Origin of the sequence: Leisingera sp. UBA4491, assembly GCF_002388965.1 — a bacterium.
Classification (GTDB): domain Bacteria; phylum Pseudomonadota; class Alphaproteobacteria; order Rhodobacterales; family Rhodobacteraceae; genus Leisingera; species Leisingera aquaemixtae.
Window position 1 is genome coordinate 171531 of the sequence record NZ_DGNN01000009.1, and the last position, 55984, is coordinate 227514.

Genomic DNA, 55984 nt, shown 5'->3' on the forward strand with positions numbered 1-55984 from the left:
CAGCACCGTGTCCAATCACCTGCGCAGTCTGGAAAGCGCGCTGGGGGTGGATCTGGTGGATCATACCCGCCGCCCGATGGGGCTGACCCCGGCCGGAGTCGTCTATGCCCGCTACGTCCATGAGGGGCTGATGACGCTCAGACGCGGCGAGGCGGAGATCCGCTCCGGCAGCTGGCAGCACGCCACCGATCTGCGCATGGCGCTGCTGGATGATTTCGACAATGAAGTCGGCCCGGAGCTGTTCCAGTTCCTGTCCACCGCCCTGCCCCGCTGCAATTTCCGCCACTACACCCGGCCCAGCCATGAGATCATCGCAAAGCTGCAGGAGCAGAAACTGGATGCCGGCGTCGCCACCCGCCCGGCGGGGCTGCTGCCGGATCTGATCGAGTACCCCTTGATGCGCGATCCGTTCATTCTGGTGGTGCCCGCCGCATACAGCGGCAGCGTTGAGGAGCTGACCAAACCGGAGGCGCCGCTGCCGTTCCTGCGCTATTCCCGCGACCACACCATCGGCAAGCAGATCGAAACCCAGCTGACCCGGCTCAAGATCTCGCTGCCCAACCGGTTTGAGCTGGAATGCAATCAGTCGATCATCGGCCTGGTGGCCGAAAGCAGCGGCTGGACCGTGACCACCGCCGCCAGTTACCACCGCGCCCAGCGCTTTCACGACAAGGTCAAGGTCGTGCGCTTTCCAGGCAAGAGCTTTGCCCGGACGGTGTCGCTGTTCACATCCAGCGTCTATCCGGCGGCCACGTCGCAGCTGATCCACGAGGCGCTGCAAAAGTCTCTGCGCCATCATTTCACCGATCCGATCAGCGCCCGTTTCCCCTGGCTGGCCGAGGAGTTCCGGACGCTGCCGGCGCAGGACGTATAAGGGCAGACCCCAATTCGAAACAAACATTCGTGTTTCTCGAAACCACCGGTCCCTGGCTTGACCGTTTAAGCCCTTGAGCGCTGTTTAAAGCGCAAACCGCACCGTGCGCTTCCCCGCACAACCGGCGGCCTTTCAAGGGAAATGGATCATGGCAATCACTTATCTGAAACAGGCCCAGCCGCGCCCGGCTGCCGAGAACAGCGATATCCGCGACACCGTCGCGGTAATGCTTGCCAATATCCGGCGCGTGGGCGAGGAGGCAGTGCGCAGCTATGCGGAAAAGCTGGATGGCTGGACCGGCCCGATTGTGGTGACGGATGCCCAGCGCCGCGCCGCTTGCAACCGTGTTTCGCCGCAGACGAAGGAAGACATTCAGTTCGCCCACGCCAATATCCGCCGCTTTGCCGAGGCGCAGAAGGCCACCATGGGGGAATGCGAGGTGGAGGTGATCCCCGGCCTGATCGCGGGCCAGAAGCAGATCCCGGTGTCCAGCGCCGGCTGCTATGTGCCGGGCGGGCGCTACAGCCATATCGCCAGCGCGCTGATGACCATCACCACCGCCAAAGTGGCAGGCGTGCCGCATATCACCGCAGTCTCGCCGCCGCGCCCCGGCAGCGGCATTCCCGATGCGATCATCTATGCCATGGACCTGTGCGGCGCGGACCTGATCCTGAACCTGGGCGGGGTGCAGGGCATTGCCGCCATGGCGCAGGGCCTGTTCGGGTCGCAGCCCGCCGACATCCTGGTCGGCCCCGGCAATTCCTATGTGGCGGAGGCCAAGCGGATGCTGTTCGGCGAGGTCGGCATCGACATGTTTGCAGGCCCCACGGACTCCCTGCTGATTGCCGATCACACCGCAGAGGTGGAAACCGTCGCCTGGGATCTGGTCAGTCAGGCAGAACACGGCGCCGACAGCCCGGTCTGGCTGGTCACCACCAGCGAGCCGCTGGCCAAGGGGGTCATGGCCCGCGCGCAGGCGCTGATTGACCAGTTGCCAGAACCCAACCTCTCTGCCGCCCACCGTGCTTGGCACGAACGCGCCGAAGTGGTCCTGTGCGACAGCCGCGAGGAAGCCGCGCAGGTGGCCGACCGCTACGCGCCCGAACATCTGCAGGTGCAGGCTGAGGATCTGGACTGGTGGCTGGACCGCCTCACCGCCTATGGCTCGCTGTTCCTGGGCAAGGAGACCACGGTGTCGTTCGGCGACAAGACCTCAGGGCCGAACCACGTGCTGCCGACCAGCGGCGCCGCGCGTTATACCGGCGGGCTGTCGGTGCACAAGTTCACCAAGACCGTGACCTGGCAGCGCTGCAACGCCGCCGCCTCACACGAACTGGCCCAGCGCACAGCTAGGATCAGCCGCATGGAGGGAATGGAAGGCCACGCCATCGCCGCAGAGATGCGGCTGCAGCCGGAAACGGTCTGAGGCCCTGCGGAAACGCCGGTCTCAGGACGGCGTTTCCAGCCGCTGGTCCAGATCGACCGGCCCCAGCACGGCATCGTCGGGAATGCCTTCAAACCCGGTGACGGTGCCGCCATAGAGGTCCATGAACTGCGCAGCTGCCTCGGCTGAGGCGAACGGCACCACCTCCGGCGCCCCCATGCCGCCAGCCACATTGGAGCCGACCACAAAATGCGCCTCGCTGGCATCAATCCAGTTGTTGCTGCCGGGCTGGTCCCAGCTTGCCGCCGCCCCCATGTCGCTCACGTAAATGGCGGTGATCTCCGCATCCCGTTCCGGACTTTTCACATAGGCGGCCAGATCGCGCACCTGGGCAAAGAACAGGGGCGCCGGGAAGCCGTCCAGGTGAATCTGCCCCTTCGGTCCGCCGTGTTCAGCGACATTCATCTGGCAGAAGTAACTGAGCGCAACCTCGGTCAGCTCGACCGGTGCAGGCGGCGCTTTGGCCTCTTCCTCCTGGCAGGCGGACAGGACCAGCGCAGCGGCCAAGGCCAGGCGTTTCATGGCTCCACCCTCCGGAATGCAGCACAGGCCAGCAGGAATCCCAGCACGGGCCACAGCAAAAGCGACAGCGGTGCGGCCCAGCCCGGCAGCGCACTGGCTGCGCCTGCCATGCCGCTGGACAAGGCCACGCTTTCAGACGCCGCCACATTCCACAGCCGGAACGCATCTGCCGGGTTGGCGACCATCACCCAGGGGAAGACCTTTTGGGTGAAGACCCCGCCGCTGTCCATCACCACAGCGCCCAAAAGGCCAAGGTCATAAAGCACCACAAACACCAGCCAGACACCCGCCGACAGGCCCGCGGCCGCCGTTGCCCCGCTGCTGAGCGCCGACAGGGCATACCCCAGAACCAGGAACACCGCCCCCAGCAGGATCGAGGTCAGCACCAGCCGCCCCAACGCCATCAGGCTCTCCGCCCCGGCGCCGCCGAACCAGGCCGCAACGGCCCCCGCCGCGCCGAAGCCGATGCACATGGCAACCGCCAATGCGGCCAGATGGGCCATCAGCTTGCCCAGCAGTATCTCTCCCCGCCCCGCGGGATAAGCGAGCAACAGGGCGAGGCTGCCCCGGTCGCGGTCGCCTGCCACCGCGTCAAACCCCATCATCAGCGCCAGCAGCGGTGCGAGGTAGACTGAAAGGGTGGTCATCGAGGCGACCGAGACCGTCAGCATGTCCACCCCCAGCGTCCCCGTTGGGGCCGACCCGGCAAAGGACAGCGCCAGCGCAAAGGCCAGCATGATCAGCGTCGCCATGAACAGCCAGCGGTTGCGGCGCAGGATCAGCATCTCGGCACGGGCAATGGCAAAGGCACGTCTCATTTGCGGTCCTCCCCGGAGTAATGGCGGTAAAGGTCTTCCAGCCGCGGCGGCACCATGTCGATGTCGGCCACCGCGTCGCCCAAGGCGGCGATCCTGCGCAGTTCAGCCATCTTGTCCTGCGGCGAGCACAGGATCTCAACCGAGGCGCCGTTGATCCGCCGCCCGCCGGTTTCAACAGCGATCCGGTCGGCGTGCGTGCCGTTTGCCTGCACCCGCAGCTTGACCGGAAGGCCGGCCTGCGACGTCAGGCCCGCGAGCGTGTCGTCCGCCACCTTGATGCCCTTGCGCAAGATGGCGATGCGGTCGGTGCGCGCCTCCACCTCTGTCAGCGCATGGGAGGCGATCAGCACCGCCGCGCCCTGTTCCGCCAGCTCGTTGATGATGGCATAAAGGTCCTGGCGCGAAATCGGGTCCAGCCCGCTGGTGGGTTCGTCCAGCAGCGCCAGTTTCGGGCGGCCCAGCAGCACCTGCGCCAGCCCCAGACGCTGCCGCATCCCCTTGGAATAGGCACCGATGCGGCGGTGCATCGCTTCGCCCAGGCCAACCCGTTCCAGGAGGCCATCGATATCCGCGCGTTCGCCGGCCAGGCGGGCAAACAGTGTCAGTTGCTCATGCCCCGTCAGTGCCGGGTGAAAGCTGACCGCCTCCGGCAGAAAGGCAGTGGCGGCCCGCGCCGCGGCGCTGCCGGGGGCTGCACCGCAGATGCGGATGCTGCCGCCCTCATGCCGGATCAGGCCCAGCACCGCCTTGATCAAGGTCGACTTGCCCGCACCGTTGTGGCCCAAGAGCGCCAGCCGTTCCCCCGGCGCAATGTCCAGATCGATGCCATGCAGCACCTGTGTCTTGCCGCGGAACTTGTCCAGCGCGCGGATCTGCAGCGGAAAGTTATCCATCCTGTTCAACCTTTCTGGCGGCATCGGGCCGCTCTGGCCGCATCAGCGGGTGGCTGTCGATCACCCCGCCGGGCAGCAGCGCCGGAAACGCCGACTGCGACCAGCGCACCAGCTGCACCGCGGGCGATCCCATCAGCAGTTTTGCCGCCGGCTGTGTCCACAGCACGTGGTCCATGCTGTCGTTCGGACGGTAGGGGGCATCGGCGATGCCGTCCCCGTCCACATCGAAACCTGCGAAATCAGACCAGTAATTGCCCCGGCCCTCCTCGCTCCATTCCACCCATTTGGTGGAGACGAATTTCACCTGATGCCGGTTGCCGACAAAGGCGTTCCCAACCATCCGGTTGCCGTCGCTGCCGGCGGTAAAGTGGATGCCGATGCCGCAGCCCTCGAACCAGTTGCCGGAGAAATCATTCTTGTGAGCGTTATAGAGGAAGGTGCATTTATCCCTCGCCCCCTTCACATAGTTGCCGCGTATCTCGCCCTGGTTGGCATAGTTCAGCATCACCCCGTGGTCGCGGTCATTCAGCGAAACGTTCCCGGTCACCTTGACCCGTTTGGAGAACATCACCGCATAGCCCAGGTGATTGCCGATCGAGACGTTGCCCGAGACCTCGGAATTGTCGGCGTACATGTAATGCACAGCGAACCGCAGGTCGCGGAAGGTGTTGTTGGTGAACGCGTTCTTCTTGGAACTGTTCACAAAGATCCCGTCGCGGCCAAAGCGGATGTCGTTGCCGTCCACCGCCGCGCCCGGCGCGTTCCAGACATAGACCCCGTTGCCGCGGGCGTTCATGTGCCGGTCGAGGCGCCCCTCGATCCGGTTGCCCTGCACCAGGCTGTCTTTCGCCCCATGAATATCCACGCCGTACAGATTGCCCAGCAGCACGTTGTTCAGGATCTGCGGCGCCTTTGCGGTCTTGGTCAGCTTGATGCCGCTGTCGATCTCCTGGTGCGAAGAGCCGGAGCCAACAACCGTCAGGTTCTGCACGGTAACGCCGGGGCCAGTCACCGTGATGACCGACCCCAGCCCCCGGCCGTCCAGTGTGGCATGGCCCTGGCCATCAATGATGACAGGGCGGTCCAGCACCAGGGTTTCGGCGTATTCGCCCGGAGCGAGGCGGAGGGTGTCGCCATCCGCCGCCTGCGCCAGTGTTTCAGTGATGGCCCCTGCCCGGTTGGGCACATCCCAGTCCGCCGCCCAGGCGGGCGTCAGGCAGAAGAGAGCCGCAACAAAGGATATGGGCAGGAGCCGTTTCATGTTTATGCGCTCCGCGGCTCGACCAGCATCCGGCCGCGCATCTCCATGTGCAGCGCGTGGCAGAACCACTGGCAGTAGTACCAGTGCACGCCCGGGCGCTCCGCCTTGAAGGTGACGGAGGCTGTGGCCTGCGGCCCGACTTCCATCGCGACGCCGAAGTTCGACAGGCAGAAGCCGTGGGTCAGGTCGTCGATGTCATCCAGGTTGGTGACGTAGACAGTGACCTCGTCGCCCTGCTTCACTGTAAACTTCTCAAGGCTGAAGTTCGGCGCCTGGCTCGACATGTAGACCCGCACCTTGTCGCCATCGCGGATGATGGTGTCCTGATAGTCGTCCAGATCGACGCCATCCGCCTCGGCCTGCTTGCGCGCATCTTCCCACATCGGGTCGTTGCGGTCCCAGATGCTGGCCGGGTTCACCTTGGAGCGGTGCACGATGATCGAGTCATGCGGCTCTGCAAAGGTCGGGCCGTCGTGGACCACCTTCATCTTGTCGCCGGAGATGTCGATCAGCTGCTCGTTCTCGGGCTTCAGGGGGCCGACGTTCAGGAACCGGTCCTTGGAGAACTTGTTCATCGAGATCAGCCACTTGCCGTCCGCCTCGGCGGTTTCGCCCATGGAGGTGGAGTTGTGGCCCGGCTGGTACTGCACATCGACCTTGTCGAGGATCGGGTCCACATCGGCGCCGGCATAGGCCTCAATCGCCTTGGCGATGTCCCACTTCACCACCTGGCTGTCGAGGAACAGGGTGGTGTAGGCATAGCCGCGGTTGTCGAAGGCGGTGTGGAGCGGACCAAGGCCCAGCTGCGGTTCCGCCACGATGGCCGAGCGCGGATCGGCGTCGGCATCAAACAGCGCGTCCAGCTTCTCGACGTCGATCACCGAGACGGTCGGCGACAGCTTGCCGTTGACGCAGACGTGCTTCTTGTCCGGTGCGGTGTTGATGCCGTGCGGCGAGTTCGGGATCGGGATATAGCGGGTCAGCTTGCCCGGCGCGTCCTTGCGGCCGTCAACCACCTTGGCGCCGTTCAGCTCCTGGTACTCGCCGGCTTCGATGGCCGCTTCGATGGCCGCGATGTTGAAGACAACCACGTGATCCAGCTCGTTCTCTGTCATCTCGGCCAGGGTCATGCCCATTTCCGAGTTGTAGGAGGTCGAGTAGGCGTATTTGCCCTGATAATCGCAGTCGGTGTTGTCCAGGTTGCCCGAGACGATCACCTGCCAAGCGACTTCCATGGTGTCGCCGTCGATGGCGGAGAAGATGTTCACGTATTGCGACGGATCATCCAGGATCTGGCCGTCGTTCACCAGCGGCGCCTCATGCTCGCCGTTGGCAAAGACATAGCCGGTGCGCGGGAATTTCTGCGGGCGCAGGCCGTGGATGTCCTTGGCGTTCGGGATCTCGATGATCTTGTCGCATTTCATCACGTCGCAGCGCACCCGTGCCACACGGGTGTTCGCCTTGTCGTTCATGAACAGGTAACGGCCGTCATAGGTGCCGTCGGTGAACGACATATGCGGGTGGTGCAGGTCGCCGTTGTCATAGGTTTCCTTGCCGTTGGCGGCCAGGAATTCCTTGGTCTCCGGCAGCAGGCCCTCGGTCAGGATCTTCTTGGACTCGTTGGTCTGGCCCCAGCCGGTGGCGGAGCAGCGGTTGAACACCGGGATCCGCATCAGCTCGCGCATGGACGGCACGCCCAGGATGCGCAGTTCGCCGGTCTGGCCCGAGGACCAGAAGCCGTAGTATTCATCCAGTTCGCCCGGCGCCAGGTTGACGCCTGCGGCCTGTGCAGGCCTGGCGCCCAGCAGGGCGGAGCCGGCACCGGTGGCCGCCAGCACGGCACCGGAGGCGGTGGCCCCCAAGAGGCCGCGGCGGGTGACGGGCAGTTTGTTATTCAGGTCTTCAGACATGATGTCCTCCTTCAGGAAACTTTGATCCTGTTCGCGTTGGGGTGATTGGCAGGCGGCCGGCCCAGAGCAATGTCCGGTGCGGGGCTGCCGGTCTTGGCCCGGCGTTTCAGCTGTTTGATGACAACCGGGCATTTAGCTTCGGATTGATAGAGAACCTGGCAATGCAGGCAGTTCACACATTCGTTCGGGTTGATCTCACCCGTCGGGTGGATCGCCTGAACGGGGCACTCGTTGGCACAGGTCTGACAGGGGTGGCCGCACTCATGATAGCGCTTCAGCCAGTCGAACATCCGCACCCGCGCCGGGATCGCCAGCGCCGCGCCCAGCGGGCACATGTAGCGGCAGTAGAACCGTTCGATGAACAGCCCGGCCAGCAAGAGCGCCACGGCAAAGACCACAAACGGCCAGTCGCGCACGAATTTCAGGATGATTGCGGTCTTGAACGGCTCCACCTCGGCGTAGGTTTCGGCCAGCGGGATCGACACCATCGATACAGCGAACAGGCCGAGGAAGATCATGTATTTTGCAGGCCACAGGCGTTCATGCAGGCCCCACGGCAGGGTGATCTGCGGCACCTTGAAGGCGCGGGCGATCTTGTTGGTCAGCTCCTGCAGCGCGCCGAACGGGCACAGCCAGCCGCAATAGGCGCCGCGGCCCCAGAACAAGAGCGCAGCAGCAACCGCAAACCACTGGATGAAGACAAGCGGGTCCAGCAGGAACGCGTCCCAGGAGAAGCCGCTGCGCAAAGACCCCGCCAGCGCCATCAGGTTGACCACGCTCAGCTGCGCATTGGCGTACCAGCCCAGGAACACCAGAGTGACGGTCAGATAACCGATCCGGAACCAGTAGAAGGTGCGCGCGTTCACAGTCGCCTGGAACTGGAAAAAGAATACCCCAGTCAGCACCAGCAGCATCACGGCAAGAACACCGATCTCGACGGTGCGGTCTTTCCAGATCCGCTGCCACAGGGCGGCCTTGGCGGCGGCCTCGCTGGTGTCATCCTCCACCACCTTGGGCGCAGGCGCGGCGGGCAGCAGGTACTGTTCCGGCAGCTTGTAACCCAGATCGAAGGTCAGGAACGCCCGCTCCAGCGCGCCCACGGAGCGCTGCACCAAGAGCTGCAGGCGGAACGGTTCAGCCGGGTCGAACTCCGCATCCGCCGGGATCTTGAACAGGTCCAGCTCGGCAAAGCTGGGGCTGTCCGCTGTGGCCAGCGACCCCAGCCGCTTGTGCTGGCGGTCAAAGAAGCGCACCGAGGCATCGCCCTGGATCAGCTGGACCCGGTCGAAAATCCCGCCGCGCACGTAGCCAGAGCCCTTGAAGCTGTAACTGCCGCGCCCGAGTACCAGAATGGCGTGCTCGCCCTCCTTCAGCCAGGACGTGAGGTTCTGGTATTCCGCCTCGCCCAGCAGCGACTTGCCGATGGAGGGAACGGATACCAGAGCCATATGCATGTCGATGAAGGTGTCGTCCGGCGCGCCGCGCTCCCGCCGCCGGATCGCGCGCTGGTCGCCGGTGGCCTCAAAGGCCGTGTTGATCTGGCCGACGTCCAGCGTCATCCGCCGCACAGAGCCGTCGCCCGCCAGCGTGGTCCAGTCCGCGACCTCCTCGCGGGCCATGTCGACCTCGCGCTTGGGCCCATCCGGCTGCACCGGCGACAAGCCCCCCAGGCCCAGCGCACGCGCCACCTTGATGCCGGCGCGCACAAGGCTGTCGTCGATCACCATGATGGTCACTGTCGCGCCGGAAATGATGTCGAGGTCATGGGCATCGCCGCCTGCCGCCGCCTCGGCCTTCAGGTCCAGCCCGGCATAGCTTTCGGTCAGCTTGACCATCTTGGAGTTCGGAATGCCGATCAGCACGATCGGTTCGGAGTGTTTGACCAGTTTCACACCCGTGAGCACCGCATTGGTGTCAATTGCTGCCACCACATGGATCGGCTTGCCGCTGTAGCCGGTTGTGCCGACGAAATCGGAGGTCAGAAAGGCATAGGCAACTGTCTCGCCTGCCTTCAGCACCGGCGCCACCGGCACATCGCTGCGCACCGGGCCAAAACCGTCGGCGCCGGGCACCAGATCGGCGGGTGTCAGTTCTGTCAGGAAGGAATCGAGGCTGTCCGCCTCAGCCGCCGCAGCGACAAGCGCGGCGATGGTTATCACGAGGGCTGTCAGCCAGCCCCGCAAGGCGCGTGTCAGGACCAAGGCGCCTCTCCTTTATTTTGAGTGGCTGCCATGGACGCGCCCAGGGCGCGTTCGGGTTCTATTTTGTTTGCCAGCGGAGGTCCGCGGCCGTCATGCCAATATTGCGCCGGGTTCGGCCGCACCGCAGTGCCTGCAGGCAGCAGCACGGCGCATTCTGCCGCCCGGCTGAGGCCGGCCCGCAGCACGCTTACCGGCCCGGCCCCGTTTTCAGCCGCACACAGGGCGCAGGTGCTGCATTTCGGGCAGTCCTGCGTGTCTTCGCTGTCATCGCCGACGACCTGCATCTCCACCACGCCGAACTCGCCGCAGATTTCGATCCACTCGCCGCCAGCCGCGGCCTGCCCCGCACCGGGAAAGGCCACCTGCAGCACCAGCATGAATGCCGCGCACATCCCCGCCAGCCGCCGGAACAGCCCGGCGCGGCAAGCAGTGGATATGAAAAGGGTGCGCGGCATCTGTTACAAGATTCTCTTGCTGCATTTGCCGCTGACACTACGGGGAACCGCAGGGCCGTTATTTGATGTATGTCAGATAAACCTGAAATTCCCGAACATTCGTCAATTCACCGCAAAATGGCCTAAGCGCCCGTCTGCTCAGCCTTTCTCAAACCGCCGGAAGGCCAGCGCGATCACTCCGGCAATCGCCATATAGACCAGCGCCAGCAGCAACAGCGGCTCATAGACAATGAATGTATCGGACCGCACGCGCGACGACACGGCATAGATTTCCATCACCGTGATAGTCGCCACCAGCGGCGTTGCCTTCAGCTGCAGGATGGTCTCACCGCCCAGGGTCGGCAGGACATTGCGCACCGCCTGCGGCAGCCAGATGCGGCGGAACATGGTGAAGCGCGGCATGCCGAAAGACTTGGCCGCCTCCAGCTGACCCTTGGCCACACCGGAAAACGCGCCCCGCATCACCTCGCCTTCATAGCCCGCATAAGACAGCGTCAGCGCCAGCACCGCATAGGGCCAGGCCTGGCGCAGGTAAGGCCACAGCTCGGACGAGCGGATCCAGGGAAACTGCGGAAACAGCGACCCCAGCCCGTAGTAGAGCAGCCAGATCTGCAACAGGAGCGGTGTGCCGCGGATGATGGTGCAGAAGGTGCGCGCAGGGATAGACAGATACCAAGGACCGACGGCCTGCGCCAATCCAAGCGGCACCGCCAAGAGGAAGCCGAGGAAAGTGGAGACCACGAGAATCCAGATCGTCGTCCACAGCCCCTCCAGCGCCAGCGGCGTGTATTTCGGGATCCAGTCCCAGCGCAGCGCGAAGGCGCACCAGATCACGATGCCCGCGAAGACCAGCATCATCACGATGCGGTGCGGCTGCATCAGTTCCTTAAGGCTGATCATCGGGTGCCCCCCTTCAGCGAGGGCTGGCCGCGCCGCGCCCATTTTTCGACACGGGCAAAGACCGCGCCGGAGCACAGCGTCACCATCAGGTACAGGAACCCGGCCGCCAGGAAGAAGGTGAAATAGGCCCGCGTGCTGCTGGCCGCCTGGCGGGTTTCCAGCGTCAGTTCGTTGAAGCCGACCACCGCCAGCAGCGCGGTGTCCTTGGTGGCGATCAGCCACAGGTTTGCCAGCCCCGGCACCGCAAAGCTCATCATCGCCGGGATCGTCACCCGCCGCATGGTCATGAAGGCCGGCATGCCATAGGACTTAGCCGCCTCGATCTGCCCCACCGGCACCGCCTTGATGGCGCCGCGCAGGACTTCGGTGGCATAGGCCCCCTGCACAATTCCCAAGACCCAGATGCCGGCCGCAACGCCGTTGATCTCGACCCGGCCGCCGCCCATCGCCTCGGAGATCTTGTTGATGATATCGCTGCCGACGTAGTAAAGGATCAGGATCAGCACCAGTTCCGGCACCGCCCGGATCACCGTGGTGTAGATGGCGAGAAGATCACGCGTGACCTTCCCGCCGTAGAGTTTGCCGTAAGCCCCGAACAGCCCGATCACCAGCCCCAGCCCGAAAGCGCCAAAGGCAATCTGCAGGGAGTTGGCAAGCCCGCGCAGCAGGTTGCCGCCCCAGCCCGACAGCGACAGCAGCTCCGCGCTGGCGCCAAGGCCCAGTAGTTCAAGCAGTCCGGTCACGTCAGCGCCTTAGTAGATGCTGGTGGTGAAGTATTTGGCAGTGATCTTCTCGTGGGTGCCATCGGCCAGGATCGCCGCGATGCCCTTGTTCAGCGCCTCGCGCAACGCGTCGTCGCCCTTGCGCACGCCCGCGCCGACACCCTTGCCCAGGATCGCCGGATCATCTGCCACCGCGCCCTTGATCTCGCAGCAGCTGCCGGTGTCGGAGTTCACGAAATCCGCCATCGCGATGCTGTCCGCCTGGGTCGCGTCAATGCGGCCCGCAAACAGGTCCTGGTTGGCCTCATCCTGGGTCTGGTAGACCTTCAGCTCCGCATCCTTGAAGTATTCCTGTGCATAGGCCTGGTGGATGGTCGAGGCCTGGATGCCGACGATCTTGCCCGCCAGCGATTCCGGGGTGGGTTCGATATCCATCGACTTGTCGGCCACGATCACGGCAGGCGTGTTGTAATAGGGGTCGGAGAAATCAATGGTCTTCTGCCGCTCCTCGGTGATCGACATGGAGGCCATGATGGCGTCGATCTGCTGGCCGGTCAGCGACGGGATGATGCCGTCCCAGGCCACCGGCGTGATCACGCAGTCCAGTGCGGCAGCGGCGCAAACGGCGCCGATCACCTCGACCTCCCATCCGACCCAGTTGCCGGAGCTGTCGAGCGAGGCAAACGGCGGATAGGGTTCGGCGGCGATCCCGATCTTGACCTGTTCCGCAGCAGCGGCACCGGCGGTAAGGGCAGCAGCTGCAGTGGCAGCGGCAAGCAGTGCTTTCAGTTTCATATGGTCTCTCCCTGTTGATTTTATTGAGACAGTTGTGCGTCAGGCGACTGAGCTCAGAAATTGCTTCAGCCGGTCTGATTGCGGGTTGCCAAAGACCTCGGCAGGCGGCCCCTGCTCTTCAATGCGGCCCTGGTAAAGATAAACAACGTGGTTCGCGACTTCGCGCGCGAATTTCATCTCGTGGGTGACCAGCAGCATGGTGCGCCCCTCGGCGGCGAGATCGCGGATCACCGTCAGCACCTCCCCCACCAGTTCCGGGTCCAGCGCCGAGGTCGGCTCGTCAAACAGCATCGCCGACGGGTTCACCGCCAGTGCGCGGGCAATCGCCGCGCGCTGCTGCTGGCCGCCGGACAGATAGGCGGGGAAAGTGTCCTCCTTGCCGCCTAGCCCAACCCGCTCCAGCAGTTCGCGGGCGCGCTCAATCGCCTGCGCCTTGGGCACTTTCAGCACATGCACCGGCACCTCGATCACGTTTTCCAGAAGGGTGCGGTGGGTCCACAGGTTGAACTGCTGGAACACCATCGCCAGCTTGGTCCGGATCTTTTCGATCTGCTTCTGATTGGCTGGGCTGCCATCAGCCCGCATTGCCACTTCCTCGCCGCCGATCACGATCTTGCCGGAGCTTGGCGTCTCCAGAAAATTGATGCAGCGCAGCATGGTCGACTTGCCGGAGCCTGAGCCGCCGATAATCGCAACAACATCCCCCTGCCGCGCCGTCAGGTCCACGCCCTTGAGCACCTCCAGATTGCCAAAGGACTTGTGCAAATCCTCCACCCGGATGGCTTCGCGGGGGGTGCCGGTCTCCGGGACGGATGCGGCGGCAGTGGCTGTGTCCATTGTTGTGTCACCTTGAAATTTCCGATTGCAGTAAGCCGCGACTCCAGTAATTATGCAAGCGTATAATTTCTCTGCCAAGCAAAAACAGGAGCTGGGGTGAGCGACGACCGCCGCAAATTCAAACGCGAATCCGCCGAGGCCCGGAAGGAGGCGCTGATTCTCGCCACGCTGGAACTGGTGGCGGAAAACGGCGTGCGCGGGGCCACTGTGCGGGGCATCGCCGAGCGCGCCGACGTCACCCAGGGCCTGATCCGGCACTATTTCAGCTCCAAGGAAGAGCTGATCATCGCCGCCTACGAACACCATATGACCGCCATGACCGACCAGACCTTTGCCCCCGCAGCCGGGGCAGACGGCACCGCGCTGGAGCGGCTCACCGCCTTTGTAAACGCTTCTCTGACGCCGCCGGTGGTGGATCCGCGGTCCATCGCGCTTTGGGCAAGTTTCCTTAACAAGGTGCAGCAGGATGAGCAGATGAAGGCCACCCACGAACGCACCTATGGGTATTTCCGCGACTTTCTGGAGGGGCTGATTGCTGCCGCACTGCAGGAAGCGGGCTGCCCCGCCGGCACCTCCCGGCTGCGGCAGCTGGCGATTGCCTGCAACGCGGTGATCGACGGGCTGTGGCTGGAGGGCGGCGCCCTTCCGGACGCCTTTGCGCCGGGTGAGCTGGCAGGCATCGGACGGCAATCCGTTGCCGCGATTACAGGTTTGAATTTGGAGCAGGAGGCTGCAACGGCATGAGGCTGACAGCAATCACCGAACGGCTGGCCGGACTGGGCGGCGGAAAATGGGAAGTGCATCTGAAAGCACGGCAGATGGCCGCGGCTGGGGCCGACTTGGTGGAAATGACCATCGGCGAGCCTGACGTGCCGACGCCGCCGGACCTGGTCGAGACCGCCGCGCAGGCGATGCAGGCGGGCCGCACAGGGTATTCCGACGGCCGCGGCGAGGCGCAACTGCGCGCCACCCTGGCCGCGACCTATGCGGCCAGCCGCGGGCGCGAGTTCGGTCCGGAGAACATCCTGTGTTTCCCTGGCACCCAGACCGCGCTTTACGCGGTGCTGCAGGGCGTTGCCGAACCCGGCACCGAGGTTTTGGCGGGCGACCCGATGTATGCCACCTACGAGGGCGTGATCCGCGCGACGGGTGCGGATATGGTGCCGGTGCCGCTGCGGCCTGAAGCCGGCTTCCGGATGCAGGCCAGCGACATCGCCGCCCGCATCACCCCACGCAGCCGCGCCATTTTGCTGACCACCCCTCACAACCCCACCGGCGCCATCCTGACCGCTGAGGACCTGCGCGAAATCGGCGAGCTGGCGGTGCAGCATGACCTTTGGATCATCTCCGACGAGGTTTATGAGCATCTGGTGTTCGAGGGCGCGGAGTTCGTCTCCCCGCTCTCCGATCCAGCCCTGGCAGATCGGGTGATCGCGGTTTCCTCAATCTCCAAATCCCACGCCGCGCCGGGCTTCCGCAGCGGCTGGTGCGTTGGCCCTGAGGACTTCTGCTCCGCGCTGCTGCCGGTCTCGGAGACGATGCTGTTCGGCAACCAGCCCTTCATCGCCGACATGACCGAAAAGGCGGTGCGCGAAGGCTCTTCCGTCGCCGCAGGTATGGCCGCCCGCTTTGCCGCCCGCGCCGCACTTCTGGAACAGCGCCTGCATGGAGAAACCCATCTGCGGGTGCACCGCCCCGAGGCCGGCATGTTCGCGCTGATCGACGTGACATCAACCGGCATGGACGGCGATGCCTATGCCTGGGACCTGCTGGGGAGCGGCGTTGCCGTGATGCCCGGCTCTGCCTTTGGCGAAGGCCTCAAGCACTGGGTGCGCGTTGCCCTGACAATTGATGACGAGAGCTTTGCCGCCGCCCTCGACCGGATCGCGGCTCACGCAAACCGCAAGTCCAGGAGCGTCGCATGAGCAAGACAACAGTTGGCGAAGCCCTGGTTGCGGGGCTGAAGGCGCGCGGTGTTACCTGCGTGTTCGGCATCCCCGGGGTGCATACAGTCGAGCTGTACCGCGGTCTGGCAGAGTCCGGTATCCGCCACATAACACCCCGCCATGAACAAGGGGCAGGCTTTATGGCCGATGGCTATGCCCGGGTGTCCGGCCAGCCTGGCGTGGCGTTTGTCATCACCGGCCCCGGCCTTACCAACACGTTGACCCCGATGGCCCAGGCCCGCGCGGATTCCGTGCCGGTGCTGGTGGTTTCAGGGGTCAACGCCACCGGGACATTGGGCAAGGGCCGCGGCCACCTGCACGAACTTCCGGATCAGCACGCTTTGGCCAAGACCGTGGCGCTGACGTCAGAACACGTAGCACGGCCCGAGGACCTGGACGCAGCCCTGGACCGCGCCTTTGCCCCCTTCACAGCAGGCCGCCCCGGCCCCGCCCACATCCAGATCCCGCTGGACGTGGCTGGCGCTTCTGCGCGGGACGGCACTCCTCACCCCGCGACGGCCCAGCTGCCACTCGACCCGGACGAAATTTCCAAGGCCGCAAACAGGCTTTCAACAGCCGACAAGGTGGTGATCCTGGCCGGCGGCGGCGCTAAGCGTGCCGGCGCAGAGCTTCAGGCCCTGGCTGAACACCTGGATGCGCCGGTGGTGCAGACCGTCAACGCGCGCGGGCTGATGCACAGCCATGCGCTGACCGTCCCGGCCAGCCCCAGCCTGCAGGCGGTCCGCACGCTGATCGAGGACGCCGATTGCGTCTTGGCGCTGGGCACTGAACTGGGGCCAACCGATTACGACATGTACGCCACCGGCGGCATGGCCCGGATGCCAGGGCTGATCCGGGTCGACATATGTGCCGGCCAGCTGGCTAGGCACGCAGCGGAGATCGCCATAACCGGCCGCGCAGACGAGGCAGCCGCCGCCCTGCTCGACGCATTGCCCGCGCTGCCAAAGCAAAGCCAGGGTGCCGCGCGTGCCAAACACGCCCGCACCGCCGCCCTGGAAGAGATCGGCCCGCAGTACCGGGCCCAGGTCGAGGTGCTGAACGCCATACGCGATGCTGTGCCCGGTGCGCTGATGGTGGGCGACTCCACCCAGCCGGTCTATGCCGGCAACCTCTATTACGACCACGATCGCCCCGGCGGCTGGTTCAACGCCGCCACCGGATACGGCGCGCTTGGCTACGGCATCCCCGCCGCCATCGGGGCTTCGGTTGCCGATCCGTCTGCGCAAGTGATCTGCATTGCCGGCGACGGCGGCGCGCAGTTCTCGCTGCCGGAAATCATGGCCGCCGTGGACGAAACCCTGCCTATCACCTTTGTGATCTGGAACAACCGCGGCTACGGCGAAATCGCCTCCTCGATGGAAGCCGTGGACGTCCCCGTCGTCGGCTGCGACCCCACGCCTCCGGAATTCGGCCCCGCCGCCGCGTCCTTCGGCATCCCGTACACCCGCGCCCCGATGGACCCGCAAGCCATTGCCGCTGCCCTCCAAGAGGCCAGCCGCCGCGGAACCCCTTCCCTTGTCGAAATCGAAATCACCGGATCCTCTCCGGCCCAGGAGTAACCCCATGCGAAACCCCACCTTTGAGTTCACCCGCGCCATCACCCGCCGCCCGGCCTCAACCATCGCCCAGGGCCTGCGTGCCGAGGACACCGGCAACCCGAACCTTGACACGATGCTGAAAGCGCACGCTGCCTATGTCTCCGCCCTGCGCAGCACCGGTGCGGAGGTGATCGAGCTTGAACCGCTGGAGGCCTACCCCGACGCTCAGTTTGTCGAGGACACCGCCCTGTGTTTGCCGCAGGGCGCAATCCTGATGCGCCCCGGCGCGCCGTCGCGTCTGGGCGAAGTGGCCGAGATGGCTCCCACCCTGCGGGTCTGTTATGATGACGTCCGCGAAATCACCGGCCCCGGCCGCATCGAAGGCGGCGACATCCTGGTGACTGGCAAGGAAATCCTGGTCGGCCGCTCCGACCGCACCGACGCTGCGGGCGTCGCCGAACTGGCCGAGCTCGCCGCGGAATGGGGCCACTCTCTGCGTGAGGTCTTCACCCCCGAAGGCGTATTGCACTTCAAGACCGACTGCTCCCTGATGGATGCCGAGACGATCCTGGCAACCAAGCGCCTGGACGCATCGGGCTGTTTCGAGGGCTACCGGGTTCTGCATGTGGCCGACGGCGAGGAAGCCGCCGCCAACGCCATCCGGTTCAACAATCTTGTGCTTATGGCCGCAGGCTTCCCCCGCACCGCCGAGATGCTGGACAAGGCCGGTTTCGAGATCGCCGAGATCGACAATACCGACTGCGCCAAGCTGGACGGCGGCATGTCCTGCCTGTCCCTGCGCTTCTGATACTTCAGCGGCAGGCCGGGGTTTTCTTCTGACAGGCGGGGGACCGTCTGAAGGGTGCGAAACCAAGGCCTGCCGCCGGTCCCGGCGCTTTTCCCGGCAAGGAACTCCCTGCGCCAACGGCCGCAGGCAGGCCGCCTTAGCCGCCCGATGGGCGCTAGACATTAGCCACTTATGGATTGAGGAAAATGGCGGAGACGATGGGATTCGAACCCACGAGACGGTTTCCCGCCTACTCCCTTAGCAGGGGAGCGCCTTCGACCACTCGGCCACGTCTCCGCTGACCCGTATATCTGCGCAAGCGTACGGGATGCAAGGCGAAATTTCTCTTTTTCTCACAAAACGCCTTATCGGCTTCAAGCCGTTGAAATGGCGCTGAAAGGCCTCGAATTACGATGGTTTTGGGCAAAATCTGGTCATCGCTCAAAGCGTGTATTTCCTGATCACCCTTCCACTTTTGAATCACCCAGAGGTGCAATCCCCGGCATTCAAGTTCCCGAGCGCGCCCCTGTTCTCCGCGACGGCACATTCGAAAGTTTCGGCACCGTCGATCGCCGGAATGACTTTATCTCTCCAATCCACTATGGGGGAGAAGCGCGCATTTGCCTTCGAGGATTCATTAAACTGGTCGGCGGAGAGCCTCTCCGGATGCAGTCGATGCACGGGCGTCCTGCCCGGAATCCGGTACCGCTTGGCGGCTTCGGGACGAAGGCATGATGCGTCCGGAAGCCTGACCAGAATATCCATCAGTCATGCTCCAGCAGCTCAAACGGCGCGCTCGAAGGCCGCAAGCAATTCAGGCCCGCCATGCGGCAGTGCATCTGCCGGGGGTCCGCGGAAGTCCTTGTGGGGTCTCAACGGCCAGTTCAAAACTTGGACGTTACTCCAGTGCGACGACCTCGCCAGCTTCACGATCTCCGGGAAATCCGCCATTGCCGGCACCAATGTCTGCCTTCTGCAGGTGCAGGCGGAACCGGTCTGGAACGCCCTTCGCTCGGCTCGGGCCTGCCCAGTTCCAGACTATCAACCGCATGAGCACCCGGCCGGGCGAGCTGACGTGACGCGGGAAGCAGCCTCCGTTGAGAGAGACGGGAATTGCCCAGGGCACCGCTCCAGGCCGCTCGGAATCAGTAAAACAGTGCCCAGCCGGAACAGCCCGGACCGGACCCGTCCTCTGTCACTCATGCCGAGAAGGCGCCCGGAACGTCTTTGGCTTTGACCAGACTGCGGCCTTCGCAGATGACCGTTCCATCCGGCGCAGTGCAACTGGCCCAAAGGTCCACAAGATGCTTTTCCGGCCGCAGCCGGATGATTTCCACTTTGGCCTCCAGTGAAGTATCCAGCGGTGCGGGCGCTTTGAAAGCCAGATCCTGCTTCAGATAGTTGGTGCCAGATCCCGGCAGTTCCACCCCCAATAGATAGGAGAACAGAGCCGCAATCAGCGGTTCCGGCACACAGCCGGCACTGGCGCCGCTCAAGGCCGCATAGGCCGCCAGATCGTCCCGGGTGTAGCTGCGCGTTATCCGCGCCGTCTGCCCTGTCCTCAGCATGTGATCTCTGCCTCTCCGGTCAGGCATTCCGCGCCATCCGCCACCCGTGTGACCAGCATCCTCACCAGGCCGGGGGCCTCTTCGGCGATCCGCAACCTCAGTTCTTCGCCTGCAAAGGCCGGGTTCGGGAACATCAGGCTTTGGCTGACCTGAGACAGCCCGGCGTCATAGCGCTTCAGCATTCCCCAAAGCTTGGCATAGATCAGCATCCCGTGGCTCACCGTCCGGCCAAAGGCCGTTTTGGCGCAAAACTCCGGATCAACATGGATCGCGTTGTCATCACCTGACACTTTGGCGAAGGCATCGAAATCTGCCTGCGTTGGGGTCCAGCGCTCCTCTAGGTCAATCATCGGAAAAATCCTCGCGCAATTTGGGTTTGCATACTTTGCCTGCGGCCGTGCGGGGGAAGTCCTGGACAATCCGCACATGCGCGGGCACCTTGTACCCGGCCAGCCGTTCCCGGCACCACGGGCGCAATGTTTCGGGGCTGACGGTCTGGCCAGGGCGCAGCATCACAAAGGCCGCGCCCGCTTCGCCCCACTTGGCGTCGGGAAGCCCCACAACCGCTGCTTCCAGAATAGCGGGATGGGCGTTCAGCACCCGCTCCACCTCCGCCGGATAGACGTTTTCGCCGCCTGAAATGAACATGTCCTTGATGCGGTCGACGATGTAGTAATAGCCGTCCGCGTCCCGCCGCGCGACATCGCCGGTGGCGAGCCAGCCATCCCGGGTAAAAGTCTTGGCCGTTGCTTCGGGGTTGGCGAAATATCCCGGCGTGACGCCCGGACCGCGAAGCTGCAGCTCGCCCGCCCCTTCGGCCCCCTCGGCCACGCCGGCCAGCCGCACGTCGACAAGGCTTTGCGGCTTCCCCACCGACCCGATCTTCTCTGCCGCGCGGGCCGGATCCATCAGGAAAACGGTAGGCCCGGTTTCGGTCATCCCCATCCCGTTCAGCACATTGGCGCCCCTAGCGGCAAAAAAGCGGATCAAGGGTTCGGGCAGCGGCGCCCCGCCGCAGCCGCAACGGATCGGTGTCCAATCCAGGTCTCCGATGCCTGGCAGCAGCGCCAGCGCCTGATAAACCGCCGGCACGCCGAAGAACTGATTGATCTGCCCGGACGCCAAAAGGCTCCGCACGGTTTCCGGCTCGAATTTCGGCAGAATGGTTGAGCTGCCGCCGGTCAGGAAAACCGGTAAAGTGTAAAGGTTGATACCCGCGGTGTGAAACAGTGGCAGGAAGCACACGGCGCGGTCGGTTGATGCAATATCTATGGCCTGCCCGATATTCACTGCATTGGCCCAGGCCATGCCTGCCGTTTGGATGACCGCCTTGGGTAGGCCGGTGGTGCCGGAGGTGAACAGCAGATACCAGGGCTGTCCGGCTGGCACCGGAGCGTTGAGAGCGGGGCCGCCGTCCCTGATCCAGCCGGCAAGATCTTCCTCGATTGTCAGAACCGGTGCGCCGATATCTGCCGCGGCTTCGCGGGCTGTGGCCTGAAACTCCGCGTCTGTCAGCAGCAAAGAGATGCCAACCTGGTCCAGGGTTTCCACCAGCTCCGGTGCTGGCTGGCGCCAGTTCAGCGGGCACAGAACGATCCCGGTCTTTTGGCAGGCAAACAAGGCAATGAAGAACTCCACCCGGTTCTGGCAGATGATGGCGGCACGGTCGCCTTCTGCCAGGCCTTGTGCTTTGACCCCCGCAGCAACTGCGTTTGCCGCGGCATTGATCCGGGCAAAACTCCAGTCCTCGCCGGTGGAGGTGTCGTGAAAAGCCAAAGCGTCGGGGGTTAATGCCGCCCGTTTAGCGGCCATATCCGGGATCACATCGAACATCGCATCTATCCGGTTGATTGAAGAAACTGTGCCATCCGAGACAGGGTCTCCTGCCGCCCTATCAAAGCGCGGAATGCGGCGGTTTCCGCGTCCAGCCCCGCGCGGACACGGGCCAGCCGTTCGCCGTTCCAGACCAGCGACTTGGCTGCCAGGGCAGACCCCGCGTCGATGCTGCCCAACAGCTCTGCTGCCCGGGTTTCCGGATCGGCATCAACTGCCTGAACCAGCCCGAGGCGCTGCAATTCGCCCGCGCCGTGGCGGCAGTTTGCCATCAGCCAGCCTTGGGCCGGCCCGGCGCCAATCAATTCTGGCAAAAGGGCCGTCCACCCGCCGTCCGGGGCAAATCCCATGACGCCGTAGTAGGGTTGCACAAAGGCACCCGGTTCAGCGGCAGCAATGCCGGACGCAAATAAGATGCCTGCCGACCCGCCGGTAGCAGCCCCGCGCACCGCTGACGCTATCACCGCGGGCATCGCGATCATCCGCATGATCAGGTCCTGCAGCACCGGGACCACCGCTTCGGCGTATTGCTCCGCGCGGCCATTTCGTGCCGCCTCCTGGAACCGGCTGACATCTCCCCCGGTTGAAAAATTGCGCCCGCCGAGGATCAGTGCTTTCCGGACGCCCGATTTCTCCAGCGTATCAAATGCTTGATGCAAGTCCCGCAGCAAACCGGGCTCCAGCGCATTGGCGCGCGGAGCCTTCATCGTGATCCGGAAGCAAGGCTCCCCGCCTGCCAGGTCTATTTGGTCGCAGAAGACTAATCCGCTCATGGCGCCAATCCGTTGCAAATGAATTTGTGGGCCTCGGCAACAACCCGTTCGATGTCGGCCTCGTCTTCCCAAAGCACAAACCGCTCGCCCAGGGTCTTGGCGATCCCCATCAGGGCCCAGGCGCGCACTTCGGCGTCGCCCTGCGAAATCTCTCCCCTGCCGGCTGCTTGATCCAGCTGATCCGCATAAGCCTTGCCAAACTCGGTGTAATACTCGCGGTAGGCTTCCGGGTCGACAAAGCGGGCCTCCTCGACGATGCGGTATTGCAAGGGGCGGTCGCGCACCACGGTCAGATAGGCTTCCAAACCTGCGCGCTCAGCCTCCAGCCGGTTTGCGGCCCCGGCGATCCGCTCCGCAGCCTGGGACCGGGTGGCGTGGCCCATGTCCTGCACCAGCTCTCGAAAGACTTCGTCCTTGCCCGAGAAATAGATGTAGAAAGTGCCCAGCGCGGTGTCGGCGGCACGGGTAATGTCCGCGATGGAGGCGGCGGCAAAGCCCTTTTGGCCGATCACCTGTTCGGCGGCAGCCAGGATTTTGGCCCGGCGCTCCTTTCCGCGTTTGGTTTTTGGCTTCGCAGTTGTCGGCTTGGTCATCAGGTCACTTCTTGGTCTTGATTTGGCGTCGAGAGCCCTTCTGCAGCAACAAAGCGCCGGATGGCATCGCAAAAGGCCTCAGGCTCTTCCAGATGGGGCGAGTGTCCCGAGAACGCGAAACTCTCCGCCCGCGCCCGCTTGGCCTGCGACGCGATCCAGTGTGCTGCATCCTGGCTGTAAAGCCTGCTGCGCGCGCCCGAGCAGACAAGGTAGGGGACAGCGATGTTTGCAATCGTTTCCCGCTCATCCATTGCTACCAGATCGTCCCACAGCGGGCGCAGGCGTGCGGGGTCTTGCGCCAGCAGCAGGGCAACGATGTCCTCGCGGTTTGGGACCGGGTCGCTGGAGAGAGCATACATATTGCGCGCAATACTGCTGGCCATGCGGGGCCACTGCGGCACGATTTTACCAGAGGTTGCCAGAATGGCTTCTGCGCTTTGCCCGATCAGACCCAGGTCCCAATCCTCCTCCGGCAGCATCCGGGGGCTCATGTCGATGGTGATCAGCCCGCGCAGGCCAGCCGTTCCATGCCGCGCCACATAACGCCACGCGGCTCCTGCCCCCAATGACCAGCCGACCAGAATGGGCCGGTCCAGGCTGTCGATCCACCGCTTTGCAACGGCCGCGCAGGCGTCGAGACTGGCTTCGTCCGCCAGCCGGCCCCCGTGCCCCGGCAAATCGGGGGCGTAGCAGTCGTACTCTGCTCCCAGCCGCTGTGCCGTGTCCTTGAACATGGCTCCGTTCATCGCCCAGCCATGGAGAAAAAGAACGGGAATTGTCATGACGCGCGCCGTTGGCGCAGCCGGCCGACAATGCCAGACGGGAAGAAATAGACGCTGAGGATGAACAGGATGCCCAGCCACATCAGCCAGCGGTCCGGGTTCAGCAGATCGGGGATCAGCGGCAGGCCGACTGTTGCCTCAGAGGCGCTGCCCATCAGATTTTGCAGATAGGTTTGCGCCAAGATGAACAGGGCCGCCCCGATCACAGCGCCATACATCGTTCCCATGCCGCCGATCACCACCATCAGGAGGATGTCGAGCATGATCTCGAAGCTGAGCGTGGTATCCGGCCCGACATAGCGCAGCCAGATGGCAAAAAGGCTGCCCGCCAGCGCCGCCGCCGCCGCCGACAGGCAGGTGGCGGCAGTGCGGTACCACACCACGCGGTACCCGATCGCCTCGGCCCGGAAGTCATTTTCGCGGATCGCCTGCAGCACGCGGCCGAACGGCGAATTCACGATGCGCAGCAGCAGCAGGAACAGGATAAGCGAGGCAAAAAACACCAGGTAATAGTTCAGGGTCTTGCCGGTGATGCGTGTGCCCAGGAATTCGCCCATGCGGTTGGCCGAGGTCAGAACCCGCGGGATATTGTAGGTCAAACCATCCTCGCCGCCGGTGATGCCCGAAAACTGCGACACAAGGACCGCGACAGCCGACGCCACGGCCAGCGTGATCATGGCAAAGAAGATCGCACGCACCCGCAGGCTGAACAGGCCGATCAGCAGCGCCAGGACAACCGCCGCCAAGGCACCGGCCAGCGATCCGGCCAAAAGCGCGTCAAAGCCGCGCCCCATGTGTGTGGATGCAAGCGCGACACCATAGGCGCCGAGGCCAAAGAACATCGTGTGGGCAAAGCTGACGATCCCCCCGTAGCCCAGCAGCAGATCATAGCTCGCCACCAGCAGGATGAAGATGCAGATCCGCGCGGCAGTATCCAGCGGGCGCACGCCGTCAAAGATGAACGGTGCACCGGCCAGGCAGATCAGGATCACCATCAGCACTGCGGTCAGAACCGCGGAGCGCGGCTTGTCGCCGGAGAGTAGTTTGACGATCATCTTATTTCGCCTTCACGACAGGCAGCATGCCTTGCGGCCGCCACATCAGGATTGCGGTCATCAGCGCGATGTTCGACACCAGCGCCAGCTTCGGTTCCAGAAAGGCCACGTAGTTCTGCATCAGCCCGACCAGAAGCGCGCCGATAAAGGCCCCTTCGACCGACCCCAGCCCGCCAATGATGGCGACGATAAAGACCAGAACCATCATTTTTTCGCCCATCCCGGCGGTGATGACCTCCTGGTAGAGGCCCCACATAACGCCGCCCAGCCCGGCCAGGGCCGATCCGGCGATGAACACCCCGACAAAGACCAGGCGCAGCCGGTAACCGAGTGCCTCAACCATGGGCCCGTTCTCCACCCCGGCCCGGACAATCAGGCCGATCTTGGTACGGCGCAGAACCATGCGCATGGCAATGAACAGGGCAAGCCCGACCGCCACGGCCAGCAGGCGGTATTTCTCCATTGCGGCCCCGGCAAAGGTGACGGCCCCCTTCAGGGTTTCCGGACGGTTGAAGAAGATCTCATCCGGGCCCCAGATCACATGGATCAGCTGCTCGATCACTATCAGCCCGCCAACCGTCACCAGGATCTGCTTCAGGTGCGCGCCGTAAACCGGCTTGACGATGATCCGTTCAAATCCCCAGCCCAGGGCGCCAGTCACTGTCATCGCGGCAACGACGGCCAGGAAGACAGCGGACATGTTCAAAAGCAGCGATGCCGCCCCGGTCCACTCGCCCAGCGCAATGAGCACGGAAACCCCGACAAAGGCACCGACCGAAACAAAGGCCCCGTGGCCGAAATTGATCACGTCCATCAGGCCGAATACCAGGGTCAGCCCCGAAGCCATGATGAAGATCATCATCCCCATGGCCAGGCCCGACACAGTCAGCGTCAGCCAGGACGAGGGCGCGCCAATGGCGAAAAACCCTAGGAGGACAAGCAAGGGGATCAGCAAAACCGGCATTGCCGCATCCAGCCGTTCTGCCAGGCTGATACCGGCGAAGGTGGGTCTGTGATCGGGGGCTGCGGTCATCTCAATGCGCCTCCATGCTGAGACCCATCAGGCGTTCCTGAAGGTCCTTGTTTCCGGCCAGCTCCGCCATTTCTCCACTCCAGATCACCCGTCCGTCATCCATGACGGCAGCGCTGTCACCCAGCGCCTTGGCAACCGGGAAGTTCTGCTCCACCAGGAGAATGGACGCGCCCTGCCCTTTCAATTCCCGCAGAGCCTGGGCCATGGTCGAGACGATCGCCGGTGCAAGCCCCTTAGTCGGCTCATCAATCAGGTACAGCTGGCGGTCTTCGGCCATCGCGCGGGCAATCGACAGCATTTGCTTCTGCCCGCCTGACAGGTTGCCCGCCTCGCTGTTCCAGAAGGTCCCCAAAGCCGGAAATGCCCCCAGAAGCCATTCCTTGCGTGCGCTATCCAGCGGCCCGGAGGTGCAGCCCAGCATCATGTTCTCCTCCACCGTCAGATCGCTGAAGATACCCATGTCTTCGGGCACAAAGCCGATCCCGCCCCTTGCGCGCGCCGATACGGGCAGGCGGGTAATGTCTTGACCGTCATACAGAATTTTTCCCGATTTGGCGGTCCACTGGCCCATGATGGTCTTCAGCGTCGTGGTTTTTCCAACGCCGTTCCGGCCCAGCAGCATGGTCACCTGGCCGCGCGGCACCTCGAGGTCCACCCCTTGGAGGATGTGATACTGGGCGATGTCGGTATGCACCGCCTGCAGCGACAGGATCGGATCAGACATGATCCAGCTCCTTACCCATATAGGCTTCCTGCACCACGGCTGACGCCATGACTTCGGCAGGCGGGCCGTCGGCAGCCAGCGCGCCATTGTGCAAAACGATGATGCGGTCGGCGAGGCTACGGATCACGTCCAGCTTGTGCTCGACCAGCAGAACCGTGCGCTCCCGGTCCGCCTTGATTTCCGCAATCAGATCCAAAATCACCGGCGCTTCATCAACGCTCATCCCCGCCGTCGGCTCGTCGAACATGTAAACCGTCGGGTCCAGCCCGATCAGCAGCGCCACTTCCAGCTTGCGCTGATCGCCGTGCGGCAGCTCGGACACCAGCTGGTCTTTCTGAGTGTCCAGCCGCACCCGTTCCAGGATGGCCATCGCCGCCACGGTCAGTTCCGTGTGGCTGTCCGCCATCGAGAACAGCCCGAAGCCTTTGTGCTGGCGCGACTGGATCACCAGGCGCACGTTTTCGAGAACTGTCAGGCTGGGGAACAGATTGGTGAGCTGAAACGCCCGCCCCAGCCCCCGGCGGCAGCGGCCAGCCACGCCAAGGCGGGTGATGTCCTCGCCCATCAGCTTCACCGTGCCGGAACTGGCCGGGACCTGGCCCGAAATCAGGTTGAAATAGGTGGTCTTGCCTGCGCCATTCGGCCCGACGATGGCGGTCAGCTCGCCCGCGCGAAAGCTGCAGGACACCGCGTCGACAGCCACATGGCCGCCAAACCGCACGGTCAGCGCGTCTGTTTCAAGAAGTGTCTGGGTCATTGATCTCTATCCCTGCCCGGGACGGCCGCAGCGGCCGCCCCGGAGTATCGGCGGGAAACATCCCGCAGCTTACTGATTGCGGATCGGGATATTCATTTCGTCCATGCCGATCTCGCGCACGAGCACCGGCACGCCATAGTCCTTGCCGTCCTGGACCTCAGTGCGGAAGTGGTACATGGGCTGCATGGCCTGATGATCCTCGGCCCGGAACTGCATTGTGCCTTTCGGGGTCTCCCAGGACATGCCTTCCATTGCCTTGATCAACGCCTCGGTGTCCTCTGCGCCGCCGGCCTTTTTGATCGCTTCGACAATCGCAAGCCCGGACGCCATGCCGCCGGCGGTGAAGAAGTCCGGCGGGCTGTCAAACCGCTCGAAATGGGTTTTCACCAGCCATTCGTTCACCGGGTTCTGAGGGATCTCGTAGTAGTAATAGGTCGCCCCTTCCATGCCCGGCAGCTCTTTGTAGGCCTTCAGCGCGGCCAGAATGTTGCCGCCGGTCGCAATCTCGATGCCGAAGCGCTCGGGCTCCATGGCATTGATCTTGCCCATCGGGTTGCCGCCGCCGGCCCAGATGATGAAGAGCTTCTTCTCGCCCTCGACCTCGCCCATCCTGGTGAAAATACGCTCAGCCGCCGCCGTGAAATCGGTGGTGTCGGTCGGTACATACTCCTCGTGGGCGATTGAGGCCCCGGTCGCTTCCAGCGCTTCCTTGAAGGCTGCGACGCCATCACGGCCGAAGGCATAGTCCTGCGCCAGGGTCGCAATGGTCACGCCCTCCCCGCCCAGCGCCACCGCATTTGCGATTGCGTCCTGCGAGGAATTGCGGCCAGTGCGGAAAATGTAGGGGTTCCAGTTGGTGCCAGTGATCGAGTCCGCGACCGCGGGTTCGACGATCAGAATGCGCTCGTACTCTTCGGCAACCGGCAGCATGGCCAATGCCACACCGGAACTTACCGGGCCAACAGCGATGTGCGCGTCATCATCGCCGAAAGCTTCTTCCAGCTGGGCGCGGCCGATATCCGGCTTCAGCTGCGTGTCCTTCTCGATCACAACGATCTTCTCGCCGTTGATCTCCATCGTGCCGCCAGTGGCATATTCCAGCCCCAGCTGCAGGCCAATGTGCGACTGGGCCGCATAGGCCTCAAACGGGCCGGTTTTGCCATAAACATGGGCAATCCGGATTTCGGCAGCGGCTGCAGACGACATCAATGCACCAGCAACCGTCAACGCAAACAAGCGCAGCATGAGGGCTCCTCCCTGATTTCTCCCTGCAAAATATGAAACATGAATCAACATTCATGTCAATGCAGAGATGTTCCAGTGCTGCCACCCCCCCCGGCCAGGAAAGACGGCTGCACCAAGGCACAGGCCCCAAAGGGGTGTTAAGAAACGGCCGCAAGCGAAGGGGTTTGCCGGGGCAAGCGGGTATGGCTTCATCCATCGTCCCGATGGACCGAAGGCCTGTCATGCACTAACAATTGTTCGAGCCTTTCTAGTGCGGCCGCAGGCTCAGGCTTGGTCCAATCCGCGGCCGCGGTCCGCAGCGGAAACATCCGGCGGGTATCGCCGGTCCGGATACAGGACAAAACATGGAGACCCGGGGCGCAAAGACTATTTCGATACCAGTGCGGCCTGCGCAAATGGACAAGACGTTGTAAGTGCCTGGAGAAAGGGAAACTCAATGTACCGGATTCGCCTGTTCGCTATTCGTCACTCCCGCAGTTTTGAGTGGATATACAAGCGGGTGGAGCAGGTCATGATCGCCCTGGACCCGGTCCTGAGAAAAATAGGCTATGACCGGGTCGAGCGGCCCGTCGCCTTTGTCGAGAAATGCGTCAAGACTGTGCTGTTCGATTGCAAGATGTGCGGGCAGTGCGTGCTGTCCTCGACCGGTATGTCCTGCCCGATGAACTGCCCCAAGCAGCTGCGCAACGGCCCCTGCGGCGGGGTGCGGCCAGGCGGGTATTGTGAGGTCAAACCGGAAATGAAATGTGTTTGGGTGCTGGCCTGGGACGGCGCCTCGCGGATGAAGGGCGGCGCGCAGATTGCAACTGTGCTGCCGCCGGTGGAACGCAATCTCGAAGGGTCTTCGTCCTGGCTGCGGGTGAGCCGCGAAAAGGCAGCCCACCTGCGTGAAGCCCGGGAAAAACGCCGCACCGCCATCGCCGACGCCTTTCCCGGCGCCCGCAAAAATGAACCCTCTGCCGCGCCGCTGGCGGAGGAGCCCGCACAAGCTCAGAAAGGGGCGAAATGATGGACCTCAGCTTGCCCCAGCCCTATTCACCGCCGCCCGAAGGCCATGTTTCGCACAGCCGGCTGGAACGGGTGCTGCGCTCCGGCCGCTTTGCCATCACGGCGGAGCTGAACCCGCCCGATAGCGCTGACCCTGCGGATGTCTACGATGCTGCACGCCCGCTTGGGGAGGTTGCCGACGCCATCAATGCCACGGATGCCTCGGGCGCGAACTGCCATATGTCCTCGATCGGGATCAGCGCGCTGCTGACCCGGGCAGGGTATTCCCCTGTTTACCAGATCTCCTGCCGGGACCGGAACCGGATCGCCATTCAGGGGGACGTGCTGGGTGCTGCCGCCATGGGGGTCAGCAACGTTCTGTGCCTGACGGGTGATGGTGTCGGCGTGGGGGACCAGCCGGGCGCCAAGCCGGTGTTCGATTTCGATTCCCTGTCGCTGCTGCGCACCATCAGGACCATGCGGGATGAGCGGAAGTTCCTCTCCGGGCGCACCATAACCAATCCGCCGCTGCTGTTTCTGGGGGCGGCTGAAAACCCCTGCATCCCGCCTTATGAATGGCGCCCGGAGCGGCTGGCCAAAAAGGTCGAGGCCGGGGCCGAGTACATCCAGACCAACTATATCTACGACGTGCCCTTGTTCGAAAAATTCATGGCCCGGGTCCGGGATATGGGCTTGGACAAGAAAGTCTTCATCCTGGCCGGAGTCGGCCCGCTGGCGTCGGCACGGGCGGCACGGTGGATGCGCTCGAACGTGCCGGGGATCCATATTCCGGACGCAGTTATCGACCGGATGGAGAAAGCTGACAAACCCGGACAAGAAGGCAAGAAAATCTGCGTGGAGCTTATCCAGCAGATGCGTGAGATCGCCGGCGTCTCCGGGGTGCATGTCATGGCTTACCGGAAGGAGCATCAGGTCTCTGAGATCATCCAGGAGTCCGGAGTCCTGGCGTCCCGCAAACGGACCTGATTACCGGGTTGAGCTGACCTGCCCGGCTCTTTCGCCGGGCTCAGCAGCGAGGGATGGCAGCCGTTGAGCGGCCTATGTCGTGGCGACAATCCAGTCAGGCCGGATCGCGCATTTGGCGATATAGGGCGCAACATCATGCCCCCGGAACAGCCCGTGCTCACTGATGAGAATTGTGCCGATGCCTGCCGCGGCCCCGCCCAGCACATCTGTATGCAGCGTATCCCCCACCATCGCGACCCGGTGCCGCGGTATGCCCTCCAGCCGGGCCAGGGCGGTCTCGAAGGCATTGCCGAAGGGCTTGCCGAAGAACACGGCCCGCCCGCCGGTGCGCCCGGTGATCTCATGCGCGATCAGCCCCGGCTCAACCGACAACCCGCTTTCGCGCGGCGCCACAAGGTCCGGGTTGGCAACAACAAGCGGCCTTGGGTTCGCCAGAAGCGCGCGTGTCACGGCGGCAGTGTCCTCTTCGCTCCAGCGCGCCGAGGACAATAGCAAAAACCCGCCGGCAGCGCGCAGCAGCTCAGGGTTTTCAGCGAGCTGTGCGATCCGGACCGCGTCCGGCGCATCGCTGAAGTCATCACCTTCCGCCGCCGCCGCGGCCCACACCTTGCCCTGCGGCAGCTTTGGTAGCGCAGCAAAGGCCACATCGCGGCTGGAAACCACCTCGGACGGAGAAAAATCAAAACCTAGTCTGTGATACTTGGCCAAAACACCTGCGCGCGTGTAGCTGGCAGCGTTGGTCAGGACGACCAGCCTTTTTCCCAAGGCGCGAAGGGCGGCCATACGCTCCACGGCGCCGCTGATCGCGGTTTCGCCACGGTTCAGCACACCAAAGGCGTCCAGGATATAGGCGTCATAATCTGCGGCCGTATCGCCCAGGTCATGGCCGGACTTTGAAACCGGCGGAAACTCTGCCTGCGGCAGGGCCGCCCGCACGCTTTCGTACCTGTAAAACGCCCAATCCGTGCCGATCATCGTGGCCCTTTTCCTCTTCACTCATCCTGCTAGCCCCGGACAGGCACAGGCGCGTCTCTGCAGCCCCCCGCTTGCCCGCAGTGCATAGGATACCGGTACGTTAAGGTATTGCGGCTTGGGTACTTGTTTGCCGCCCCGGTACGGTCACAGGATCTTTTTGCGCAGATAGGTAGACACCACTTCGCCAAAGACCACCAGCGCAAGGATCGTTAGCAGCACCATGGAGACCTCGGGCCAATTGAACGTGTCGATAGCGCCTTGCAGGATCATCCCGATGCCGCCAGCCCCCACAAGGCCCAGCACCGTGGATTCCCGTAGGTTGATATCCCAGCGCAGAATGGCGACCGCGAAAAAGGCGGGCATCACTTGCGGCACGATGGCGTAGAGCACGATTTTGAACTGCGACGCGCCGACGGCCTCCAGCGCCTCCACTGGCTTGCGGTCGATCTCCTCAATCGCCTCCCCCAGCAGTTTTCCAAGAAAGCCGATGGAGCGGAACATGATTGCCGCGATCCCCGCCACGATGCCGGGGCCGAAGATCGCCACGAACAGAAGCGCCCAGATAATGGTGTTCACCGAGCGCGAGGACACGAGGATGAACCGCCCAACCCACAGAGCCGCCCTGTTCGGCGTGGTGTTCTGCGCCGCGATATAGGCAACCGGCAGGGACACCACGACCGCGATCATTGTCGCCAGCGTGGCGATGTTCACCGTCTGCCAGATCGCCTCCAGGATCGACGGCAGGTTGCTGGGGTCCGGCGGCATCATGCGGCCGAACAGGTCTGCCATCTGCGACGGGGCATCCCAAACCCAGGCCCAGATCACGTCGATACTGCGCAGCGCCCAGCCGACGACCAGAAGCGTCAGGGCCAGCCCGCCATACCGCAGCAGACGCTGGCGCAGAGTGAAACGCGACCAGCGGTCCTGTGCGCCGTGCAAAGTTTCAGTGCTCATCATGCGATCCGCTTCCTGACAAATCCGCTCACCGCCTCGGACACGAGGATGACACCGACGATGACCATGGTGATGGCAAGCGCGAAGTCGTAGTCATACCGGCCAAAGGCATTGGCCAGCGTCGCGCCGATACCGCCCGCCCCGACGATGCCGACCACGGCAGAGGCCCGCAGGTTGCTGTCCAGCTGATAGATCCCCAGCCCCACAAGGCGCGGCATGATCTGCGGCAGCACCGCATAGGCCAGCGTGGCGATGAACCCTGCCCCGGCCGCGCGCATGGCTTCCACCTGGCCAAAGTCGATTTCCTCGATCCGCTCCGCAAGCAGCTTGGCGACAAAGCCGATGGAATAGACCAGCAGTGTCAAAGCGCCCGCAAAGGGGCCAAAGCCCACCGCTTTCACAAATATGATCGCCACGATCACCGGGTGGAAACTGCGCGCAACGATGATGATGCCGCGGCCCAGCAGGTAGACGGGTTTCACCGAAATATTGCCCGCCGCCATAAATGCCAGCGGCACCGAGACCGCAATCCCCCCCGCCGTGGCAAGGATGGCGATCTTCAGGCTTTCCATAAAACCGTCAAAAAGCAGCCCAGCGCGGTCGAAACTGGGTGGAAATGCACCGCTGAAGATCCTCTGCGCGCGGGTAAAGCCGTCGGAAACCCGCTCCCAGTCGATTGGCAGGGTTGCCAGGGTGACGAAAAAGTAAACCGCCGCAACGGCATATAGCCCGTAGCGTAGCGCCGGGCTGGCAATAAAGGGCGGCTTGCGCCAGGTGTCCTTGCCCGCGCTCATGCCGCCGCCCCTGCCTGCGCCCGGTCCTGTGCCGGCACGCCCGCATAGATTTCGTCCATTTCGGCCTTGCCAAGCCGTGCAGGCAGGCCGTCAAAAATGATCCGCCCGTAGCGCATGCCGACAATGCGGTCGCTGTACTCCTTGGCTTCCGCCACGTTGTGAATGTTGATGATGACCGGCAGCTTCAGCTCGGATGCCAGATCACGCAGCAGCGACATGATCTGCTCTGAGGTCTTGGGGTCAAGAGAGGCCGTCGGCTCATCCGCCAGCAGGATCTCCGGCCGCTGCATCAGCGCGCGCACCACGCCGACCCGCTGGCGTTCGCCGCCGGACAGCTCATCCGCCCGCTTGTTGGCGTAATGGGCGATGCCGACCCGATCCATCAGTTCGTAGGCGTGGCGGATATCCTCGCGCGGGTAGCGCCGGGTCAGCGCGGCCCAGGTGGAGATATACCCCAGGCGCCCCGACTGGACATTTTCCATTACCGTCAGCCGGTCGATGAGGTTAAAGCCCTGGAAAACCATGCCGATCCGGCGGCGCGCGATGCGCAGGCTGCGGCGGTTCAACGTGGTGAACTCGGTGCCGTTGAGGTCGATGGACCCCGAGGTGGGCTCCACCAGGCGGTTGATGCAGCGCAGCAGCGTGCTCTTGCCGGCACCGGAAGACCCGATGACCGACGTAAGCTGATCGCCTTCGACGGTCAGATCCAGTTCTTTCAGCACCGGATCGCCCGATCCGTAGCGCTTGGTCAGTTTGGAGATTTTTAGCATTGCGGACTTTCAAGCATAGCTCAGCTGCGGCTGTGCCGCGCTGCTTGGGGGCGGCGGCCTGGGGGCGGCCACGGGCGCGCCCGGCCGATGCGCTGGCCGGCCGGGCGTTAAAGCGGGTTATTTCCCGGCGAGGCCCTGCGGCGTGTACTCGACACCGTTGGACTTCTGGATCTGGCGGATCACTGCCCATTGATCCTTGTAGGTGATCGGAATGAACTTGCTGACGCCATCGAACTCCTCACCCAGCTTGGTGCCCGCAAATTCAAAGGAGAAGAAGGCTTCCTTGATTTTCTCGGCCAGGTCGGGGTCCAGGTTGTGCGCGACGGTGAAGGACGTGGTCGGGAAGGGATCGCTCTCCCAGATCTTGCGGACGTCGGCCGGGTCGTACAGACCACGCTCTGCCATACGGTCCACCACTTCGGACGCCACCGGCGCCGCGTCGTAGTCGCCCGCAACCACGCCCAGCATCGACTGGTCGTGCGAGCCGGAATAGATCACCTCGTAGTCCTGATCGGGCACCACGCCCAAGTCGGGGAACAGCGCCCGCGGCGCCTGGTTGCCGGAGTTCGAAGTGGGCGAGGTATGCGCCACACGGCGGCCTGCCAGGTCCTTCACCTTCTCAATATCGGAATCGGCCTGGGTGAAGACTTGCAGCTTATAGCCGAACTGGCCGTCTTCTGCGCCCATGATGGCAAAGGGCACCGCCCCGGCGAGATTCACGGCAAACGGCGTCGGCCCGGTGGAAAAGCCCGCCACATGCAACCGGCCGGAGCGCATTGCCTCGACCTCGGCAGAGTTCGACTGCACGGCGAAGAATTGCACGTCCTTGCCGGTCACCTGTTCCAGATGCGCGATGAACGGCTCCCAGATGTCGGCATAAACCGCGGGGTCCTCGACCGGGGTGTACGCAAAGACCAGCGTGTCGGGGTTGCTCAGCTTTGCCGGATCGGCGGGCGTGTCAGCAACAAGATCGCCGTTTGCGTCGCAATACAGAACGTCCAGCGCGCCACGGTCCACGCAGTCTTCACCTGCGGTTGCAGCCACGGCGCTCAGTGACAGAACGCCCAGTGCCGTCGCGGCACGGGTCCAAATATCTACCATGTTTTCCTCCCTTTGAACGCCGCCCCGGGACTGGCTCCCGTCTGTTGCGGCGCTGGCAGGCCGAGGATAGAGACGGCGGCCGAAGGAAAGCGAGCCAGGTTTTTGTTAACGGACCGCGCATTAGCGCGGTTTAATGTTAACAGTGTTACAATCGCTGTCTCATCCCCTTAAACAAAGCGGTGTTTTGCGGCACTGAATGAAGGGCGGCCGTTCTGCCAGGCTGCAAAGCAGGATGCCGCGTGATGTAACAGGAGGAGGGTTGCATGCAGGCAGATAGGGCGCAGCCGCTCATCGCCATCGTGGACGATGACCCGAACGTGCGCGAGACGCTTTCCGCGCTGATGCAAGAGAGCGGGTTTGACGCTGTCTGCTGCGCCGGTATCGCCGCGTTTCATGCGCTTGGCGATCCGCCGCCGGTGGATCTGGCGCTGATCGACTTGCGCTTGCGCGGGGAATCCGGCCTGACCTTGGCCATTCACATCCGCGAGCGCTATCAGCTCCCCATTGTCATGCTCACCGGCATCGGCGATGAAATCGACAAGATCATCGGGCTGGAAACCGGCGCCGACGATTACATGATCAAGCCTTTCAACCCGCGCGAGCTTGTCGCCCGCATCCGCGCGGTGCTGCGCCGCTATGGCCATGGAACCGCCAGGCCAAGCGCGGCTCCGGGGCAGGAAATCGGCTTTGGCGACCTGCGGCTGGATGTCCAGTCCCGCCGCCTTTTGGACAAGGACGGCGAGGAGATCCCGCTTACCAACGCCGAATACCGGCTGCTGGAGTATTTCGCCCGCAACCCCAACCGGGTGATCCCGCGCCCGGAGCTGCTGGAGGAGCTGGGATCCGACATGCAGCGCTATGTGGACCGCACTATAGACGTGCTGATCCTGCGCTTGCGGCGCAAGATCGAAGCGGTGCCCTCCAAACCCGTCCACCTGCAGACCCGCCGTGCGCAGGGTTACCTGTTCCAGCTGTCGCCCGGCTGATCCCGGATGCCCGCGCTCTCCCGCCTCAGCGTCCGCTTCCGCCTGTCCGCCGCCATTGCGGTGCTGTTCGGGCTGATCCTGCTGGTCAGCCTCATCGGCATGCGGGTGCTGAACCGGACTGAGCTGTGGATGAACGTTCTGCACCAGGACACGCTGACGGAGGTCTCCGACGCGCTCGACCTGTCCCGCCGCGCGGCCGGCCTGGCGACCTCGGCGCCCTTTCTCTACGCGCTCTTTCCGCCCTTTCAGCTGGAGCAGGAAGCGCAAAACGTCCGCGACAACCTGCGCCGCCTCGAAGCGCACGCCGCAAGCGATCAGGCCCTTGACCTGCCGCTTGCGCGGTTGCGGCTGGCAATTGACGATCTGACCGCCGCGCTGGGACCGCAAACCGCGCGCAAGGCCGTATTGACCGCTATCGGCCGCGACATGCTGCGGCTTAATCAGCGGGTCCGGCGGCTGGCGGGCGACACATCGCTGCCGCTGGCCGAGCGCGAGATCTGGGCCGGTCTGCAGCAGCTGACGGCCAGCGCCATCGGAGCCGCGCGGGCCACTGCTCTGATCGAGCTTGGCGAGCACACCCGCCTCTACACCGCCGCCCGCGACCAGATCGAGCCGCGCCTGCTGCCCGTACACCGCGCCGCCTTTGATGAAATTCAACAGGCCCTGATCCGCAGCGGCAGCCTGTTTGTGCTCAAACACCGCGAAATCGCAGCACAGCTTGACGCCGAAAACGCCCTCTTCCGCATCCGGCAAGAGACCGGCCGGATCACCGCCTATGCCGAGGAAAAGGTCGCACAGGCAGAAGCCCGGCTCAGCCAGGCGCGCGCCGAAACCTCAAACAATCTCGGGATTGCCAAGAATTCCTTCTTTGCGCTGACGCTGATCAGCCTTCTGGTCGCGGTGACTTCTGCGCTTTACGTCTCGCGCTATGTCGCCCGCAACCTGCGCCGGGTTGCCGACGCCATGCGCAGGCTTGCCGCCGGCGACCACCGCAGCGACCTGCCCCGCGCCCGCGCCGGCGAGGATGAGATCGGCCAGCTGTTCGCGGCCTTTCAGGTTTTTCGCGACAATGCCCGCAAACTCGACCGCCGCACCGGAGAAATCCGCCGCCAGAACGCCCTGTTTTCCCGCGTTTTCCGCAACATCAAGGATGGCGTCGCCATCACGTCCGCCAGCGGGCGGATCGAAGCGGAGAACGACAACCTCCGCACTCTCCTGCGCCTGCCGCGGGAGGACAGCAGCCTCGCAGAGGGAATGCAGGCCCTGATCGCCCGCTCCCCTTTTATCCGGCAGGCCAGCGCCGGCGAACGCGGCGGGTTCGAGGAATACGCCGATACCTCCGGCCACGTGCTGGAATTGCGCCACTCGCCGCTGCCAGACGGCGGCGCGGTCTGGCTCCTGTCGGAAACCACCGAACGCAAGCGCATCGAAGAACGGCTGGAGGAGATCCGCCGGGTCGAGACACTGGGCAAGGTCACCGGCGAGGTCGCACATGACTTCGGCAATATCCTGTCGAGCATCTCCGGCAACTTGCACCTTCTGGAAGGCGCGGACACGGACCAGTCGCGGCACTTCCGCGCCCGCATCAGGTCTGCCGTGGATCTGGGTGTATCGCTGACAGAACGGCTGCTGGCCTTTGCACGAAAACAGCATCTGGAACCGCAGGCGACCGACATCGGGATGCTGATTGACGGTATGGCTGACCTTCTGGAAATCGCCCTGCCCGATACTGTCTCCCTGGAATTCGAACGGCCAGCCGCTGCTGTCTTTGCACGGGTCGATCCGGGACAGCTCGAAAGCGCTGTTTTGAACCTTTGCGTCAATGCCGGTCAGGCAATCAGCGGACCTGGCACCATCCGCATTTCCGTTGCCACCGGAGAAGACGGAGCTGCGCAAGTGTCCATCCAGGACACTGGCTGCGGTATGGAGCCCGACGTGCTGCGGCGCGCAACCGAGCCCTTTTTCACCAACCGCAATGACGGCAACGGGACCGGGCTTGGGCTGTCCATGGTCGATGGCTTTGTTCACCAGTCCGGCGGACACCTTACCATCGCTTCGCGGACAGAACAGCCGCATCGGGGCACAACCGTGACTATGGCCTTTCCTCCTCTGGCGGAGGAGGAAAGGCCTTGCGCGCGCACGCTGCCCCCGGGAACAGCGCTTGTGGTTGATGATGATCCGGCCAGCCTTGCCGCTGCAGCCAGCACGCTGGAGCGGCTTGGCTATGTCCCGCTTCGCGCCGCAAGCTTCGCCGAAGCCTCCGCGCAGGTCCAGCAGCAGCGAAAACTGGATCTGGTACTGAGCGACCTCAACCTGAACGACGGCGCGTCCGGATGGGATCTGTTGCAGATGGCGCACAGCCTGCACCCCGGATGCCGCCTCGTTATTATGTCAACGCGGGAGGCAACCCGGACCCCCAGCGCATTGAAGGGGGTGTCCCGGCTGGCAGCTCTGACAAAGCCGGTATCCGAACAGATGATGCGCGATCTGCTTGCGTCGGGCTGATGCACTTGCCGGGCTAGGGACAATGCGATCAGGCGCGCCCCAGCGGGTTCGCGGGATCAAGCGTACCCTGCGCCGATGAGGGACGCGAAACCGCCCGGGCGCCATTAGCCGCAGGAGGTTGTGCCGCGCGGGCCTTCGCCCTATATTGGCGTCAGACAAATTGGAGATTTTATGTCCTGGTGAGGAAGGGAGGCAATTAGCCTCCCGGTGCAAAACAGACAACTGAATAGCTGCGCTTCTGATGAAGTTGCGGGCCTGTTGTTTTGCACATCTTTTTCCCACACCTGACAGGCCCGGGCGCTGCTCGTGGCCGACACATGAGAGTTTCTCCAATGACACGGGACTATTCCCAGTTTTTTTCACCCAGCCCGCTGGACGGCCAGGCCAAGCGCGTCACGGCGCTGCAAGCCTTGGGCTGGCAGCCGTTTTTTTCGCAGCAAATCAGCGCTGATGAGATGGCAGCGGCACCGCCCGTCCGCATCGTGGCCGTGCACCGCAATGCGGTGCACGCAGTTGGCGACAATATCGCCACGGCACTTCCGCCGCGGCAGGACGTGACTGTCGGCGACTGGCTGATGCTGAACAGCGCACGGCCGCAATCCAGCAGGATTCTCGCGCGCTCCAGCCTTATCCGGCGGCGGGCGCCGGGCACCGGCCGGCAGGAACAGCTGATCGCGGCAAATATCGACACCGCCTTTATCGTCACTTCCTGCAATCAGGATTTCAACATCGCCCGGCTGGAGCGTTACCTTGCACTGGCACTCGAAGCGCGGATCACACCGGTCATCGTGCTGACCAAGACGGATCTGGCAGAAGACCCGCACGGCTATGCCGATGCGGCCCGGGCCATTTCCGATGCGGCCGAAGTGGTCGCACTGGATGCGCGCGGCCCGGCGCCGAAAACCGCGCTCGCGCCCTGGTGCAAACCCGGCAGGACGGTTGCGTTTCTGGGCTCTTCCGGTGTCGGAAAGTCCACGCTGACGAATGCCCTGCTCGGCAGCCAGTCGATTGAGACGCAATCGATCCGCGAAGATGACGCCAAAGGCCGGCACACGACCACACGGCGCGAACTCCACTCAGCACCGGATGGCTGCCTGATCCTCGACACGCCCGGGATGCGGGAATTGCAGCTGACCGATGCTGCGGACGGGATCAACAGCCTGTTTGCCGGGATCAGCGAATTGGCGGCCGGGTGCCGTTTCAACGACTGCCGGCACGAAACCGAACCGGGCTGCGCGGTGTTGCAGGCTGTCGAACAGGAGGTAATTGACAGGGCACAGCTGGAGCGTTGGCGCAAGCTGATGGCCGAAGATGCCTTCAACTCCGCCAGCCTTGCCGAACGCAGGTCGCGGGACAAGGCCTTTGGCAAGATGGTCCGCGAAGTCAAGAAAATCAAAGATAACAGGAGGTGAGCCGATGCAGACAGCGAAAACCGGCCAGATCGTATGGCATGACCTGTTCACCGGGGACCGGGACGGCGCAATGGCATTCTATCAGAAGGTCGCAGGCTGGAGCTACCAGGTTGAGCGGGCCGCAGATTTTGCCTGGGGCGGCGGGGAAAGGGATTTTGTCCTTGCCCTGTCGGACGGCGAAGCGGGGGCAGGTCTTGCCGAAACACCGGCGGGTCTGCCGGGCGGCTGGATACCTTATGCCGAAGTCAGCAATGTGGATGCTGCCGCCGCGCTAGCCGAACGTCTTGGCGGGGAAGCCGTCCGCCCTCCGTTCGAGGTTCTCGGCGTCGGCCGCAATGCGCTTTTGCGCGATCCGCTGGGCGCTTTGTTCGGCATCTCGCTGTCGCGGCACGGATTTCCCGTACCGCGTCGGCAGTTTGGCCCGGAGGTTTACCTTTCAAACGGCGCGGATTTCCCCATGGCCTTTTATGCCGGGGTTTGCGGATGGCAGCTCCCGGCGGTCCAGCCGCCGGAGCAGACTGCTCTCCCCATCTTCGGGCCTAGCGGCGATTTGGTCGCGCTTCACTATACAGCAGAACCGCTTGCCGGGTCCCGGCCGGGCTGGGTGCCGAATATCAAGGTCACGTCACCCCGCAGCGCCCGGGACGCCGCTGAGGCGCTTGGCGCAGGCTGGACGGAGGGCTTTGCCGTGCCAAACGCAGAAGCGTGCGAATACTTTCTTTGCGCACCTGATGGGGCACCAGCCGCGCTTAGCCGTACCGGCACTGGTTCCCCCTAAGGGCTGTCAGGAGGAAACGTATTGGCGGATGACCGGCACTGCGGTCATCCGCAATCACACAGCCGGGCCGGTTAGCAGCCAACATGGTACCTGCAGCCGCGCTTAGCCTGCCCCCATCATATCCGCCAGATAACGCGCCGTGGGGGGCCGCGTGCACATCGTGGCTCACGTCACTGTCTGGATGTCACGGTACCGCAGACAGCCGAGCGGGGCGCAACGGCCCCGCTATTCCAAATTCAGCTGCCGGGTCTAACCTGCCAAGCGCCTCTCATTTAATGCCTGAGGCTCCCACGCCCCCGTTGCAGCGCTCTGCAGCGATCCGGCGGGGGTTTCCTGCGACGGCTTGAAACTTGCCACGAGTTCCGCAAGTTCGGCTGCAGCCTGCTTCAGCATCTGCCCTTGCTCGCTGGATCTCTCAACCATGCTGGCATTTTCCTGGGTGACGCGATCCAGCTCAGTCACTCCCGAATTGATTTCGCTGATGGTTGCAGCCTGGTCACGGGAGGACACCGCAATTTGAACCGCCAGTTCTGACACTCTCTGGATTTTGTCGATGATCAGGGTAATTGCTTGACCCGCTTCGTCGACCAGTCCCACGCCCACCTTCACTTTCTCCGAACTGGCGTCGATCAGGCCTTTGATTTCGCTGGCGGAATTGGATGAAGCCTGAGCGAGGGCGCGGACTTCCGAGGCGACAACCGCAAAGCCGCGGCCCGCCTCACCGGCTCTTGCCGCCTCAACACCGGCATTCAGCGCCAGCAGGTTCGTCTGGAAAGAGATGCCTTCGATCACGCCGTTGATTTCGGATATCTTGGCCGCAGAGGCGTCGATTTCGCGCATCGCCTCGACCGCCCGCTGGACGATCTCGCCGCAGCGCAAGGCTTCCGCGCGGGTGTCCGATACCGTGTGCTCGACCGAGCCCGTCTGCTCTGTGGCGTCGCGCACGTTGGTGGTGATCTGGTCCAGCGCCGCGGCTGTCTGTTCCAGGGTCGCCGCCTGCGTTTCCGTGCGGCGCGACAGGTCGTCGGACCCTTGAGCCATGCGATTGGTTTGCTCTTCGATCTCGGTGATGGTGTGCAACACCCGCCCGATCAGCCCGTCCAGCGATTCAGCCGTCTGGTTGAAGTCCGCGCGAAGCGTTGTGTATTCGCCGCTCATCTCCCGGGTGATACGGTGCGAGAGCAATCCCTTGGCCAGATTGTTCAAACCGGCAGCCAGTTCCTGCACCACACCCGCCTGCTCCTCCGCAGCGCGGCGCGACCGCTCTTCAAGCTCTGCATTGGCCCGCATCGCTTCGATGAACTGGCCGACAGCGCCGGCCAGGTGCCCCAGTTCGTCGCTGCGGCCCTCCTCTGGCACCGGGCTGACGGTATCGCCCTCCCGCAGCGCTGTAATTCGATTGATGATCCGGTGCAGCGGTTTGGTGACCGAGGCCGCCGAGAAGAACACGATAAGGCCGACGATCAGGCAGACCGCAAGACTGATGACAGCCGACTGCAGGTAAAGCTGCTGGATCGTCGCCTGCACCCGGCCATTATTGAACCCCAGCACCATTTGCGCGACCTGCCCTCCTTCGGGATGCAGCACCGGAAAGGTGACGTAGGCAAGCGCGCCCGCTTGAAGGCTCGTTGGGCCATCGGCCGCTGCCAGCAGTTCGGGGACCGCGGCAGTCCAGTTTTCGCGCTGGCTTTCATCCACAAAAATCTCGGCGAATGCTTCGCCGTCCACCAGAACCTGGGCAAACAGCGCATCCTGCATCTCTGTCACCCCTTGAACCGCTCCAAGCGCCGCGTCGCTGTTGAAATCCCAAACCGCAGCCGCCACCGGCGGCGCCATGAAAGTCTGCGCCAAGTTGACTTCACTTTCAAAGGCTTCAAGCAGCGCACTGGAGTGTTTCGACGCCCAGAACACTGTGTAAGCTGCATTCGAAAGGAAGATGCATGCGATGATCGGCAGCAGCAGCCGCTTTTTGATGGACATCGCAAAAATCTGTTTCTTCAAGCGTCTCATTTGACACTCCGCTTAGTGAATAAGCACAATCCTGTGCTGTCTTCGGCACCGGTCCTGGCCCGGTGCCAAAGGCGGTATCAGGCAGTGGCGGGCTGGCTTGGTGCAGCCTGCTTTTGCAGGCTGCCCGCTGCCGGCATCGCCACGGCCCTCTGGCGCTGTGTGTTCAAACCGGGGTCAGTAGGACATGTAGTTGTCCGACAGCGCGTTGCGGTATTTGTCGGTCCAACGGGTATTGATCTCAGCGATTTTGCCTTCTTCTTCGAGCTCGGCAAAGCAGCGGCTGAATCCCTCGGCCATGGCGGGGTCGCGGAAACTCATGCCGTAGGGGGTCGGTTCAAAGATTGCACGGAATTCGATCGGCTGGCTGGCATCCACCCCCGACGCGGCACCGGCTTCCTGCAAGTGCCGGGCGAATTCGGCAAACAGCATGCCATCGCCGACAATGCCATCCACGCGCTTGCCGTACAGCAGCTTGCTCTGTGTTTCCTGATCGGCCATCTCGCGGTAGGATTTGAAGCCGCCGGTCGCGTCCGAAAGCCCGGGAATAATGCTGGCAGCGCCTTCAAAAGCGACAATCTTCATGCCGTTCAGGTCTCCAAGCGTGCTCACCTGCGCACCCGAGGACTTGAGGAACGAAATCCCGTTCTGATAGGAGACGTAGGGTTCAGTCTGCGTGCCTGCGGTCGGCATGCCGACCGGCACGGTGGCGACCGCGTCCCCTTTTCCGGACTCGAACGACTGCCAGTGGCGCGTGAATGGTTGTATGGTGAACTTGGCAGTGTGGCCGCAACGCTCCAGAGTGGTTGCGATGATCTCCGCCTCCCGGCCAGAGCCATCCTTGTTGACCATTGGCGGCAGATCGCCAACGAGGACTTCAACCTCGGCGGCGCTGGCGTGTTCTGACATGAGGGCTGCAGCTGCGCAGAGAAGCGCTGCTATACGGGTCTTCATTTATTGTCTGCTCCTGCAAGTGGTGATCCATGCACGCTAGATGGCGAATCTTAATTGTTGCTTATTGCGGAGCTTGACGGAGTTTTTGCGTCCCGCTGCCGGGCGGGGACGCATTGGGAGCGCTTCCACCAGGCCTGGATTATCCAATGCTTCTATGACTTTACAGAGACTTGATGTTTCCGAGGCCGATCTCCGGGAGAAGTGTTTTCTTAGAATTCTTGCAAGGCTGCGGTCAGCTGGCGTACGCGACGTCACTTGGCAAAAGGTGCCCGGTCAGAGGGCGTAAAGGGGCTGGCCTACTTATCCGGCCGGCAAATTGGCCTGAATGCGCGTTTTAATCAGGAATCCATCGCGCGCCGGGAAATATCCCGGGGAATTGACTCGGGAGCCGGCGCCTGGACGCATTATTCGGTGCCGCAGGCTGCAGCTTTTCCGCCTAGCAGCACGCAGGCCCCGTGGAGATCTCTCACGCCAAACCCGCCACCCCGGGGCGACAGCCAGGCTCGGAGCTGCCCTGCGGCACAACCCTGCGGGGCACGTCGCGGAGGATCTGAGCGGCTATCGGGAGTGCCCAAGAAGTCGGCAGGCAACCCGGCACAGCCCCATGCCTGGCCACCGGTCAGGCAGGCCTTCAGCCGCAGTCAAAGCGGGAAGCGCGCCTTCTCTGCGAGCGGACAGAAAGCAAGCTCAGGTCCCGAATTTGGCGCGCGGCGCCAATGCAACCGCCCTCACGTTAGAGCTAAGACGAGATCATCCAGGCTGCTCCACCGGTCGCCTTGCAAATGAAGGTAACCTTCCAAAGTGAATGCTCGGCAAGTGGTTTCGTTTAGGCGGTGTAAGAACTTTCTGCAAATGAAAGCACGGTGCCCCCGGCGACAGCATCGCCGGGGCAATCTGTCGCTCAGGCCGATTGCATGTCTAGCGCCTGACCGTCCAACCCGCCGGTTGTGGCGGCCTCTGCCAGCACTGCTGCCACATCGGCGCGGCTTGCCTTTGCAGACTTGTCGACCTGGCCGCCAAGGACGACATCGGCGCTGCGACCGCTGTCTGTCAGCGATACGGGCCGCAAGATCGCGTAGGTCAGGCCGGAGTTCTTGAGGTGCTCATCGGCGGCGTGCTTGGCTTTCAGGTAATGCGCCAGATCACCCGTCGGGTCTGACTGGTCCGCGCCGATGGAACTGAGCATGACGAAGCGGCCGGCACCGGCGTCCTTTGCGAGATCGATCAGCCGCATCGCGCCGTCGCGATCCACCTTCTCCGTCATTTCCGGCCCGGTCGCGCCGCCGGAACCTGCGGCAAAGATCACCACATCCGCGCCGTCGCACACCCCCGGTTGCAGGTCGGTCAAATCGCCATGCCGCAGCTTGGTGCCTTCTGGCAGGCAGCTGGTGTCCGAACCTTCCCGCACAAGCGCGGTCAGGCTGTGGCCTCGGTCCAGCAGGTCTTGGGTCAGGATCCGGCCGGTTTTTCCGGTTGCACCGGCGATAATGATGTTCATGGGCATGAGAAGTCCTTTTTGTCAGGTCAAGCGGGCGGCGCCATCGGCCCCGCAGATCGCGTTGCGGCGATATAGCCCGGCTGCTGTTGCAGGGCGTCCCAGTAGGCGGCGACTTTGGGGTGGCCCGCCAGCAGGCCGAACCGCGCCAAAAGCGCGACGATGTAGGAAAACTGAATGTCCGCGAGCATCGCCTTGCCGCCGAACAGCATAGGTCCTTCGCCGATGGCCTTCGCGACATAGTCGAGGTGGGTGTCGAGTGCGGTTTTCGCATCGTCCGGCACCGGTTGGCCGCGAAACGCGGGCAGGATCGCCTGCAAGGCTACCTCGGCCAGCGAAGCTTCGACGTAGTCGAAGAGCGCCTCGTGCCGCCAGAACTCCGGCGTGCCGCGCGGCGGTGTGTGGGTGTCATCGTCATACTTGGCCGCGAGATATCGCAGGATCGTGGAAGACTCAGCGATCATCTCGCCGTTGTCCTCAATCACCGGAGATTTGCCCAAAGGGTGAACCTTGGACAGCGTTTCGGGGGCGCGGAAGGCCTCGGTTCGGTCATAGTCGATCCGGTTACAGGGCTGTCCCAAGTCTGCCAGCAGCCAGAGGACGCGGGTGGCGCGAGAGTATTGCAGTGCATGGAGTGTAATCATGGCAGGTAGATCGCTTTCACGTTGACAAATTCCTTCATGCCAAAGCCGCCGTGTTCGCGCCCTTAGCCTGAATCTTTAACCCCGCCGAAGGGCATGTTTGGATCGGCTGCTCCGAAAGAGTTGATGCGGATCATCCCGGTGTCGAAATGGTCGCGGGCCAACCGCAGCGCACGCTCTTCGTTTTGAGAGAAGATCCCGCCGCCGAGGCCGTACCGGCTGTCATTGGCAATGCGCATCGCGTCTTCGTCATCCTTGGCCCGGATCACGGCGGCCACGGGGCCGAAAATCTCGTCATCATAGGCAGGCATGCCGGGGGCCACGTCCGCCAGCACCGTTGCAGGATAGAACTCGCCGGCACGGTCGGGCGCTTTACCGCCGCACAGTGCCTTCGCCCCCTTGGCCACGCTTTCGTCCACCTGTTCCTTCACGGTTTCGAACTGGGCGTCGCTTGACAGCGGGCCAAGCTGAGTGTCCTCGTCCGTCGGATCGCCCATTTTGGCGGCTTTCATCTGATCGACAAAGGCCGACACGAACGCGTCATAGACCTTGTCCGCAACGATGAACCGTTTGGCTGACACACAGGTTTCGCCGTTGTTGTAGAGCCGCCCGATGACCGAGTATTTGACCGCTGTTTCGATCTCGGCGTCCTCCAGCACGAGGTAAGCGTCATTCGAGCCCAGTTCCAGTACCGTCTTCTTCAGCGCCTTCGAGGCCACACTGCCGACATGGCGGCCGGCGCCGTCACTTCCGGTCAGTGTCACACCACGCACAAGAGGGTGCGCGATGAGCTTATCGCTGGTGCCGTGGTCGATCAGGACGACCTGGAACAGGTCCTCCGGCAGGCCTGCTTCGATGCACAGCTCACCCAGCCGCAAGCCCGAGCCGGTGCAAATGCTCGCATGTTTCAGCACGCAGGCATTGCCCGCCATCAGGTTTGCAGCGAGCACGCGAACCGGCTGATACAGCGGAAAGTTCCACGGCTGGATAGAGTAGATCACGCCAATCGGCTGGTAACTGACGATGCCCCGCGCGCCGCCGGTTCCGTGGGTCCGCTCTTCGTCGGCCAGGACATCGGGACCGTGTTTGGCAGTGTAGTCTAAGATTGCCGCGCAGATCTCAACCTCACGCTTTCCGTCTTTCAACAATTTGCCGGTCTCGCGCGTCATCAGCGCCGACAGCTCATCAGCGCTGGCGCGAAGCTTCTCCGCGATCTTGGTTAGATAAGGCGCCCGCTCAGCATGGGACAGCTTTCTCCACTCAAGAAACGCTTCCTGCGCGGCCTCCAGCTTCCGGATGGCCTCTTGCTCTGTCATGAGCGGATAGGTTTCCAGCGTTTCGCCAGTTGCGGGATTCCTCGTGGTGATCGTCGGCATGATGGCTCCTTCGGTGATCACTAAAACAACCCGCGGGCTTCGAGAGGGGTTCCGTCTTCCGCAACGTCAGTTGAGGCTCGCAGCCCCCAACAGGCACCCAATTCACCCCCGGCACGATGAACACCGCATCGCCGCCACTCCGTAAGCCAGGTTCGGACCTCACCTTGTTCCGCCAGGCCTGGTCTGCGCTTCCGTTTCAGAAATTAGCTCTGGAATTGAGGTCCCAATGGCCGGACACCCCCTTCCGCTTGGCGGACCGCGGTGAAGGAGCGGTTTATAGCCTTTCCTCAAGGTAACAGCGGCAAACCGGGCGGCAAAGCCGAAACTGGAGATAACCGTGAAGGAGTTATGCGCCGGTAGCATCGCAATTCCCTTGGTTCTGCGCACCCAAGCAGTGAACAGGGAGCTTCCGGCCGCCCACTTCGGGCAGTCCGCGTTTACGTCGAGTGCTGCCGCCTTAAAGTCAGCGGCTGCTTTTGGGCGGCCGGGTCAGGCGCTTGTAGTTGGAAGCGGTGGCACGGCGGTAAGGGGCCATCGCCCCGGTCATGACAGCCTCCATCGGCTTGCCAGCCGCCGCCAGTTGCGCGGCCGCCTGGGTGCTGGATTGAAACGCTTTCACTTTTTCCAGGACCATCCGCCTGTTTTCAGCCGGCGCTGCGGGGACAACGCCCATCATGCCCAGGGTGCGGATGGAAATGATGATTTGCGCTTCGAACGCCATGCGCGCAACGCTGGCGGCAAACCGGATCTGTGCGGGAAGATGCAAGAACATGAGCGGGCTCCTCAGCCATGGCCGGCGGCACCGGCGTTACGGGAACAACGCCGGCGGGGGCGCATCCGTTCCCGCCCCCGCCGGCGCTGTGCGAAGTATTTCCGAATTATCCTGCGCGGGCGGGAACGAACCCGCCGGTTCCGCGTTCATCCTGAAAAATCAGAAACATCAAACATTTCCGGGGCACACGTGCGGCATCTCCTTTTTCACTACCTTCGTGAGCTTCACGAATGGCGCGTTTTAGACACTTCCCCTTTCGGCTTTTGCGGCAGCAGCCTGCCGGAGGCGGTTGACGAAATCCGCGGCTCCGAGGCAATCCAGCGCCATTGGATGCTGCGGACGCATAGCTTTGGCCCGGTGACCCCGTGGGACACCGCAGACCCGGATGAAAACGGCCTTGGAGGCCTGATAGAGATCTATGCCATAGAGGCCAGCTTGGCCCTTGGCCCAATCGGGCTGAGGCCTTCGCAGGTCTGGGTGGAAGTCTTCCGGGCGGGTTTCACCCCGGTGGCCGCGGTCAAGCTGGAAGAACCAGCCCGGCAGCCGGCTGTCCCTGCCAGCAATCCGGCCGGGATGGCGGCAGTGCCATAGGCAGCCGCGGCAGCCGCTGGAGGAGACTTGGCAGCCGCCGCCTTGTTTTCCCCGCCGCAGGGAACATGTTCTGAGGGGAGGTGCCAATATGAAACGTGATATCAAGGGCCTTCGCCACGCGCGCGAAGTCGAAGGGCATTTGCAGTGGCTGGACAGCTTCACCTCGGCAGCGCTGGGTGTGCTTGCGGTGGCCTCTGGCATCTACACTTATCTCGGCGTGCGCGGGCTGCTGGATGACGATGGCGCTCTGTCGCTGTTTGCGGCCGTATCCTACAGCGCCGCGGTGTCGACCGGGATCTATGTATTCTGGTCGTACCTGTTGCGGCTGCTGCCGGCAATGCGGACAGCGGCGGCGCGGATGTGGCTGTTTCTGTCAATGGCGCTGGGGTCGGCCGCGATCGTTGCGATGTCGTCTTGGCTGAACGCTGCCGCCTTGGCCGGGTCGGCGGCTGTGGAGCAGCATCTGGCGCGCACGGTCCAGGAATACCAAACCTCGCTGGAGCGCGCGAATGCGTTTGCGCTGCAGGGCCAGGCCCTGCGCCTGGACGTCGGCAGGGCGCGGCAAGGGTTCGAGGACCTGTCGCAGCAGGAAGCAGGCGGCGGCCTGTCCGGCCTGGCTGGGCGCGGCGCCGTGTTCCGGGTTCTGATGCAGAAATCCGATGAGCTGGCGGCCCTAGAGGGGCTGATCGCAAAGCAGGAGGCGCCGGTCGCCGCGGCCTTTGCCGAAGGCAATGCGATCCTCAGCCGGATGCGCGCGCTGACAGTCGCACCGGGGCCTGTTACCGCCCGCGGCGTCGAGTTCTCCGAAGAATCCGTGCGCCTGGCAGGCATCATCGCAGAGCTGCGGCAGCTGTCGGTTGCGCCAATGGTGGACCGTGCGGCGCGGGATCTGGCGGAATCCGTTGTCCTGCCGCGTCTGGACGCGGGGGATGCGGGCGGCCAGGCCGCTCAGCAGGCAACCATCACCTCGCTGCTGCAACTCCTGGCGCAACGGGCCGAGACTTTGCAGGCCGCGGCGGCGGAGGTTCTGGCGCTGGAGCCCGCTGCCGAAGTTGTCTACACGCCAATCTCCAAGGCCGATGCGGTGATCCGCTACGCGGGGAATTTCGCCCCCTCCTGGGCCGGAGCCATTGCCATCGACCTGCTGCCGGCGGTTCTGGTTCTGATTGTTGCGGTGGCGCAGGGCGCCGTCCGTGCCGGGCGTGACCCGGCGGAACCCGAGGATTCGATGACCGTGGCCGAACTGCGCGCCGCTGTGCTGGCGCTGCGCGAGGTTGAGGCCGCGGCCCCCGGCGCGGCTTGGGATCCGGAGGATGAGGAGACCGCCAGCGAAGCGGAGGACGGCAGCGGTTCTCCCGGCGCTGCCGGGCCGCGCCCCGGACCCAGAGCGGTTGAATGACCTGGGGCGGCAGGATTATCGGGCGCAGTCCGGGGGCGCCGTTCCGCTGGCTGCTGGGCTGCCAGATCGGTCTGGCGGTCATGCTTGTGGCGCTTGACCTCGGGCCGGCACTGCCGCGGATGCTGTCGCCGGTATCGGTGCCGGAGCTGGACCAGCCCACCCGGCCCGGTGATCAGACCCGGCATTACCGGCCGGACCGGCCCGCCAATCCTGGCCCCAGTATCGACCGCGACATGCCGCGCCGTCTGGTGGCTGAAGAAACCACGCTGGACGGCAGGCAGGCACTGCTGCTGAGGGGCGCAATTTCGCCCGGTGACGGCGAGCGGATCGTTGCGGACCTGCGGCGGCTGAAGCCTGGCACAGTCCTTCTCGATAGCTCCGGCGGCAGTGTCGCCGACGCGCTGGAGATTGGCCGGGCGGTCCGCGAGGCCGGCGCGGAGACGCGCCTGGCGGAGGCGGCGGTCTGCCTGTCGGCCTGCCCTTACATCTTTGCCGGCGGAACCGGGCGGCGGGTTGCGGACAATGCGCGTCTCGGCGTTCATCAGCACCGGTTCGGGGAATCCGACATCCTGCCCGCCTTCCTGGCGGTCGAGGATATCCAGCGCGGCCAGGCCCGTGTGCTGGAGCACCTGGACACCATGGGCATAGACCTGCGGATTATGGGCCCGGCGATGGCCACGCCCGCCGACGAGATCTATATCCTGACCGCCGAAGAGCTGGCGGAGTGGAACGTGGTAACGGACTGACCGCTGCCACGGCGCGCAGGTGAGCCAGCGCGGCGGGACCGAACTGTCCGCAATGGAGGGCAGCCCTGGTCATTCGGCAGCCTCATTGCCGGATATGCGGCGTAAGGAAGCAAGACTTGGCGCCTTTAAAACACAGCGAAGCTCGCGTATGGCAGCCTCTAACCGCTTGCCTGGTTCCTTGTGGATTTTGCGCCAGAATTGAGAGGCGCGCAGCAAAGCCTACCCTCGCGGATGCCAGCGGAAAAGGCAGAGGCATTTCAGGCCAGTGCGCGTCAGGCCACGCAGCTTGCGGCGGCGGGCCTGCCCTGCGCTGACGGTTCTAGCAGGCGCCTTGGCACCCTCCAGCCGCACCACCGCCTCGAACCGCAAACGCCGCCTCGGCACCGCGGAACCCCGGTGCCGGCCCATTCGGCTAAGGGAGAGGTATGGTCAGAGTGCTGTGCCAGCTCGACTGAGTATGCGCCTCAGAAATCCTGCCCTCTAACTGCCGGACAGAATGTTTCACCAACAGATTGCCGAAGCCGGTGCCGTTTGACGGGTTGTCCTTTCGCTGCGCTTCCGTTTCTTCCTTCCAGGCGATTTCCAGCGCATTGCCCGGCACTTTTTCCCACGTCACATCGACCCGGCCGCCCTCGGGACGGAAGGCACCGTATTTGGCACTGTTCGTGGTCCATTCGTGGAACAGAAGCGCCAGCGGGGTGAGCTGTTCGATGTCAATCACAATGTCTGGGCCGGACAGTGCGGTGCGGGCATTGCCGGCATGCGGCCGGACCGCGCATTCGATAAGATCTTTCAACTGCACACCGCCGGTCCCGTTTTGACTCTGTGTCAGGCTGTGGGAGCGGCCAAGCGCCTCGATCCGGGCCCGGACGTCACGGGCCAGCTCCGCCGGCGAATTGGCGGTGCGCGCAGCGCCGCTGACAAAACCGCCGATTATTGCGAACAGGTTTTTCACCCGGTGGTTCATCTCCCGGATCAGCAGCTCCCGCTGTTCGGCCAGCCGTGCCTCGGGACTTACATCAAAGCTCACGCCGATCATGCGGACCGGGCTTGCGGCATCGACGAGACGTCCCAGCCCCCGCAGATGCCTCACGCTGCCATCCGGCAGGCGGATCCGGAACGCCGCCGAGAAGTCCTCGTCTCCGGCGATCGCGCGGCGCAGCGAGGCTTCCACCCCGGGTCGGTCCTCATCAAGGATAAGCTCCATCAGCGTATCAATGCTGGTGTCCCCGCCCCCACTGACACCGAACAGCGCGAGTTCGCGCTCGTCCAGGAAGGTTTCCCCGCTTTCGGCGTGGTATTCCCAGACGCCAAGCTGGGCGACCTCTACCGCCAGCTGCAGACGCTCACGCTCCAGATCAAGATCCTGCTGCATGCGCAGCGCCTCGGTGATGTCGTTGAATACGACCGTGGCGCCATCAATGGTGCCATCCTGCAGCCGGTAGGGCAGCACCCGCAGCGCCCATTGCCGCTCACCATCGGCCGAGGCAACCGTGCGCGCAGGCACGGTATCGCCCATCAGCACGGTGCGGGCGTCCTCAATATGCTGGGCGTTTTCCAGCAGGCTCGCCACCTCGGTCAGCGGCCGGCCCCGGTCATTGTCCTTGAGCGGGAAGACGGATTTTGCTGCCTCGGTAAAGCTGCGGATCTGCAAGTTCCGGTCCAGCACCACCACCGCCAGGCGGGTCGATTCAAAAAAGTTGCGCAGATCCGAGTTCGCCACGGTCAGCTGGTCGACCTTGGTCTTCAGCTCATCGTTGACTGTGGTCAATTCCTCGTTTGTCGACTGCAGCTCCTCGTTCATCGACATCATTTCTTCGTTCGAGCTCTTCAGCTCTTCGTTGGCGGTCTCCAGCTCCTCGACCGTGCCGCGCAGCCGGTGCCTGGTCAGGCGCAGCTCGTCCTGCAGCACCTGCAGCTCGCTGTCGGCCGGTCCCAGCTCCAGCATGTCGTCTGCAGCGCCTGGCTCGAACGGGGCAGCATCACGAAACACCAAAAGCACGTTTCCGTCCGGCAGCGGATCGGCCACCACATCGGCGACCTGCTGGCCGAACTCCGCTTGCACAGTCACATCCCGGGCCACCACCCGCTTCTTCCCCGTCGCTGCCTGCCGGATCATTTGCGGCAGCACGTCGCGCAGACCGGGACGGGCCAGCGACACGGCAAAGGTGATATCCCGGCCCGGGCTGGGATACTCGAAATACTTCGCCAGCCTGCCGTAGGTTTTGATCACGCCGCCATCGGTATCAACGACCATCGAGGCAGGCGTGTAATGCTCCACCAAGCGGCGGACCGACACGCTCTCTTCCCAGCTCAGACGCGAGGATTCGCCATAGCGCGGAAGTTCGAAGCTGCGCTTTTTTGCGGGTGCGACGCTGGCTGGCAGATTGAACGGGTAGAACGGCCGCCCTTCCAGCCGCTTATAGATGCGGGACTTCTGGTCTGTAACCGAAAACAGTTCCTCGTGACGGCCGATGCTTTCGGAGGGGCCCAGAAACAGGTGCCCGCCCGGGTTCAGCGCATAGTGGAAGATCGGAAACACCTGCTGCTGCAGCCGGTCGCCCATATAGATGAGCAGGTTGCGGCAGGAGATCAGGTCCAGCTTGGAAAACGGCGGATCCTTCACCAAGCTGTGCGAGGAGAACCGGATCAGGTCGCGCACCTTCGGCGCCATCTGAAAGATCCCGTCCTTGCCGATGGTAAAATGCTCGCGCAGCCGTTCGGGAATGTCGGCCAGTGCCGAGACTGGATAGCGCCCCTCGCGCGCCAGCGACAGCATGCTTTCGTCGATGTCGGTGGCAAAGATCTGCACCAGCGGCCGCGGTATCCGCGAGGCCAGCGCATCGGCAAACAGCACCGCGATGGAATAGGCTTCTTCGCCGCTGGAACAGCCCGGCACCCAGACACGGATCTCGTCCTCGGCGGTGGCCCGCTCCACCATCGGCAGAATGACGCGCCGGTTCAGTTCCTCGAACATCTCCGGATCCCGGAAAAACCGGGTAACGTTGATCAGCAGGTCCCGAAACAGCGCTTCGCATTCATCGGCGTCGTCGCCGATGCGCTCCAGATAGGCCGAAGGCTGAGTGATCCCAAGCACCTGCATGCGCCGCTCAATCCGGCGTACAAGCGTAGATTTCTTGTAGCCCGAGAAATCATGCCCCACCGTCTTTCGCAGACTCGCGCACATTTCGTCGACGTGATCGGCAACCACCTCGGCCGCCTTCTCGCGCTCTTCCCGGGCACTGCTGCGATCGAAAAACGTGCGCAGGCAGGCGACGATGCTGCCGGGATCGCGCACAAAATCCACCAGCCCGGTGCCGATTGCCGACACCGGCATGCCGTCATAGCCTGCAGTATCTGGCTCCTGCGCGACACAGAGGCCGCCGTGTTCCTTGATTGCGCGCAGCCCGCTGGTGCCGTCGGCCCCGGTGCCCGACAGGATCACACAGGCAGCGTTGTGTTCCTGGTCGCGGGCCAGAGAGGCAAAAAAATCGTCGATCGGCCGCCGCAGCCCCCGCGGTTCCTTAAACTCGTGCAGGCGCAAGCAGCCATCCATTATGGCGAGCCCCCGGCCGGGCGGGATCACGTAAACGTGGTTGGCATCCACCCGCTCTCCGCCGGAAACCTGCTTCACAGGCAGCGGCGTCTGCCGGCCCAAAAGCTCGGCCATCATGCTTTCGTGATTCGGATCGAGATGCTGAACGATGACGAAGGCAAGCCCCGTGTCCGGCCCCGCCGCGGAAAGCATTTCCCGTATCGCTTCCAGCCCGCCTGCCGAAGCGCCGACGCCGATCACCGGCGGCGCTGAAGTCTCGTCATTTGCCATCGCGTTTCCCCAAGTTCCGGCGGCAGTGTGCCACTGAATTCAGGCGGCGCTCAAGCCAAAGCTTCCCGTTTACGTAATCAATCGAATAATTTGTTTTGCTTTTCACCGTTTTATCAGCTTCGCCGCCCATCGTGTCCGCCGCAGGCCATCGAGACAGATCTGTCGCTGCACGAATTTCTGGCGGACGGCCTTGGCAATTCGCTACTGGCGGCGGCCTATGACGCCAACCGGATGCGCATTGCCGTAATCCAGAATTCACGCCCGTTCGTTCCCGACCGGATCGCCTCTGCCATGGAAGAGCACCTTGCCCTCTTAGAGGCCCTGAAAAACCGCGATACGGAGGCCGTGGCCGATGCCATCCGGCACCACTGCGAGCAGACCCTGCGCTGGTGGGGTGTCAGGTGCAATCGGTATTCCGCCATCAAAGCAGCTATTTGGACGTCCGTTTGCAATTTCGGATTGCTGCGCGTTGCGATCATCGGCGCTAGAAGCCGCAGCTGACAAAGGGGCTCTGAGTGATTTACCGCCGCCCCTCGTCGGAATGCACGTTGCCAGAAGTTGAATGGCACACGATCCGTTTGAAAGTTCGGGAAACCTGCGTATTTGCAAAATGGCCCGCCGGAAGCCGCAAAGGTCTGGAGAATTGCCGATCTCGGTGCGCGGCGGCGATGGTTATCGCTGCGGCACCGTAACGCCGCTTTGAGCCCTATTTTCCCGATGCCGCACTAAGCTTGAACCGCGGCTTGGCGCACTTTGACGTCATTGATCGCGGGTGGGTTGCACCGGCACCGCCGGACTAGATGGTTTTGCAAAGTGGCAGAGTTGTCATTTGCTCTGGTCGAGGACGGCAACGGGGTAATCCAGAAATTTTCCCACGGTTGCCGCGGGCTAAATCCTCGCGTTGAGGCAGAGATGCCGCAGTGACCGCCGACGGTGCTCAGAAGCTGTCGGCATCCTGGTATGAGCTTTTGGACTTGGAGTTCAAGCACTCCATGTTAGCCTTGCACAATGAGCGCAACGCGGATGATATCACTCTTCGGGAGCAAGGCAACGCGGCGGGCTCTACCCACTCTGATGGCGGGGGTTATGGGGCTGGCAGGCCTCGCGGCGGTCCAATTTTGGCTGCATTCCGCCCGGCTCGACAGCGAAAGTGCCACACTTCAACAGCTTGCCTCGCAACGGGCTGGTCAACACGATGCCCACCTGACGGCTTTGTCGGCCATTGCCGTAGCCGGCGCGGGACAGCGCAACGATCTTTTCCTCGACGTCGCAGCAACAATTTCACGGTTCTATCCGCGGATCGGCGACGTGCAGCTTGTGCCGTTGGATCCCGCTCGGGACATCGTAGGTGCGACGGCCATTTCGGCCAGCACCGCCGCACAAATCCGCGCTGCCGCCACGCGCTCCACCGGTGTCCCGGTGATGTTGCCGCACCCGGAGAAAACGCAGCATTACTTGTTGATCAAACGCAGCCCGAACTCGGATCAGGCACTCTATGCTCTGGCGCTCAGCGTCGATGCCGCCCAACTGTTCGGCAGCAACGCCGCGTTTTGGGCGCAAGACAAGGCCAGCTTCCGGGTGTCTCTGCCCGATGGCACGGTGCTGGTCCAATCCTCGGGTATGAGCGCGGTGCGGTTCGCA

The 55984-nt window shown here is 63.5% G+C and carries 52 protein-coding genes, 1 tRNA gene and 1 pseudogene (2 of these 54 only partly in view); 18 read left to right on the forward strand and 36 right to left on the reverse strand.

The genetic code is table 11. The annotated features are described in order from the left end of the window. Positions 1–874 carry the 3' portion of a LysR family transcriptional regulator gene (locus B2P87_RS03840; protein WP_141889611.1) on the forward strand. Its footprint begins 98 nt before the window's first position, so only the last 874 of its 972 coding nucleotides appear in the window; its start codon lies off the left edge, out of view; the stop codon is at positions 872–874. A 148-nt stretch (positions 875–1022) separates the two neighbouring features. Next, positions 1023–2300, forward strand: a complete 1278-nt coding sequence (gene hisD / locus B2P87_RS03845; RefSeq protein WP_141889610.1) for a histidinol dehydrogenase — start codon at positions 1023–1025, stop codon at positions 2298–2300. Positions 2301–2321: 21 nt separating this feature from the next. Here the strand turns inward: hisD and B2P87_RS03850 are convergent, their stop codons facing one another. The 11 genes from B2P87_RS03850 to B2P87_RS03900 form a co-directional block, all read right to left on the reverse strand. Next, the gene (locus B2P87_RS03850) at positions 2322–2840 is read right to left on the reverse strand and encodes a nitrous oxide reductase accessory protein NosL (RefSeq protein WP_141889609.1); all 519 of its coding nucleotides are present in this window, start codon (positions 2838–2840) and stop codon (positions 2322–2324) included. Continuing rightward, positions 2837–3658 (reverse strand): ABC transporter permease, encoded by an 822-nt coding sequence (locus B2P87_RS03855; protein ID WP_058287757.1) that lies wholly within the window; start codon positions 3656–3658, stop codon positions 2837–2839. Before B2P87_RS03855 ends, B2P87_RS03850 begins: the two co-directional genes overlap by 4 nt. After that, positions 3655–4551: an ABC transporter ATP-binding protein gene (locus B2P87_RS03860; protein ID WP_141889608.1), complete on the reverse strand. Its 897-nt coding sequence runs from the start codon at positions 4549–4551 to the stop codon at positions 3655–3657. The genes B2P87_RS03855 and B2P87_RS03860 overlap by 4 nt, the downstream gene beginning before the upstream one ends. Continuing rightward, positions 4544–5812 (reverse strand): nitrous oxide reductase family maturation protein NosD, encoded by a 1269-nt coding sequence (locus B2P87_RS03865; RefSeq protein ID WP_141889607.1) that lies wholly within the window; start codon positions 5810–5812, stop codon positions 4544–4546. Before B2P87_RS03865 ends, B2P87_RS03860 begins: the two co-directional genes overlap by 8 nt. A gap of 2 nt (positions 5813–5814) precedes the next feature. Beyond that, on the reverse strand, positions 5815–7722 hold the full coding sequence (nosZ, locus tag B2P87_RS03870) for a TAT-dependent nitrous-oxide reductase (protein WP_141889606.1): 1908 nt from the start codon (positions 7720–7722) through the stop codon (positions 5815–5817). Positions 7723–7733: 11 nt separating this feature from the next. Beyond that, positions 7734–9923 carry a NosR/NirI family protein gene (locus B2P87_RS03875; RefSeq protein ID WP_141889605.1) on the reverse strand — a complete coding sequence of 730 codons (2190 nt, stop codon included), beginning with the start codon at positions 9921–9923 and terminating at the stop codon, positions 7734–7736. Further along, on the reverse strand, positions 9914–10378 hold the full coding sequence (locus tag B2P87_RS03880) for a hypothetical protein (protein ID WP_244940775.1): 465 nt from the start codon (positions 10376–10378) through the stop codon (positions 9914–9916). Before B2P87_RS03880 ends, B2P87_RS03875 begins: the two co-directional genes overlap by 10 nt. A gap of 138 nt (positions 10379–10516) precedes the next feature. Beyond that, entirely contained in the window at positions 10517–11278 is a 762-nt protein-coding gene (locus B2P87_RS03885; RefSeq protein WP_027236590.1) for an ABC transporter permease, read from the reverse strand. Continuing rightward, positions 11275–12021 carry an ABC transporter permease gene (locus tag B2P87_RS03890; protein WP_141889604.1) on the reverse strand — a complete coding sequence of 249 codons (747 nt, stop codon included), beginning with the start codon at positions 12019–12021 and terminating at the stop codon, positions 11275–11277. Before B2P87_RS03890 ends, B2P87_RS03885 begins: the two co-directional genes overlap by 4 nt. 9 nt (positions 12022–12030) lie before the next feature. Then, the gene (locus B2P87_RS03895; RefSeq protein WP_141889603.1) at positions 12031–12795 is read right to left on the reverse strand and encodes a transporter substrate-binding domain-containing protein; all 765 of its coding nucleotides are present in this window, start codon (positions 12793–12795) and stop codon (positions 12031–12033) included. 39 nt (positions 12796–12834) lie between these two features. Further along, the gene (locus B2P87_RS03900; protein WP_141889602.1) at positions 12835–13632 is read right to left on the reverse strand and encodes an ABC transporter ATP-binding protein; all 798 of its coding nucleotides are present in this window, start codon (positions 13630–13632) and stop codon (positions 12835–12837) included. Positions 13633–13728: 96 nt separating this feature from the next. Here B2P87_RS03900 and B2P87_RS03905 point away from each other — a divergent pair, with 96 nt between their 5' ends. The 4 genes from B2P87_RS03905 to B2P87_RS03920 are packed head-to-tail and all read left to right on the forward strand — an operon-like array spanning position 13729 to position 17945. Further along, positions 13729–14376 carry a TetR/AcrR family transcriptional regulator gene (locus B2P87_RS03905; RefSeq protein WP_141889601.1) on the forward strand — a complete coding sequence of 216 codons (648 nt, stop codon included), beginning with the start codon at positions 13729–13731 and terminating at the stop codon, positions 14374–14376. Continuing rightward, complete coding sequence (locus tag B2P87_RS03910) at positions 14373–15557, forward strand: pyridoxal phosphate-dependent aminotransferase (RefSeq protein ID WP_141889600.1); 1185 nt, start codon at positions 14373–14375, stop codon at positions 15555–15557. Before B2P87_RS03905 ends, B2P87_RS03910 begins: the two co-directional genes overlap by 4 nt. Further along, positions 15554–17158, forward strand: a complete 1605-nt coding sequence (locus B2P87_RS03915) for a 5-guanidino-2-oxopentanoate decarboxylase (protein WP_141889599.1) — start codon at positions 15554–15556, stop codon at positions 17156–17158. Before B2P87_RS03910 ends, B2P87_RS03915 begins: the two co-directional genes overlap by 4 nt. A gap of 4 nt (positions 17159–17162) precedes the next feature. Then, positions 17163–17945: an arginine deiminase family protein gene (locus B2P87_RS03920; RefSeq protein WP_141889598.1), complete on the forward strand. Its 783-nt coding sequence runs from the start codon at positions 17163–17165 to the stop codon at positions 17943–17945. Between the two features lie 186 nt (positions 17946–18131). On the opposite strand, the gene B2P87_RS03925 is transcribed toward B2P87_RS03920, so the two are convergent. The 13 genes from B2P87_RS03925 to B2P87_RS03985 all read right to left on the reverse strand — a co-directional run bounded on the left by B2P87_RS03925 (position 18132) and on the right by B2P87_RS03985 (position 28287). Then, positions 18132–18221, reverse strand: a tRNA-Ser gene (locus tag B2P87_RS03925). Between the two features lie 183 nt (positions 18222–18404). Then, positions 18405–18689 carry a hypothetical protein gene (locus B2P87_RS03930; protein ID WP_141889597.1) on the reverse strand — a complete coding sequence of 95 codons (285 nt, stop codon included), beginning with the start codon at positions 18687–18689 and terminating at the stop codon, positions 18405–18407. A gap of 434 nt (positions 18690–19123) precedes the next feature. Beyond that, entirely contained in the window at positions 19124–19492 is a 369-nt protein-coding gene (locus B2P87_RS03935) for a phosphate acetyltransferase (protein WP_141889596.1), read from the reverse strand. Further along, complete coding sequence (locus tag B2P87_RS03940) at positions 19486–19842, reverse strand: MaoC family dehydratase (RefSeq protein WP_141889595.1); 357 nt, start codon at positions 19840–19842, stop codon at positions 19486–19488. The genes B2P87_RS03935 and B2P87_RS03940 overlap by 7 nt, the downstream gene beginning before the upstream one ends. Beyond that, positions 19835–21325 (reverse strand): AMP-binding protein, encoded by a 1491-nt coding sequence (locus tag B2P87_RS03945; RefSeq protein ID WP_141889594.1) that lies wholly within the window; start codon positions 21323–21325, stop codon positions 19835–19837. Before B2P87_RS03945 ends, B2P87_RS03940 begins: the two co-directional genes overlap by 8 nt. Before the next feature lie 5 nt (positions 21326–21330). Further along, positions 21331–22098: an enoyl-CoA hydratase/isomerase family protein gene (locus B2P87_RS03950; protein WP_167510232.1), complete on the reverse strand. Its 768-nt coding sequence runs from the start codon at positions 22096–22098 to the stop codon at positions 21331–21333. Continuing rightward, positions 22095–22691, reverse strand: coding sequence for a TetR/AcrR family transcriptional regulator (locus B2P87_RS03955; protein ID WP_058284599.1), 597 nt, complete (start codon positions 22689–22691; stop codon positions 22095–22097). Before B2P87_RS03955 ends, B2P87_RS03950 begins: the two co-directional genes overlap by 4 nt. Next, on the reverse strand, positions 22691–23473 hold the full coding sequence (locus B2P87_RS03960) for an alpha/beta fold hydrolase (RefSeq protein ID WP_141889593.1): 783 nt from the start codon (positions 23471–23473) through the stop codon (positions 22691–22693). The genes B2P87_RS03955 and B2P87_RS03960 overlap by 1 nt, the downstream gene beginning before the upstream one ends. Beyond that, positions 23470–24528, reverse strand: a complete 1059-nt coding sequence (locus B2P87_RS03965) for a branched-chain amino acid ABC transporter permease (protein ID WP_141889592.1) — start codon at positions 24526–24528, stop codon at positions 23470–23472. The genes B2P87_RS03960 and B2P87_RS03965 overlap by 4 nt, the downstream gene beginning before the upstream one ends. 1 nt (position 24529) lies before the next feature. Then, positions 24530–25561 carry a branched-chain amino acid ABC transporter permease gene (locus tag B2P87_RS03970; protein WP_141889591.1) on the reverse strand — a complete coding sequence of 344 codons (1032 nt, stop codon included), beginning with the start codon at positions 25559–25561 and terminating at the stop codon, positions 24530–24532. Between the two features lies 1 nt (position 25562). Further along, positions 25563–26285, reverse strand: coding sequence for an ABC transporter ATP-binding protein (locus tag B2P87_RS03975; protein WP_141889590.1), 723 nt, complete (start codon positions 26283–26285; stop codon positions 25563–25565). Beyond that, complete coding sequence (locus B2P87_RS03980; protein ID WP_141889589.1) at positions 26278–27042, reverse strand: ABC transporter ATP-binding protein; 765 nt, start codon at positions 27040–27042, stop codon at positions 26278–26280. Before B2P87_RS03980 ends, B2P87_RS03975 begins: the two co-directional genes overlap by 8 nt. Positions 27043–27111: 69 nt before the next feature. Continuing rightward, the gene (locus B2P87_RS03985; RefSeq protein ID WP_058284593.1) at positions 27112–28287 is read right to left on the reverse strand and encodes a substrate-binding domain-containing protein; all 1176 of its coding nucleotides are present in this window, start codon (positions 28285–28287) and stop codon (positions 27112–27114) included. A gap of 511 nt (positions 28288–28798) precedes the next feature. Between B2P87_RS03985 and B2P87_RS03990 the strand changes: the two genes are divergently transcribed. Further along, positions 28799–29296: a methylenetetrahydrofolate reductase C-terminal domain-containing protein gene (locus tag B2P87_RS03990; protein WP_244270135.1), complete on the forward strand. Its 498-nt coding sequence runs from the start codon at positions 28799–28801 to the stop codon at positions 29294–29296. Then, the gene (locus tag B2P87_RS03995; protein WP_244270134.1) at positions 29296–30261 is read left to right on the forward strand and encodes a methylenetetrahydrofolate reductase; all 966 of its coding nucleotides are present in this window, start codon (positions 29296–29298) and stop codon (positions 30259–30261) included. Before B2P87_RS03990 ends, B2P87_RS03995 begins: the two co-directional genes overlap by 1 nt. 72 nt (positions 30262–30333) lie before the next feature. Here B2P87_RS03995 and B2P87_RS04000 read toward each other — a convergent pair whose 3' ends face one another. The 5 genes from B2P87_RS04000 to phnD all read right to left on the reverse strand — a co-directional run bounded on the left by B2P87_RS04000 (position 30334) and on the right by phnD (position 34855). Continuing rightward, a complete protein-coding gene (locus B2P87_RS04000) occupies positions 30334–31236 on the reverse strand; it encodes a TIGR01459 family HAD-type hydrolase (protein ID WP_141889588.1) in 903 nt (300 codons plus the stop codon). A 144-nt stretch (positions 31237–31380) separates the two neighbouring features. Next, complete coding sequence (gene phnE, locus B2P87_RS04005) at positions 31381–32193, reverse strand: phosphonate ABC transporter, permease protein PhnE (RefSeq protein ID WP_141889587.1); 813 nt, start codon at positions 32191–32193, stop codon at positions 31381–31383. Beyond that, the gene (gene phnE / locus B2P87_RS04010; RefSeq protein ID WP_141889586.1) at positions 32190–32984 is read right to left on the reverse strand and encodes a phosphonate ABC transporter, permease protein PhnE; all 795 of its coding nucleotides are present in this window, start codon (positions 32982–32984) and stop codon (positions 32190–32192) included. Before phnE (B2P87_RS04010) ends, phnE (B2P87_RS04005) begins: the two co-directional genes overlap by 4 nt. Beyond that, complete coding sequence (gene phnC, locus B2P87_RS04015) at positions 32981–33754, reverse strand: phosphonate ABC transporter ATP-binding protein (protein WP_141889585.1); 774 nt, start codon at positions 33752–33754, stop codon at positions 32981–32983. Before phnC ends, phnE (B2P87_RS04010) begins: the two co-directional genes overlap by 4 nt. Before the next feature lie 117 nt (positions 33755–33871). Then, positions 33872–34855 (reverse strand): phosphate/phosphite/phosphonate ABC transporter substrate-binding protein, encoded by a 984-nt coding sequence (gene phnD / locus B2P87_RS04020; protein ID WP_141889584.1) that lies wholly within the window; start codon positions 34853–34855, stop codon positions 33872–33874. Between the two features lie 263 nt (positions 34856–35118). Between phnD and B2P87_RS04025 the strand changes: the two genes are divergently transcribed. The 4 genes from B2P87_RS04025 (at position 35119) to B2P87_RS04040 (ending at position 40536) form a co-directional block, all read left to right on the forward strand. Continuing rightward, positions 35119–35841, forward strand: coding sequence for a response regulator transcription factor (locus tag B2P87_RS04025; RefSeq protein WP_141889583.1), 723 nt, complete (start codon positions 35119–35121; stop codon positions 35839–35841). A gap of 6 nt (positions 35842–35847) precedes the next feature. Continuing rightward, positions 35848–38346, forward strand: a complete 2499-nt coding sequence (locus tag B2P87_RS04030) for an ATP-binding protein (RefSeq protein WP_141889582.1) — start codon at positions 35848–35850, stop codon at positions 38344–38346. A 332-nt stretch (positions 38347–38678) separates the two neighbouring features. Continuing rightward, complete coding sequence (gene rsgA / locus B2P87_RS04035) at positions 38679–39758, forward strand: ribosome small subunit-dependent GTPase A (protein WP_141892025.1); 1080 nt, start codon at positions 38679–38681, stop codon at positions 39756–39758. 4 nt (positions 39759–39762) lie between these two features. Beyond that, entirely contained in the window at positions 39763–40536 is a 774-nt protein-coding gene (locus tag B2P87_RS04040; RefSeq protein WP_141889581.1) for a VOC family protein, read from the forward strand. 249 nt (positions 40537–40785) lie between these two features. On the opposite strand, the gene B2P87_RS04045 is transcribed toward B2P87_RS04040, so the two are convergent. The 6 genes and pseudogenes from B2P87_RS04045 to B2P87_RS04070 all read right to left on the reverse strand — a co-directional run bounded on the left by B2P87_RS04045 (position 40786) and on the right by B2P87_RS04070 (position 47781). Continuing rightward, entirely contained in the window at positions 40786–42516 is a 1731-nt protein-coding gene (locus B2P87_RS04045) for a methyl-accepting chemotaxis protein (protein ID WP_286851972.1), read from the reverse strand. 204 nt (positions 42517–42720) lie between these two features. Further along, positions 42721–43497 carry a transporter substrate-binding domain-containing protein gene (locus tag B2P87_RS04050; protein WP_141889579.1) on the reverse strand — a complete coding sequence of 259 codons (777 nt, stop codon included), beginning with the start codon at positions 43495–43497 and terminating at the stop codon, positions 42721–42723. Positions 43498–44398: 901 nt separating this feature from the next. Then, positions 44399–44995, reverse strand: coding sequence for an SDR family oxidoreductase (locus B2P87_RS04055; protein ID WP_141892024.1), 597 nt, complete (start codon positions 44993–44995; stop codon positions 44399–44401). A 26-nt stretch (positions 44996–45021) separates the two neighbouring features. Continuing rightward, on the reverse strand, positions 45022–45636 hold the full coding sequence (locus B2P87_RS04060) for a glutathione S-transferase family protein (RefSeq protein ID WP_141889578.1): 615 nt from the start codon (positions 45634–45636) through the stop codon (positions 45022–45024). Continuing rightward, positions 45633–47009 (reverse strand): annotated as a pseudogene (locus B2P87_RS04065) (NAD-dependent succinate-semialdehyde dehydrogenase). Before B2P87_RS04065 ends, B2P87_RS04060 begins: the two are co-directional and overlap by 4 nt. Positions 47010–47472: 463 nt before the next feature. Beyond that, entirely contained in the window at positions 47473–47781 is a 309-nt protein-coding gene (locus tag B2P87_RS04070; RefSeq protein WP_058284578.1) for a hypothetical protein, read from the reverse strand. 189 nt (positions 47782–47970) lie between these two features. Here B2P87_RS04070 and B2P87_RS04075 point away from each other — a divergent pair, with 189 nt between their 5' ends. The 3 genes from B2P87_RS04075 (at position 47971) to B2P87_RS04085 (ending at position 50517) form a co-directional block, all read left to right on the forward strand. After that, positions 47971–48372: a hypothetical protein gene (locus B2P87_RS04075; protein ID WP_141889577.1), complete on the forward strand. Its 402-nt coding sequence runs from the start codon at positions 47971–47973 to the stop codon at positions 48370–48372. A gap of 88 nt (positions 48373–48460) precedes the next feature. Then, a complete protein-coding gene (locus B2P87_RS04080; RefSeq protein WP_141889576.1) occupies positions 48461–49771 on the forward strand; it encodes a hypothetical protein in 1311 nt (436 codons plus the stop codon). Next, positions 49768–50517, forward strand: a complete 750-nt coding sequence (locus B2P87_RS04085; protein WP_141889575.1) for a hypothetical protein — start codon at positions 49768–49770, stop codon at positions 50515–50517. Before B2P87_RS04080 ends, B2P87_RS04085 begins: the two co-directional genes overlap by 4 nt. A 412-nt stretch (positions 50518–50929) precedes the next feature. On the opposite strand, the gene B2P87_RS04090 is transcribed toward B2P87_RS04085, so the two are convergent. Continuing rightward, the gene (locus B2P87_RS04090) at positions 50930–54343 is read right to left on the reverse strand and encodes a chemotaxis protein CheB (RefSeq protein WP_141889574.1); all 3414 of its coding nucleotides are present in this window, start codon (positions 54341–54343) and stop codon (positions 50930–50932) included. Positions 54344–54370: 27 nt separating this feature from the next. Between B2P87_RS04090 and B2P87_RS04095 the strand changes: the two genes are divergently transcribed. The 3 genes from B2P87_RS04095 to B2P87_RS04105 form a co-directional block, all read left to right on the forward strand. Continuing rightward, positions 54371–54844 carry an FCD domain-containing protein gene (locus B2P87_RS04095; RefSeq protein ID WP_244940774.1) on the forward strand — a complete coding sequence of 158 codons (474 nt, stop codon included), beginning with the start codon at positions 54371–54373 and terminating at the stop codon, positions 54842–54844. Between the two features lie 61 nt (positions 54845–54905). Beyond that, on the forward strand, positions 54906–55046 hold the full coding sequence (locus B2P87_RS04100) for a hypothetical protein (protein ID WP_286851978.1): 141 nt from the start codon (positions 54906–54908) through the stop codon (positions 55044–55046). A gap of 383 nt (positions 55047–55429) precedes the next feature. Beyond that, positions 55430–55984 carry the start of a sensor histidine kinase gene (locus tag B2P87_RS04105; RefSeq protein ID WP_141889572.1) on the forward strand. Its footprint extends 906 nt past the window's final position, so the window shows 555 of its 1461 coding nt (coding positions 1–555); it begins with the start codon at positions 55430–55432; its stop codon lies beyond the right edge, outside the window.

What these genes read in the sequence shown, in the direction of transcription:
- B2P87_RS04045 (WP_286851972.1), bottom strand. Translation starts at nt 42,516, where the DNA reads ATGTCCATCAAAAAGCGGCTGCTGCTGCCGATCATCGCATGCATCTTC.
- B2P87_RS03900 (WP_141889602.1), bottom strand. Translation starts at nt 13,632, where the DNA reads ATGGACACAGCCACTGCCGCCGCATCCGTCCCGGAGACCGGCACCCCC.
- B2P87_RS03955 (WP_058284599.1), bottom strand. Translation starts at nt 22,691, where the DNA reads ATGACCAAGCCGACAACTGCGAAGCCAAAAACCAAACGCGGAAAGGAG.
- rsgA (WP_141892025.1), top strand. Translation starts at nt 38,679, where the DNA reads ATGACACGGGACTATTCCCAGTTTTTTTCACCCAGCCCGCTGGACGGC.
- B2P87_RS04030 (WP_141889582.1), top strand. Translation starts at nt 35,848, where the DNA reads ATGCCCGCGCTCTCCCGCCTCAGCGTCCGCTTCCGCCTGTCCGCCGCC.
- B2P87_RS03930 (WP_141889597.1), bottom strand. Translation starts at nt 18,689, where the DNA reads ATGGATATTCTGGTCAGGCTTCCGGACGCATCATGCCTTCGTCCCGAA.
- B2P87_RS04000 (WP_141889588.1), bottom strand. Translation starts at nt 31,236, where the DNA reads ATGATCGGCACGGATTGGGCGTTTTACAGGTACGAAAGCGTGCGGGCG.
- B2P87_RS03935 (WP_141889596.1), bottom strand. Translation starts at nt 19,492, where the DNA reads ATGCTGAGGACAGGGCAGACGGCGCGGATAACGCGCAGCTACACCCGG.
- B2P87_RS03995 (WP_244270134.1), top strand. Translation starts at nt 29,296, where the DNA reads ATGGACCTCAGCTTGCCCCAGCCCTATTCACCGCCGCCCGAAGGCCAT.
- B2P87_RS03910 (WP_141889600.1), top strand. Translation starts at nt 14,373, where the DNA reads ATGAGGCTGACAGCAATCACCGAACGGCTGGCCGGACTGGGCGGCGGA.
- B2P87_RS03990 (WP_244270135.1), top strand. Translation starts at nt 28,799, where the DNA reads ATGATCGCCCTGGACCCGGTCCTGAGAAAAATAGGCTATGACCGGGTC.
- B2P87_RS03920 (WP_141889598.1), top strand. Translation starts at nt 17,163, where the DNA reads ATGCGAAACCCCACCTTTGAGTTCACCCGCGCCATCACCCGCCGCCCG.
- B2P87_RS03950 (WP_167510232.1), bottom strand. Translation starts at nt 22,098, where the DNA reads ATGAGCGGATTAGTCTTCTGCGACCAAATAGACCTGGCAGGCGGGGAG.
- B2P87_RS03850 (WP_141889609.1), bottom strand. Translation starts at nt 2,840, where the DNA reads ATGAAACGCCTGGCCTTGGCCGCTGCGCTGGTCCTGTCCGCCTGCCAG.
- B2P87_RS03855 (WP_058287757.1), bottom strand. Translation starts at nt 3,658, where the DNA reads ATGAGACGTGCCTTTGCCATTGCCCGTGCCGAGATGCTGATCCTGCGC.
- B2P87_RS03880 (WP_244940775.1), bottom strand. Translation starts at nt 10,378, where the DNA reads ATGCCGCGCACCCTTTTCATATCCACTGCTTGCCGCGCCGGGCTGTTC.
- B2P87_RS04080 (WP_141889576.1), top strand. Translation starts at nt 48,461, where the DNA reads ATGAAACGTGATATCAAGGGCCTTCGCCACGCGCGCGAAGTCGAAGGG.
- B2P87_RS03985 (WP_058284593.1), bottom strand. Translation starts at nt 28,287, where the DNA reads ATGCTGCGCTTGTTTGCGTTGACGGTTGCTGGTGCATTGATGTCGTCT.
- phnC (WP_141889585.1), bottom strand. Translation starts at nt 33,754, where the DNA reads ATGCTAAAAATCTCCAAACTGACCAAGCGCTACGGATCGGGCGATCCG.
- phnE (WP_141889586.1), bottom strand. Translation starts at nt 32,984, where the DNA reads ATGAGCGCGGGCAAGGACACCTGGCGCAAGCCGCCCTTTATTGCCAGC.
- B2P87_RS03975 (WP_141889590.1), bottom strand. Translation starts at nt 26,285, where the DNA reads ATGTCTGATCCGATCCTGTCGCTGCAGGCGGTGCATACCGACATCGCC.
- B2P87_RS04055 (WP_141892024.1), bottom strand. Translation starts at nt 44,995, where the DNA reads ATGAACATCATTATCGCCGGTGCAACCGGAAAAACCGGCCGGATCCTG.
- phnD (WP_141889584.1), bottom strand. Translation starts at nt 34,855, where the DNA reads ATGGTAGATATTTGGACCCGTGCCGCGACGGCACTGGGCGTTCTGTCA.
- B2P87_RS04085 (WP_141889575.1), top strand. Translation starts at nt 49,768, where the DNA reads ATGACCTGGGGCGGCAGGATTATCGGGCGCAGTCCGGGGGCGCCGTTC.
- B2P87_RS04070 (WP_058284578.1), bottom strand. Translation starts at nt 47,781, where the DNA reads ATGTTCTTGCATCTTCCCGCACAGATCCGGTTTGCCGCCAGCGTTGCG.
- B2P87_RS03885 (WP_027236590.1), bottom strand. Translation starts at nt 11,278, where the DNA reads ATGATCAGCCTTAAGGAACTGATGCAGCCGCACCGCATCGTGATGATG.
- phnE (WP_141889587.1), bottom strand. Translation starts at nt 32,193, where the DNA reads ATGATGAGCACTGAAACTTTGCACGGCGCACAGGACCGCTGGTCGCGT.
- B2P87_RS04040 (WP_141889581.1), top strand. Translation starts at nt 39,763, where the DNA reads ATGCAGACAGCGAAAACCGGCCAGATCGTATGGCATGACCTGTTCACC.
- B2P87_RS04050 (WP_141889579.1), bottom strand. Translation starts at nt 43,497, where the DNA reads ATGAAGACCCGTATAGCAGCGCTTCTCTGCGCAGCTGCAGCCCTCATG.
- B2P87_RS03945 (WP_141889594.1), bottom strand. Translation starts at nt 21,325, where the DNA reads ATGTTCGATGTGATCCCGGATATGGCCGCTAAACGGGCGGCATTAACC.
- B2P87_RS04025 (WP_141889583.1), top strand. Translation starts at nt 35,119, where the DNA reads ATGCAGGCAGATAGGGCGCAGCCGCTCATCGCCATCGTGGACGATGAC.
- B2P87_RS03940 (WP_141889595.1), bottom strand. Translation starts at nt 19,842, where the DNA reads ATGATTGACCTAGAGGAGCGCTGGACCCCAACGCAGGCAGATTTCGAT.
- B2P87_RS03860 (WP_141889608.1), bottom strand. Translation starts at nt 4,551, where the DNA reads ATGGATAACTTTCCGCTGCAGATCCGCGCGCTGGACAAGTTCCGCGGC.
- B2P87_RS03915 (WP_141889599.1), top strand. Translation starts at nt 15,554, where the DNA reads ATGAGCAAGACAACAGTTGGCGAAGCCCTGGTTGCGGGGCTGAAGGCG.
- B2P87_RS03960 (WP_141889593.1), bottom strand. Translation starts at nt 23,473, where the DNA reads ATGACAATTCCCGTTCTTTTTCTCCATGGCTGGGCGATGAACGGAGCC.
- B2P87_RS03865 (WP_141889607.1), bottom strand. Translation starts at nt 5,812, where the DNA reads ATGAAACGGCTCCTGCCCATATCCTTTGTTGCGGCTCTCTTCTGCCTG.
- B2P87_RS04100 (WP_286851978.1), top strand. Translation starts at nt 54,906, where the DNA reads ATGGCACACGATCCGTTTGAAAGTTCGGGAAACCTGCGTATTTGCAAA.
- B2P87_RS04060 (WP_141889578.1), bottom strand. Translation starts at nt 45,636, where the DNA reads ATGATTACACTCCATGCACTGCAATACTCTCGCGCCACCCGCGTCCTC.
- B2P87_RS03895 (WP_141889603.1), bottom strand. Translation starts at nt 12,795, where the DNA reads ATGAAACTGAAAGCACTGCTTGCCGCTGCCACTGCAGCTGCTGCCCTT.
- B2P87_RS03965 (WP_141889592.1), bottom strand. Translation starts at nt 24,528, where the DNA reads ATGATCGTCAAACTACTCTCCGGCGACAAGCCGCGCTCCGCGGTTCTG.
- hisD (WP_141889610.1), top strand. Translation starts at nt 1,023, where the DNA reads ATGGCAATCACTTATCTGAAACAGGCCCAGCCGCGCCCGGCTGCCGAG.
- nosZ (WP_141889606.1), bottom strand. Translation starts at nt 7,722, where the DNA reads ATGTCTGAAGACCTGAATAACAAACTGCCCGTCACCCGCCGCGGCCTC.
- B2P87_RS03980 (WP_141889589.1), bottom strand. Translation starts at nt 27,042, where the DNA reads ATGACCCAGACACTTCTTGAAACAGACGCGCTGACCGTGCGGTTTGGC.
- B2P87_RS03970 (WP_141889591.1), bottom strand. Translation starts at nt 25,561, where the DNA reads ATGACCGCAGCCCCCGATCACAGACCCACCTTCGCCGGTATCAGCCTG.
- B2P87_RS04090 (WP_141889574.1), bottom strand. Translation starts at nt 54,343, where the DNA reads ATGGCAAATGACGAGACTTCAGCGCCGCCGGTGATCGGCGTCGGCGCT.